48 protein-coding genes, 4 pseudogenes and 1 riboswitch (2 of these 53 running past the window's edge) are annotated in these 57,671 nt (G+C 54.2%); of the genes and pseudogenes, 26 read left to right on the forward strand and 26 right to left on the reverse strand.

Annotation, left to right across the window (positions count from 1 at the left end; translation table 11 throughout):
* The 7 genes from ACJ9N4_RS03550 to yegQ form a co-directional block, all read left to right on the forward strand.
* Nucleotides 1-312, forward strand: partial view of an MdtA/MuxA family multidrug efflux RND transporter periplasmic adaptor subunit gene (locus tag ACJ9N4_RS03550; protein ID WP_182271999.1) — the 3' end only. 936 nt of this gene lie to the left of the window's left edge; only the last 312 of its 1,248 coding nucleotides appear in the window; the start codon falls outside the window, past its left edge; the stop codon is at nt 310-312.
* Nucleotides 312-3,434, forward strand: coding sequence for an MdtB/MuxB family multidrug efflux RND transporter permease subunit (locus ACJ9N4_RS03555; RefSeq protein WP_182918658.1), 3,123 nt, complete (start codon nt 312-314; stop codon nt 3,432-3,434). The genes ACJ9N4_RS03550 and ACJ9N4_RS03555 overlap by 1 nt, the downstream gene beginning before the upstream one ends.
* Complete coding sequence (gene mdtC / locus ACJ9N4_RS03560) at nt 3,435-6,512, forward strand: multidrug efflux RND transporter permease subunit MdtC (protein ID WP_411500253.1); 3,078 nt, start codon at nt 3,435-3,437, stop codon at nt 6,510-6,512.
* Nucleotides 6,513-7,928 (forward strand): MFS transporter, encoded by a 1,416-nt coding sequence (locus ACJ9N4_RS03565; RefSeq protein WP_196390229.1) that lies wholly within the window; start codon nt 6,513-6,515, stop codon nt 7,926-7,928. It abuts the gene before it with no gap.
* A complete protein-coding gene (gene baeS, locus ACJ9N4_RS03570; protein ID WP_182272003.1) occupies nt 7,925-9,328 on the forward strand; it encodes a two-component system sensor histidine kinase BaeS in 1,404 nt (467 codons plus the stop codon). The genes ACJ9N4_RS03565 and baeS overlap by 4 nt, the downstream gene beginning before the upstream one ends.
* Nucleotides 9,325-10,047, forward strand: coding sequence for a two-component system response regulator BaeR (baeR, locus tag ACJ9N4_RS03575; protein WP_182272004.1), 723 nt, complete (start codon nt 9,325-9,327; stop codon nt 10,045-10,047). The genes baeS and baeR overlap by 4 nt, the downstream gene beginning before the upstream one ends.
* A 382-nt stretch (nt 10,048-10,429) precedes the next feature.
* Nucleotides 10,430-11,791, forward strand: a complete 1,362-nt coding sequence (yegQ, locus tag ACJ9N4_RS03580) for a tRNA 5-hydroxyuridine modification protein YegQ (RefSeq protein ID WP_182272005.1) — start codon at nt 10,430-10,432, stop codon at nt 11,789-11,791.
* Nucleotides 11,792-12,521: 730 nt separating this feature from the next.
* Here yegQ and ACJ9N4_RS03585 read toward each other — a convergent pair.
* The 3 genes from ACJ9N4_RS03585 to ACJ9N4_RS03595 form a co-directional block, all read right to left on the reverse strand.
* A complete protein-coding gene (locus ACJ9N4_RS03585; RefSeq protein ID WP_411500254.1) occupies nt 12,522-13,016 on the reverse strand; it encodes a surface-adhesin E family protein in 495 nt (164 codons plus the stop codon).
* Nucleotides 13,013-13,636 (reverse strand): hypothetical protein, encoded by a 624-nt coding sequence (locus ACJ9N4_RS03590; RefSeq protein WP_411500255.1) that lies wholly within the window; start codon nt 13,634-13,636, stop codon nt 13,013-13,015. Before ACJ9N4_RS03590 ends, ACJ9N4_RS03585 begins: the two co-directional genes overlap by 4 nt.
* 296 nt (nt 13,637-13,932) lie before the next feature.
* A complete protein-coding gene (locus ACJ9N4_RS03595; protein ID WP_411500256.1) occupies nt 13,933-14,580 on the reverse strand; it encodes a DUF2625 domain-containing protein in 648 nt (215 codons plus the stop codon).
* Between the two features lie 156 nt (nt 14,581-14,736).
* Between ACJ9N4_RS03595 and ACJ9N4_RS03600 the strand changes: the two are divergent.
* Nucleotides 14,737-14,885 (forward strand): annotated as a pseudogene (locus ACJ9N4_RS03600) (site-specific integrase); the annotation flags it as partial.
* Between the two features lie 99 nt (nt 14,886-14,984).
* Entirely contained in the window at nt 14,985-15,884 is a 900-nt protein-coding gene (gene yegS, locus ACJ9N4_RS03605; RefSeq protein ID WP_395121686.1) for a lipid kinase YegS, read from the forward strand.
* A 77-nt stretch (nt 15,885-15,961) separates the two neighbouring features.
* On the opposite strand, the gene fbaB is transcribed toward yegS, so the two are convergent.
* Nucleotides 15,962-17,014 (reverse strand): class I fructose-bisphosphate aldolase, encoded by a 1,053-nt coding sequence (gene fbaB, locus ACJ9N4_RS03610; protein ID WP_182272008.1) that lies wholly within the window; start codon nt 17,012-17,014, stop codon nt 15,962-15,964.
* Between the two features lie 232 nt (nt 17,015-17,246).
* Here fbaB and ACJ9N4_RS03615 point away from each other — a divergent pair, with 232 nt between their 5' ends.
* The 3 genes from ACJ9N4_RS03615 to ACJ9N4_RS03625 are packed head-to-tail and all read left to right on the forward strand — an operon-like array spanning nt 17,247 to nt 20,475.
* Nucleotides 17,247-18,524: a nucleoside permease gene (locus ACJ9N4_RS03615; RefSeq protein ID WP_182918661.1), complete on the forward strand. Its 1,278-nt coding sequence runs from the start codon at nt 17,247-17,249 to the stop codon at nt 18,522-18,524.
* Nucleotides 18,521-19,525 carry an ADP-ribosylglycohydrolase family protein gene (locus ACJ9N4_RS03620; RefSeq protein WP_411500257.1) on the forward strand — a complete coding sequence of 335 codons (1,005 nt, stop codon included), beginning with the start codon at nt 18,521-18,523 and terminating at the stop codon, nt 19,523-19,525. Before ACJ9N4_RS03615 ends, ACJ9N4_RS03620 begins: the two co-directional genes overlap by 4 nt.
* On the forward strand, nt 19,522-20,475 hold the full coding sequence (locus tag ACJ9N4_RS03625; protein ID WP_182918662.1) for a PfkB family carbohydrate kinase: 954 nt from the start codon (nt 19,522-19,524) through the stop codon (nt 20,473-20,475). Before ACJ9N4_RS03620 ends, ACJ9N4_RS03625 begins: the two co-directional genes overlap by 4 nt.
* Here the strand turns inward: ACJ9N4_RS03625 and ACJ9N4_RS03630 are convergent.
* From ACJ9N4_RS03630 to thiM, 3 genes are read right to left on the reverse strand one after another with little or no spacing between them, the layout of a single operon-like run.
* Nucleotides 20,449-21,195, reverse strand: a complete 747-nt coding sequence (locus ACJ9N4_RS03630; RefSeq protein ID WP_182272012.1) for a GntR family transcriptional regulator — start codon at nt 21,193-21,195, stop codon at nt 20,449-20,451. The genes ACJ9N4_RS03625 and ACJ9N4_RS03630 overlap by 27 nt on opposite strands.
* Before the next feature lie 42 nt (nt 21,196-21,237).
* Entirely contained in the window at nt 21,238-22,038 is an 801-nt protein-coding gene (gene thiD, locus ACJ9N4_RS03635) for a bifunctional hydroxymethylpyrimidine kinase/phosphomethylpyrimidine kinase (RefSeq protein ID WP_182918663.1), read from the reverse strand.
* The gene (gene thiM, locus ACJ9N4_RS03640) at nt 22,035-22,805 is read right to left on the reverse strand and encodes a hydroxyethylthiazole kinase (protein ID WP_182918664.1); all 771 of its coding nucleotides are present in this window, start codon (nt 22,803-22,805) and stop codon (nt 22,035-22,037) included. Before thiM ends, thiD begins: the two co-directional genes overlap by 4 nt.
* 35 nt (nt 22,806-22,840) lie before the next feature.
* A riboswitch (TPP riboswitch) is annotated at nt 22,841-22,938 on the reverse strand.
* 361 nt (nt 22,939-23,299) lie between these two features.
* On the opposite strand from thiM, the gene ACJ9N4_RS03645 reads away from it, so the two are divergent.
* Nucleotides 23,300-24,085, forward strand: a complete 786-nt coding sequence (locus ACJ9N4_RS03645) for a PAAR domain-containing protein (protein ID WP_232105429.1) — start codon at nt 23,300-23,302, stop codon at nt 24,083-24,085.
* Between the two features lie 449 nt (nt 24,086-24,534).
* Here ACJ9N4_RS03645 and ACJ9N4_RS03650 read toward each other — a convergent pair.
* Nucleotides 24,535-24,795, reverse strand: a pseudogene (locus ACJ9N4_RS03650) (integrase); the annotation flags it as partial.
* A gap of 628 nt (nt 24,796-25,423) precedes the next feature.
* Between ACJ9N4_RS03650 and ACJ9N4_RS03655 the strand changes: the two are divergent.
* Nucleotides 25,424-26,302: a YadA C-terminal domain-containing protein gene (locus ACJ9N4_RS03655; RefSeq protein WP_232105430.1), complete on the forward strand. Its 879-nt coding sequence runs from the start codon at nt 25,424-25,426 to the stop codon at nt 26,300-26,302.
* Between the two features lie 114 nt (nt 26,303-26,416).
* A complete protein-coding gene (locus ACJ9N4_RS03660) occupies nt 26,417-26,899 on the forward strand; it encodes a hypothetical protein (protein ID WP_182918665.1) in 483 nt (160 codons plus the stop codon).
* Nucleotides 26,900-27,032: 133 nt separating this feature from the next.
* On the opposite strand, the gene ACJ9N4_RS03665 is transcribed toward ACJ9N4_RS03660, so the two are convergent.
* Entirely contained in the window at nt 27,033-27,149 is a 117-nt protein-coding gene (locus tag ACJ9N4_RS03665; protein WP_182918666.1) for an integrase core domain-containing protein, read from the reverse strand.
* Nucleotides 27,150-27,281: 132 nt separating this feature from the next.
* On the opposite strand from ACJ9N4_RS03665, the pseudogene ACJ9N4_RS03670 reads away from it, so the two are divergent.
* Nucleotides 27,282-28,097: pseudogene (locus tag ACJ9N4_RS03670) on the forward strand (IS110 family transposase); the annotation flags it as partial.
* Between the two features lie 64 nt (nt 28,098-28,161).
* Here ACJ9N4_RS03670 and ACJ9N4_RS03675 read toward each other — a convergent pair.
* Nucleotides 28,162-28,263 (reverse strand): annotated as a pseudogene (locus ACJ9N4_RS03675) (transposase); the annotation flags it as partial.
* 456 nt (nt 28,264-28,719) lie between these two features.
* Here ACJ9N4_RS03675 and ACJ9N4_RS03680 point away from each other — a divergent pair.
* Both ACJ9N4_RS03680 and ACJ9N4_RS03685 read left to right on the forward strand, forming a co-directional pair.
* Entirely contained in the window at nt 28,720-30,096 is a 1,377-nt protein-coding gene (locus ACJ9N4_RS03680) for a diaminobutyrate--2-oxoglutarate transaminase (RefSeq protein WP_182272024.1), read from the forward strand.
* 18 nt (nt 30,097-30,114) lie between these two features.
* Nucleotides 30,115-31,581, forward strand: coding sequence for a pyridoxal phosphate-dependent decarboxylase family protein (locus ACJ9N4_RS03685; protein WP_182918667.1), 1,467 nt, complete (start codon nt 30,115-30,117; stop codon nt 31,579-31,581).
* Between the two features lie 33 nt (nt 31,582-31,614).
* On the opposite strand, the gene ACJ9N4_RS03690 is transcribed toward ACJ9N4_RS03685, so the two are convergent.
* The gene (locus ACJ9N4_RS03690) at nt 31,615-32,130 is read right to left on the reverse strand and encodes a protein disulfide oxidoreductase (protein WP_182918668.1); all 516 of its coding nucleotides are present in this window, start codon (nt 32,128-32,130) and stop codon (nt 31,615-31,617) included.
* Between the two features lie 256 nt (nt 32,131-32,386).
* Here ACJ9N4_RS03690 and ACJ9N4_RS03695 point away from each other — a divergent pair, with 256 nt between their 5' ends.
* Nucleotides 32,387-32,701 (forward strand): RcnB family protein, encoded by a 315-nt coding sequence (locus ACJ9N4_RS03695; protein ID WP_182918669.1) that lies wholly within the window; start codon nt 32,387-32,389, stop codon nt 32,699-32,701.
* A complete protein-coding gene (locus ACJ9N4_RS03700) occupies nt 32,676-33,131 on the forward strand; it encodes a GNAT family N-acetyltransferase (RefSeq protein ID WP_411500258.1) in 456 nt (151 codons plus the stop codon). Before ACJ9N4_RS03695 ends, ACJ9N4_RS03700 begins: the two co-directional genes overlap by 26 nt.
* Before the next feature lie 46 nt (nt 33,132-33,177).
* Here the strand turns inward: ACJ9N4_RS03700 and apbC are convergent, their stop codons facing one another.
* Nucleotides 33,178-34,287, reverse strand: coding sequence for an iron-sulfur cluster carrier protein ApbC (gene apbC / locus ACJ9N4_RS03705; protein WP_182272029.1), 1,110 nt, complete (start codon nt 34,285-34,287; stop codon nt 33,178-33,180).
* Between the two features lie 165 nt (nt 34,288-34,452).
* Here apbC and metG point away from each other — a divergent pair, with 165 nt between their 5' ends.
* Nucleotides 34,453-36,486 (forward strand): methionine--tRNA ligase, encoded by a 2,034-nt coding sequence (gene metG / locus ACJ9N4_RS03710; protein WP_411500259.1) that lies wholly within the window; start codon nt 34,453-34,455, stop codon nt 36,484-36,486.
* A 744-nt stretch (nt 36,487-37,230) separates the two neighbouring features.
* Here the strand turns inward: metG and ACJ9N4_RS03715 are convergent.
* From ACJ9N4_RS03715 to ACJ9N4_RS03725, 3 genes are read right to left on the reverse strand one after another with little or no spacing between them, the layout of a single operon-like run.
* Complete coding sequence (locus ACJ9N4_RS03715; RefSeq protein ID WP_182272031.1) at nt 37,231-37,701, reverse strand: DUF1456 family protein; 471 nt, start codon at nt 37,699-37,701, stop codon at nt 37,231-37,233.
* 47 nt (nt 37,702-37,748) lie between these two features.
* A complete protein-coding gene (btsR, locus tag ACJ9N4_RS03720; protein ID WP_182272032.1) occupies nt 37,749-38,468 on the reverse strand; it encodes a two-component system response regulator BtsR in 720 nt (239 codons plus the stop codon).
* Nucleotides 38,462-40,147 (reverse strand): sensor histidine kinase, encoded by a 1,686-nt coding sequence (locus ACJ9N4_RS03725; protein WP_182272033.1) that lies wholly within the window; start codon nt 40,145-40,147, stop codon nt 38,462-38,464. The genes btsR and ACJ9N4_RS03725 overlap by 7 nt, the downstream gene beginning before the upstream one ends.
* A 218-nt stretch (nt 40,148-40,365) precedes the next feature.
* Between ACJ9N4_RS03725 and mlrA the strand changes: the two genes are divergently transcribed.
* Both mlrA and ACJ9N4_RS03735 read left to right on the forward strand, forming a co-directional pair.
* Entirely contained in the window at nt 40,366-41,106 is a 741-nt protein-coding gene (mlrA, locus tag ACJ9N4_RS03730) for an HTH-type transcriptional regulator MlrA (RefSeq protein WP_182274543.1), read from the forward strand.
* A 69-nt stretch (nt 41,107-41,175) separates the two neighbouring features.
* On the forward strand, nt 41,176-41,289 hold the full coding sequence (locus ACJ9N4_RS03735; protein WP_182274544.1) for a protein YohO: 114 nt from the start codon (nt 41,176-41,178) through the stop codon (nt 41,287-41,289).
* On the opposite strand, the gene ACJ9N4_RS03740 is transcribed toward ACJ9N4_RS03735, so the two are convergent.
* The 8 genes from ACJ9N4_RS03740 to bglX form a co-directional block, all read right to left on the reverse strand.
* On the reverse strand, nt 41,264-42,001 hold the full coding sequence (locus tag ACJ9N4_RS03740) for an ABC transporter permease (RefSeq protein WP_411500260.1): 738 nt from the start codon (nt 41,999-42,001) through the stop codon (nt 41,264-41,266). The two genes, ACJ9N4_RS03735 and ACJ9N4_RS03740, sit on opposite strands and share 26 nt — an antisense overlap.
* On the reverse strand, nt 41,985-42,935 hold the full coding sequence (locus tag ACJ9N4_RS03745; protein ID WP_182918673.1) for an ABC transporter ATP-binding protein: 951 nt from the start codon (nt 42,933-42,935) through the stop codon (nt 41,985-41,987). The genes ACJ9N4_RS03740 and ACJ9N4_RS03745 overlap by 17 nt, the downstream gene beginning before the upstream one ends.
* On the reverse strand, nt 42,928-44,085 hold the full coding sequence (locus tag ACJ9N4_RS03750; protein WP_411500261.1) for an ABC transporter permease: 1,158 nt from the start codon (nt 44,083-44,085) through the stop codon (nt 42,928-42,930). Before ACJ9N4_RS03750 ends, ACJ9N4_RS03745 begins: the two co-directional genes overlap by 8 nt.
* Nucleotides 44,086-44,097: 12 nt before the next feature.
* Complete coding sequence (locus tag ACJ9N4_RS03755; RefSeq protein ID WP_182272035.1) at nt 44,098-45,015, reverse strand: ABC transporter substrate-binding protein; 918 nt, start codon at nt 45,013-45,015, stop codon at nt 44,098-44,100.
* A gap of 69 nt (nt 45,016-45,084) precedes the next feature.
* Nucleotides 45,085-46,320, reverse strand: coding sequence for an MFS transporter (locus ACJ9N4_RS03760; RefSeq protein ID WP_411500262.1), 1,236 nt, complete (start codon nt 46,318-46,320; stop codon nt 45,085-45,087).
* Between the two features lies 1 nt (nt 46,321).
* Nucleotides 46,322-47,881, reverse strand: coding sequence for an MFS transporter (locus ACJ9N4_RS03765; protein ID WP_411500263.1), 1,560 nt, complete (start codon nt 47,879-47,881; stop codon nt 46,322-46,324).
* Between the two features lie 23 nt (nt 47,882-47,904).
* Nucleotides 47,905-49,230, reverse strand: a complete 1,326-nt coding sequence (locus ACJ9N4_RS03770; protein ID WP_411500264.1) for a glycoside hydrolase family 28 protein — start codon at nt 49,228-49,230, stop codon at nt 47,905-47,907.
* Nucleotides 49,231-49,579: 349 nt separating this feature from the next.
* Nucleotides 49,580-51,877 carry a beta-glucosidase BglX gene (gene bglX / locus ACJ9N4_RS03775; RefSeq protein ID WP_182272039.1) on the reverse strand — a complete coding sequence of 766 codons (2,298 nt, stop codon included), beginning with the start codon at nt 51,875-51,877 and terminating at the stop codon, nt 49,580-49,582.
* Between the two features lie 189 nt (nt 51,878-52,066).
* On the opposite strand from bglX, the gene dld reads away from it, so the two are divergent.
* Both dld and ACJ9N4_RS03785 read left to right on the forward strand, forming a co-directional pair.
* Nucleotides 52,067-53,803, forward strand: coding sequence for a D-lactate dehydrogenase (gene dld / locus ACJ9N4_RS03780; RefSeq protein ID WP_411500265.1), 1,737 nt, complete (start codon nt 52,067-52,069; stop codon nt 53,801-53,803).
* Between the two features lie 124 nt (nt 53,804-53,927).
* The gene (locus ACJ9N4_RS03785) at nt 53,928-54,482 is read left to right on the forward strand and encodes a GNAT family N-acetyltransferase (RefSeq protein ID WP_182918676.1); all 555 of its coding nucleotides are present in this window, start codon (nt 53,928-53,930) and stop codon (nt 54,480-54,482) included.
* A 96-nt stretch (nt 54,483-54,578) separates the two neighbouring features.
* Here ACJ9N4_RS03785 and pbpG read toward each other — a convergent pair whose 3' ends face one another.
* Together pbpG and ACJ9N4_RS03795 are read right to left on the reverse strand one after the other, a co-directional pair.
* Nucleotides 54,579-55,502 carry a D-alanyl-D-alanine endopeptidase gene (pbpG, locus tag ACJ9N4_RS03790; protein WP_182918677.1) on the reverse strand — a complete coding sequence of 308 codons (924 nt, stop codon included), beginning with the start codon at nt 55,500-55,502 and terminating at the stop codon, nt 54,579-54,581.
* 167 nt (nt 55,503-55,669) lie between these two features.
* A complete protein-coding gene (locus ACJ9N4_RS03795) occupies nt 55,670-56,257 on the reverse strand; it encodes a Yip1 family protein (protein WP_182272043.1) in 588 nt (195 codons plus the stop codon).
* A gap of 165 nt (nt 56,258-56,422) precedes the next feature.
* On the opposite strand from ACJ9N4_RS03795, the gene ACJ9N4_RS03800 reads away from it, so the two are divergent.
* Nucleotides 56,423-56,986 carry a DedA family protein gene (locus ACJ9N4_RS03800; protein ID WP_182918678.1) on the forward strand — a complete coding sequence of 188 codons (564 nt, stop codon included), beginning with the start codon at nt 56,423-56,425 and terminating at the stop codon, nt 56,984-56,986.
* A gap of 68 nt (nt 56,987-57,054) precedes the next feature.
* Here ACJ9N4_RS03800 and mdtQ read toward each other — a convergent pair whose 3' ends face one another.
* Nucleotides 57,055-57,671, reverse strand: the 3' portion of a protein-coding gene (mdtQ, locus tag ACJ9N4_RS03805; RefSeq protein WP_182272045.1) for a multidrug resistance outer membrane protein MdtQ. The gene runs 802 nt beyond the window's last position; the window shows 617 of its 1,419 coding nt (coding positions 803-1,419); its start codon lies beyond the right edge, outside the window; the stop codon is at nt 57,055-57,057.

Raw genomic sequence — 57,671 nt, forward strand, 5'->3', positions numbered from 1 at the left:
ATGCTGGTTGCCACCGAGGAAAACGCGGTGGTGATCCCAACGGCTGCACTACAGATGGGTAACGAAGGTAACTTTGTCTGGGTGCTAAACAGTGACAACAACGTCAGCAAGCATCTGGTGAAAGCCGGGCTTCAGGACAGCCAGACGGTGGTGATCAGCGCCGGGATTGCCGTGGGCGACCGCGTGGTGACCGACGGCATAGACCGCCTGACCGAAGGGGCAAAAGTCGACGTTGTTGAAGCACACGGCAGCACCGCATCAGACGCTGCACCCACGAAGCGGGAGCATAAGAAACAGGGAGCGGCCTCCTGATGCAGGTCATGCCACCCAGCACGACAGGTGGGCCATCACGCCTGTTCATCATGCGCCCTGTCGCCACCACGTTGTTGATGGTGGCTATCCTGCTGGCCGGGATTATCGGCTACCGCTTCCTGCCCGTTTCGGCGCTGCCGGAAGTGGACTACCCGACGATTCAGGTTATCACTCTCTACCCCGGAGCCAGCCCGGATGTGGTGACGTCGGCCATTACCGCCCCACTCGAGCGCCAGTTTGGCCAGATGTCGGGGTTAAAACAGATGTCCTCGCAAAGTTCCGGCGGGGCATCCGTAGTGACGCTGCAGTTCCAGCTCACGCTGTCGCTGGATGTCGCCGAGCAGGAGGTGCAGGCTGCGATCAACGCGGCAACCAACCTGCTGCCGTCTGACCTGCCTAACCCACCGGTCTACAGCAAAGTCAACCCGGCCGATCCGCCGATCATGACCCTCGCGGTCACGTCATCCGCCATGCCGATGACTCAGGTTGAAGATATGGTCGAAACCCGCGTGGCACAGAAAATTTCGCAAGTGTCTGGCGTGGGTCTGGTCACGCTGGCGGGCGGGCAGCGCCCGGCGGTTCGCGTGAAACTTAACGCCCAGGCGATCGCCGGGCTGGGGTTAACCAGTGAAACCATTCGTGCGGCCATCAGCAATGCCAACGTCAACTCGGCAAAAGGTTCGCTGGATGGCCCGGCCCGTGCCGTCACGCTCTCTGCAAACGATCAGATGCAGTCCGCCGATGAGTACCGCCAGCTGATTGTGGCGTACCAGAACGGCGCTCCCGTACGCCTGGGTGATGTGGCGACCGTTGAACAAGGGGCGGAAAACAGCTGGCTTGGCGCATGGGCCAACAAACAGCCGGCGATCGTGATGAACGTTCAGCGCCAGCCAGGTGCAAACATCATTGCAACCGCCGACAGCATTCGTACCATGCTGCCGCAGCTGATTGACAGTCTGCCGAAGTCGGTCAGCGTGAAGGTCCTCTCTGACCGCACCACCAATATTCGCGCGTCGGTTACCGATACTCAGTTCGAGCTAATGCTGGCGATTGCGCTGGTGGTAATGATTATTTACCTGTTCCTGCGCAACGTGCCCGCAACCATTATCCCCGCCGTTGCCGTACCGCTCTCGCTGGTCGGCACGTTCGCGGTGATGGTGTTCCTCGGTTTTTCGATTAACAACCTGACGTTAATGGCGCTCACCATCGCCACCGGTTTCGTGGTGGATGACGCCATCGTGGTGATCGAGAACATCTCACGCTATATCGAAAAAGGCGAAAAACCGCTGGCCGCCGCGCTGAAGGGGGCGGGTGAGATTGGCTTTACTATTATCTCGCTGACCTTCTCACTGATTGCAGTGCTGATCCCACTCCTGTTTATGGGTGATATCGTCGGACGTCTGTTCCGTGAATTTGCCGTCACGCTGGCAATCGCAATCTTAATCTCTGCCGTGGTGTCGCTGACGCTGACGCCGATGATGTGCGCCCGCATGCTGAGCGTTGAGTCCCTGCGTAAGCAAAACCGCTTCTCCCGCGCCTCTGAACGCATGTTCGAACGCATTATTGCCGCTTACGGACACGTGCTGGCGAAAGTGCTCAATCATCCGTGGGCGACGCTGAGTGTAGCCCTGGGTACGCTGGCACTGAGCGTGATGCTGTGGATCTTCATCCCTAAAGGTTTCTTCCCAATTCAGGATAACGGCATTATTCAGGGTACGCTGCAGGCACCGCAGTCGGTTTCGTTTGCCAGCATGGCACAGCGCCAGCAGCAGGTATCTGAGACAATCATGAACGATCCGGCGGTCGAGAGCCTGACGTCGTTTGTTGGCGTGGATGGTACTAACCCGTCGCTGAACAGCGCTCGTCTGCAAATCAACCTTAAACCGCTGAGTGGCCGTGATGACCGCGTGCAAACGGTGATTGAACGTCTGCAAACCGCCGTGGCACGCGTGCCGGGCGTTGAACTCTACCTGCAGCCGATTCAGGATTTAACCATTGATACGCAGGTGAGCCGCACGCAGTACCAGTTCACGCTGCAGGCGACCACGCTCGACGCACTCAGCACCTGGGTTCCGCAACTGGTGAATAAACTGAAAGCGCAGCCGCAGCTCTCCGACGTCAGCAGCGACTGGCAGGACAAAGGTCTGGCAGCGTATGTGAACGTCAACCGTGACACCGCCAGTCGGCTGGGCATCACGATGGCCGATGTGGATAACGCACTGTATAACGCCTTTGGTCAGCGTCTGATCTCCACGATTTATACCCAGGCGAACCAGTATCGCGTGGTGCTGGAACACAACACCGAAAACACCCCGGGGCTTGCCGGGCTGGACTCGGTACGCCTGACCAGCAAAGACGGCGGCATTGTGCCGTTAAGTGCAATTGCGAATGTGGAAGAGCGCTATACCCCACTGTCGATAAACCATCTGGATCAGTTCCCGTCCACCACCATTTCGTTCAACGTGCCGGACAATTACTCGCTGGGCGAAGCGGTTGAAGCCATTGTGGCCGCTGAAAAAGCGCTGAGCTTCCCGTCAGATATTCAGACCCAGTTCCAGGGCAGTACGCTGGCGTTCCAGGCCGCGCTGGGTAACACCATCTGGCTGATTGTGGCGGCGGTCGTGGCGATGTACATCGTGCTCGGCGTGCTGTACGAAAGCTTTATTCACCCGATTACCATCCTCTCCACCCTGCCGACCGCGGGCGTAGGGGCACTGCTGGCGCTGATGCTGGCAGGCAGCGAACTGGACGTCATTGCCATCATCGGGATCATTCTGCTTATCGGGATCGTGAAGAAAAACGCCATCATGATGATCGACTTTGCCCTCGCCGCCGAGCGCGAGCAGGGGATGTCGCCACGCGATGCCATCTTCCAGGCCTGTCTGTTGCGTTTTCGTCCGATCCTGATGACGACACTCGCCGCCCTGCTGGGTGCCCTGCCGTTGATGCTGAGTACCGGTGTAGGGGCTGAGCTGCGCCGCCCGTTGGGGGTGGGTATGGTCGGCGGTTTACTGGTCAGCCAGGTGTTGACGCTCTTTACCACACCGGTCATTTACCTGCTGTTTGACCGTCTGGCGCTGTGGGCGAAAAGCCGCTTCCCGAAACGTGAAGAGGAGGCATAAGTGAAGTTTTTCGCCCTCTTCATTTACCGACCGGTGGCGACGATTTTAATTTCGCTCGCCATCACCCTGTGCGGCGTGCTGGGCTTCCGGCTGCTGCCGGTGGCTCCGTTGCCGCAGGTGGATTTCCCGGTGATCATGGTCAGCGCCTCGCTGCCTGGCGCATCCCCGGAAACCATGGCATCGTCCGTCGCCACGCCGCTGGAGCGCTCGCTCGGGCGGATTGCGGGGGTCAACGAAATGACCTCCAGCAGTTCGCTTGGCAGCACGCGTATTATTCTGGAGTTTAGCTTTGACCGCGATATAAACGGAGCCGCGCGTGACGTGCAGGCGGCTATCAACGCCGCGCAAAGCCTGCTGCCGAGCGGGATGCCGAGCCGCCCGACCTACCGCAAAGCCAACCCGTCCGATGCGCCGATTATGATCCTGACGCTCACTTCGGAGACTTACTCTCAGGGACAACTGTACGATTTCGCCTCCACACAGCTGGCGCAGACCCTTACGCAGATTGACGGTGTGGGCGATGTGAGCGTTGGCGGTAGCTCCCTGCCCGCCGTGCGCGTGGGTTTAAACCCACAGGCGCTGTTTAACCAGGGGGTGTCGCTGGACGAGGTGCGCACCGCCATCAGCAATGCCAACGTGCGTAAGCCACAAGGGGCAATTGAGGACAGCGGCCATCGCTGGCAGATCCAGACCAACGACGCGCTGAAAACCGCCGCTGAATACCAGCCGCTGATTATTCACTACAACAACGGCGCGGCGGTACGCTTAAGCGATGTCGCCAGCGTCACCGACTCGGTACAGGATGTCCGCAACGCGGGGATGACCAACGCCAAACCGGCGATCCTGCTGATGATCCGCAAGCTGCCGGAAGCCAATATTATCCAGACGGTGAACAGCATCCGCGCGCGATTGCCGGAGCTACAGGAGACTATCCCGGCTGCAATTGACCTGCAGATTGCCCAGGATCGCTCTCCGACCATTCGCGCCTCGCTCGAAGAGGTAGAACAGACGCTGGTGATCTCCGTCGGGCTGGTTATCCTGGTGGTCTTTTTGTTTCTGCGCTCCGGGCGCGCAACGCTCATTCCCGCCGTAGCAGTGCCGGTCTCGCTGATTGGGACATTTGCCGCCATGTATCTGTGCGGCTTTAGCCTCAACAACCTGTCGCTGATGGCCCTGACCATCGCCACCGGGTTTGTGGTGGATGATGCCATTGTGGTACTGGAGAACATCTCCCGTCATCTGGAAGCCGGCGTGAAACCGCTTCAGGCTGCGCTTCAGGGCACGCGCGAAGTGGGCTTTACGGTGCTTTCAATGAGTTTGTCGCTGGTGGCGGTGTTCCTGCCGCTGCTGCTGATGGGCGGGCTTCCCGGCCGCCTGCTGCGCGAGTTTGCGGTGACGCTCTCCGTCGCCATCGGTATTTCGCTGGCTGTCTCGCTCACGCTCACGCCGATGATGTGCGGCTGGATGCTCAGGCGCAGCAAACCGCGTTCGCAGCCGCGTCGCAAGGGGTTTGGTCGTGTCCTGATGGCCATGCAGGGAGGCTACGGTAAATCACTGAAGTGGGTACTGAACCATACGCGGCTTGTCGGGTTAGCGCTTATCGCCACGATCGGGCTTAATGTCTGGATGTATATTACCATCCCGAAAACCCTCTTCCCGGAGCAAGATACCGGCGTGTTGATGGGCGGTATTCAGGCTGACCAGAGCATTTCGTTCCAGGCAATGCGCGGTAAACTGCAGGACTTTATGAAAATCATCCGCGAGGACAAGGCGGTGGATAACGTCACCGGTTTTACCGGCGGCTCCCGCGTCAACAGCGGGATGATGTTTATCACCCTTAAACCGCGTGATGTCCGCAATGAAACCGCACAACAGGTGATTGACCGCCTGCGAGTGAAGCTTGCCAAAGAGCCCGGGGCAAACCTGTTTTTGATGGCCGTTCAGGATATCCGCGTGGGCGGGCGTCAGGCCAATGCCAGCTACCAGTACACCCTGCTTTCTGACGACCTGGCCGCCCTGCGCGAGTGGGAGCCGAAGATCCGCAAAGCGCTGGCCGCACTGCCACAGCTGGCGGACGTGAATTCCGATCAACAGGACAACGGTTCTGAGATGGATCTGACCTACGATCGCGACACTATGTCGCGTCTGGGGATTAATGTTGAAGCGGTCAACAGCCTGCTGAACAACGCCTTCGGTCAGCGCGAAATCTCGACCATCTACCGGCCGATGAACCAGTACAAAGTGGTGATGGAGGTTGACCCACGCTACACCCAGGATATCAGCGCGCTGGATAAAATGTACATCATCAACAGCGACGGCAAACCCATCCCGCTCTCCTGGTTTGCCAGCTGGCGGCCTGCGAACGCGCCGCTGTCGGTTAACCATCAGGGGCTTTCGGCTGCGTCGACCATCTCCTTTAACCTGCCAACCGGCTCGTCGCTTTCCGAGGCCAGCGATGCTATCAACCGCGCCATGACCCAGCTTGGCGTACCGTCCACCGTACGCGGCAGTTTTGCCGGCACCGCGCAGGTGTTCCAGCAGACGATGAACTCGCAGGTCATTTTGATTCTGGCGGCCATTGCGACGGTCTATATTGTGCTTGGCGTGCTGTATGAAAGCTACGTCCATCCGCTGACCATCCTCTCAACCCTGCCATCAGCGGGCGTCGGGGCGTTGCTGGCGCTGGAATTGTTTGGTGCTCCATTCAGCCTGATAGCATTAATCGGGATCATGCTATTAATAGGCATTGTGAAGAAAAACGCCATCATGATGGTCGACTTTGCGCTGGATGCCCAACGTCACGGCAATCTTCCTCCGGAAGAGGCGATATTCCAGGCCTGCCTGCTGCGTTTTCGTCCGATCATGATGACCACGCTGGCGGCACTGTTTGGTGCGCTACCGCTGGTGATATCCGGTGGCGACGGCTCAGAGCTGCGCCAGCCGCTGGGTATTACAATTGTCGGCGGGCTGGTGATGAGCCAACTGCTGACGCTCTACACCACGCCGGTGGTCTATCTCTTTTTCGACCGCCTGCGAATGCGTTTTTCGCGTAAAAACAGAACCACGGTGACCGAGTAAATGACCGACCTCCCCGCGAATGTTCGCTGGCAATTATGGATTGTCGCCTTCGGCTTCTTTATGCAGTCGCTGGATACGACCATCGTCAACACCGCCCTCCCCTCGATGGCCAAAAGTCTCGGGGAGAGCCCGCTGCACATGCATATGGTGATTGTCTCCTACGTGCTGACAGTCGCCGTGATGCTGCCTGCCAGCGGCTGGCTGGCGGATAAAGTGGGGGTAAGGAATATCTTTTTCACCGCCATTGTGCTGTTTACCGTCGGTTCGCTGTTTTGCGCGCAGGCCAACACCCTCGACCAACTGGTGATGGCACGTGTGCTGCAAGGGTTTGGCGGCGCGATGATGGTACCCGTCGGGCGGCTGACGGTAATGAAAATTGTGCCGCGCGAGCAGTATATGTCGGCGATGACCTTTGTGACCTTACCTGGACAGATTGGCCCGCTGCTCGGCCCCGCGCTGGGCGGGCTTCTGGTGGAATACGCCTCCTGGCACTGGATCTTCTTAATTAACCTGCCCGTGGGTATCGTCGGTGCTATCGCAACCCTGATGCTGATGCCTAACTACACCATGCAGACGCGGCGCTTTGACTTCTTTGGTTTCATGCTGCTGGCATCCGGGATGGCCATGCTCACGCTGGCGCTCGACGGGCAAAAAGGGCTGGGGATTTCATCCCTGACGCTGGGCATTCTGGTCACCCTCGGTATCACGGCAATACTGGGGTATCTGTGGCATGCCAGAGGCAACGCTAAAGCGCTGTTCAGCCTGTCGCTGTTTAAAAACACCACCTACCGTCTGGGCCTGCTCGGCAGCTTTGCCGGACGAGCCGGTAGCGGCATGCTGCCGTTTATGACGCCGGTATTTCTGCAGATTGGGATGGGGTTCTCACCGTTCCATGCAGGCTTAATGATGATCCCAATGGTGCTTGGCAGTATGGGGACGAAGCGCATTGTGGTGCAGGTGGTGAACCGCTTTGGTTATCGTCATGTGCTGGTAGTCGCCACGCTGGCACTGGCGCTGGTCATCCTGCTGTTTATGGCCGTGGCGCTGATGGGCTGGTACTACGCCCTGCCGCTGGTGTTGTTCTGCCAGGGGGTTATCAACGCCATGCGCTTCTCATCAATGAATACCCTGACGCTGAAAGACCTGCCGGATGAGCAGGCGAGCAGCGGCAACAGCCTGCTGTCGATGGTGATGCAGCTTTCCATGAGCGTAGGGGTCACCATCGCGGGCCTGTTGCTCGGCATGTATGGGCAGCACCATCTCAGCGTTGACACCCCGGTCGCTCACCAGGTGTTTTTATATACCTATCTCAGCATGGCGGTGATTATTGCCCTGCCCGCATTCATCTTCGCCAGGGTGCCGGATGATACCAGTAAAAACGCCGTGATCCGGCGTGGCAAAAGGAGTGAACCATGAAATTCTGGCGTCCTGGCATTACCGGTAAACTCTTTGTCGCAATATTTGCCACCTGCATCGTCCTGCTGATCACCATGCACTGGGCGGTACGTCTCAGCTTTGAGCGCGGGTTTATTGATTACATCAAACACGGTAACGAGCAACGCCTGCAGGGGTTGAGCGATGCGCTGGCCGAGCAGTATACTCTGCACGGAAACTGGCGTTTTTTACGCAATAACGACCGCTTTGTGTTCCAGATCCTGCGCTCGCTTGAGCATGATACCAACGACGATCGTCCCGGCCCCGGCATGCCGCCGCACGGATGGCGCACGCAGTTCTGGGTGATCGACCAGGATATGCACGTTCTGGTTGGCCCGCGCGCGCCGGTTCCGCCGGACGGAACCCGGCGTGCCATCAAGGTGAATAATGAGGCCGTTGGCTGGGTTATTGCCTCCCCGGTCGAGCGCCTGACGCGCAACACCGATATCAACTTTGATCGCCAGCAGCGCCGTACCAGCTGGCTGATTGTCGCACTCGCCATACTGCTTGCCGCGCTCGCCACCTTCCCGCTGGCACGCGGCCTGCTCGCACCGGTTAAACGGCTGGTGGAAGGTACGCACAAGCTGGCCGCCGGGGATTTCACCACCCGCGTGGACACCCAAAGCCAGGACGAACTGGGTAAACTGGCGCAGGACTTCAACCAGCTCGCCAGCACGCTGGAGAAAAACCAGCAGATGCGACGCGATTTTATGGCCGATATTTCGCACGAGCTGCGCACCCCGCTGGCAGTACTGCGTGGCGAACTGGAAGCCATTCAGGACGGTGTGCGTCAGTTCACCCCTGAATCCGTGGCCTCCTTACAGGCGGAAGTAGGCACGCTGACCAAACTGGTGGACGACCTGCATCAGCTCTCGATGTCGGACGAAGGGGCGCTGGCTTATCAGAAAGCCCCGGTGGACGTGATCAACATTCTGGAAGTTGCCAGCGGAGCCTTCCGCGAGCGCTTTGCCAGCCGCAACCTGAAAATCCATCTCTCCCTGCCGGACAGCGCCGTGGTGTTTGGTGACAGGGATCGCCTGATGCAGTTGTTCAATAATCTGCTGGAAAACAGCCTGCGCTACACTGACAGCGGCGGCGGGCTACATATCTCCGGTAAGCAGGAAAACGGGCGTTTTGCCCTCACCTTTGCGGACTCCGCCCCTGGCGTGCAGGACGCACAACTGGAAAGATTGTTTGAGCGTTTTTATCGCACCGAAGGCTCCCGCAACCGCGCCAGCGGCGGCTCCGGCCTGGGGCTGGCGATTTGCGTCAACATCGTCGAAGCGCACAACGGCACGCTGCGTGCCGCCCATTCGCCTTTTGGCGGGGTTAGCATTACAGTAGAGTTACCTCTGGAACGGGATTTATCGAGAGAAGCATGACCGAGTTACCGATTGACAAAAACACACCGCGCATTTTGATCGTGGAAGATGAGCCTAAGCTTGGGCAGCTGCTGATCGACTATTTACGCGCCGCAAGCTATGCCCCGTCGCTGATCAGTCATGGCGATCAGGTGCTGCCATATGTACGCCAGACACCGCCGGATCTGATTCTGCTGGATCTGATGCTACCGGGCACAGACGGCCTGACCCTGTGCCGGGAAATTCGTCGCTTCTCCGACGTCCCCATCGTGATGGTGACCGCTAAAATCGAAGAGATTGACCGTCTGCTGGGGCTGGAAATTGGCGCAGATGACTACATCTGCAAGCCGTATAGCCCGCGTGAGGTCGTCGCCCGCGTGAAGACCATCCTGCGCCGCTGCAAACCGCAGCGAGAACTGCAAACGCTGGACGCGGAAAGCCCGCTGATCGTCGACGAAGGTCGCTTCCAGGCGAGCTGGCGCAGTAAACTACTGGATCTCACTCCTGCCGAGTTCCGCCTGCTGAAAACCCTCTCCCACGAGCCGGGGAAAGTATTCTCCCGCGAACAGCTGCTGAACCACCTGTATGACGATTATCGCGTCGTCACCGACCGCACCATCGACAGCCACATCAAAAACCTGCGTCGCAAGCTGGAAGCTCTTGACCCCGATCAGTCATTTATTCGCGCGGTGTATGGCGTGGGATATCGGTGGGAAGCGGATGCGTGCAGGATTGTTTAACGTAGCCAGACGCGTTTAAGGATAAACCCTGAGTAAAAGCGGCAGTTGTTAGCTAAAAGAACAGACACTGCGCAGAGCACATTGCTGGAAAAAAAACCGCGGTTTGCTTTATAAAGCGTCTTGATTTTGTTGGAAAACTGGTGAGGGGTGCGCTCTGTCTTTTCATGGTGTTACCCTTCGCTGTGCCCTGGATCCGACATATGAGCTTTACCATTACTGGCAATATCGCAAAACCGCCTGATAACAGGCACAGCTAAGCGACCAAAAGGTTTACCTCCCCGCTCCGCAGCGCTACAATGCCCGCCCTTAAAGTAGGGGATCATCCCCTTACCGCGACACCGTGTGTACGCGGATCTGACCTGTCATCAGAACGAGAACAAACATGTTTAAACCGGAACTCCTTTCCCCGGCGGGAACGCTGCAAAATATGCGTTACGCTTTCGCTTATGGTGCCGACGCCGTTTACGCGGGCCAGCCGCGCTACTCGCTGCGCGTGCGCAACAACGAATTCAACCACGAGAACCTGCAGCTCGGCATCAATGAAGCGCATGAGCTGGGCAAAAAATTCTACGTCGTTGTTAACATTGCGCCGCACAACGCCAAGCTGAAAACGTTCATCCGTGACCTGAAGCCGGTAGTGGATATGGGGCCGGACGCGCTGATCATGTCAGACCCGGGTTTAATCATGCTGGTGCGGGAGAACTTCCCGGAAATGGATATTCACCTCTCCGTGCAGGCCAACGCCGTAAACTGGGCGACGGTGAAATTCTGGAAGCAGATGGGGCTCACCCGCGTCATTCTGTCTCGCGAACTTTCCCTCGAAGAGATTGAAGAGATCCGCACCCAGGTGCCGGATATGGAAATCGAGATCTTCGTCCACGGTGCGCTGTGCATGGCCTACTCTGGCCGCTGCCTGCTTTCTGGCTATATCAACAAGCGCGACCCGAACCAGGGAACCTGTACCAACGCCTGCCGCTGGGAATATAACGTCCAGGAAGGCAAAGAAGATGACATCGGTAATATCGTGCATAAACACGAACCGATCCCGGTCACTAACGTTGAGCCTACACTGGGCGTCGGCGCACCGACCGACAGCGTGTTTATGATTGAAGAAGCCAAACGTCCTGGCGAGTACATGACCGCCTTTGAAGACGAGCACGGCACCTACATCATGAACTCCAAAGACCTGCGCGCCATCGCACACGTTGAACGTCTGACCCAGATGGGCGTGCATTCGCTGAAAATCGAAGGCCGCACCAAGTCCTATTACTACTGCGCGCGTACTGCACAGGTGTACCGTAAAGCCATCGACGATGCTGCTGCCGGTAAACCATTCGATACCAGCCTGCTGGAAACGCTGGAAGGTCTGGCGCATCGCGGTTACACCGAAGGCTTCCTGCGTCGTCACACGCACGACGACTACCAGAACTACGAGCACGGCTATTCAGTTTCAGAGCGCCAGCAGTTTGTTGGTGATTTCACCGGCGAGCGCAAAGGCGCACTGGCCGCCGTCGCCGTGAAGAACAAGTTCACCAAAGGCGACAGCCTGGAGCTGATGACCCCGCAGGGCAACATGAACTTCACGCTGGAGCATCTGGAAAACGGCAAAGGTGAAGCGATTACCGTTGCACCTGGCGATGGACATACCGTCTGGCTGCCGGTTCCGGAAGAAGTGGAGCTGAAATTTGCGCTGCTGATGCGTAATTTCGACGGCGAAAGCACCCGTAACCCGCACAGCAAGTAGTTAATCAGGGGGATTTTTTCGCGCCGGGATAATTCTTAGAATCGGATCACATACCGCTTCGCTCAATAAGGGTATTATCCTCTCCGCTGAAAAACATAACCCATAAATGCTAGCTGTACCAGGAACCACCTCCTTAGCCTGCGTAATCTCCCTTACGCGGGCTTATTTTTTCTTTTAATGCCCTGAAAATAAAAGGGTTTAATTCAAATACCCCCCATGCATTGACCATGCCGATACGTATAGTCCCGCCAGGTGGGGCTTATGCTTTGGAAGGTAGCCTCACACGGATATAATCAGTGTTTGTAGGAAGATCTCTAAAAGTGAATGGCCCGGATTACAGGGATACTTACATGCCCACGGTGTCGTTTTAGCGGCACGTTTCTCTCCTTCCGTGGGCGACAGTATGCCCGTTGCCCCCAATGCGCCAGTCTTGAAAGGCATCGTTTACAATTTATGGTGCTACGTCACGTGTTGGGAAATAAAAATACTTCCGCAATGAAAGCAATGCACTTAGCACCAGAGCCTGCCTTTGATAACAAGCCGTATTTCGCTGTTATGGCATCAGGCAGAGAGAGCAGAGTGACGTTGTATTCCTGATGAATATCTCGGCTACGCGAGGCGAAGGGATACAGATTCATGTGAAACCGGACACAGATGAATCATGCCCGGTATACAGATGACCTGTTATCAAAACAGGGTTGCTGCCGTAATCTGCAACGTCATGGGCTGATTAATCCAGAAGTGGCTTACGGTTTTCTTTCGCGGGCTCAGGCTTCAGTTTTTCAACCGGAATACTGCACATGCTCTCAGCAATTATCCCAAAAAGAGAGTCTCTGCGGAATGCTTCCCATTGCCCTACATCCGGCTCCGAATGGATAAGATCTCCTTCAGCGAACGGTCTGGAAAACATCGAGCGTCCCATTACGGCACGCTGATTGTTGTCGCAGTTAATCACATCTATTGCCCGGGAGCTGGAAATATAAACAGGGGGATCTTTTATAATCAGTGTCTGCTCAGCGTAGTTATTGATGAAATAAAACCGACGCAGGTGGCTGTTACCCTGATAAGTTGAAATGACCCTGAAATCGACATATGACGTTACGCGTTCATCTTCAAGAATTTTTATGAAACCAGCGGGGGTCTTTGCCGGTGCTTGCGACTGGGGGTTACTGGTTCCGGCGCATCCTGCTAACGTAAGAAGTAATAACAATGCGAGTTTTTTCATTTTGCGCTTCCGGCAGTTAAGTCAGGTCGTAATGTGGCGAGTATCTCTGGTGTTACATTTCCCTGAACGGAACAGAGCAGTAATGTCCCTTGTTTGCCTTTACTGAGCATTAACAGCTTTTCAGTACTTTCTTTGGCTGGTGCAATACCCGACACCGCCTGCGCATTGTTTTCCCAGTCACTGTGGGCTGCGGTTTTGATCATCGCCTGAGAGACATAATCCTCTCCAGCCTTGCTCCAGGTTAAATGATCAAGCCTGGACATGACTTCCTGAGGTGATTCTTTGAAAATCAGCCCCCAGTAATAGAACTTTCCGTAATTGATTTCATTAAGATTGCTGGTTTGCACAAAATATCCCGATAGCGTCAGGTTTAACTCGTGCAGTGGTTGAGCGAGCCAGACGGTACCATTACCATCAACCGGGGATTTGAACCAGGCGTGATGTTGCTGGCCAATCGTTAAAGGTGCCACGCGGCTGAGCGTGGCCCGTTGCTGATATATCTCACTGAAAAAAGTGGTGTCACAACGCGTCAGGCTTTGTGTCAACGTACTGGCATAAACAGGTAACACGACCCCGGTTATTCCCAGCATAAACCCAATGCTGAAGATGCTTTTACGCATGTAATATCCTTATAAACAATAAACTCCTTACATCGGCATACTGCGATAAGACTTTACACTTATGTTTCTCGTACACGTGCCAGGCTAGTTAAAAACATGCCGGTTATTCCTGATTATGACTGGAGCATATTCGGGGCCTGGGTCAGCCATTTTTCCCCAATTGCCTGGCAAAAATCATGATAGCAACTGTAAGCTCCACTGATACCCCCGCGCCAATCTTTAATGTGCTTTTCGTGATTCTGAACCGCCACTAAGTAGTCAATATGCCTGGCTTTTTACGATGTCAGCTGCTGGCACTAATTTCGTAAATCCAGGCATAATGTCCAGTGTTCATCAACAGACACAGTAACCCGCGAACGTTGCTCTATGGACAACTGTGGTTCGGTCCAGAGGAAAGGATAGAAGGAGTAAACTACGTTACCGTTTATTGAAGTCGTTTCTTCTCGCCAACCTGTCCAGCGTACGCTTTTGTAGAATAAATCCAAATCCCCACAAAGCGCCCAGTGCAGAAAACCTGAATAGTTGGTTTCGAGGCTCTCCCATTCGAGAGTATCCGGCGCGAGATAATATATCCCGCCGAGGTCTTTACCAAACTCCCCCCCGTTAAGTGCAAAAAAGCCTCCGGATACATCATCAGCAATTAATAATGCCTGAAATGTACTAGCTGTTACTAACTGCGTCCAGGAAGCTAGAGTTCGTGGCAATCTGGTATGACCGGAGCCTAAAATCCGTAGCCAACCACTGTCAACGAGTATCCCTCCGGTTTCATATGAAATAGCACCAAGCGGAGAGAACGTAGTCATCTGAAGCTGATGTAAATCAGAGCGTGCCTGCGCTGGGTTACGGGGAAGCACTTCATAATCATTGATTGCTTTATCCAGCCATTGCTTCACTGTAAGCCAGCCAGACCTCTGCTGATCGATTAATTCAGTTAGTTCCCTCATCCCTTATCCTCATTCACACAACATAGCTTTATCCCATTAATCGGACACTCAACCGATAACATGAGCATGATTCGTGTATTCCTTCTTAAAATATAGCATTGGGTTGGCAACACCCGCTTTTGGCTGTGAGTTCAACCGCTGGATGCAACATACTGGTTAAAACCCGATTTACCAGCCGGGCAGACAACCCACGCACCATGTCATCGTTTCGCAACACGCTTTATGATCAACGGTGGCAGTATTATTACTTTGCACCTGAATATTTGCAGGATGCAGTTACGCTAAACCCTCTTCAGTGGGGGAGCCTACACGGGCTTATTTTTTTGCCTTTCATCCTGTTCCTACCCGCTTTTTTCCTCCCTGCGATACACTTTTTGATAACGCTACAAAAGGGAGCAGCGCGGATGGCAACGTATCCAGACAGTTTATTGATTCTGAACGGCAAGAGTGCCAGTAATGACATACTGCGCCAGGCGGTGGTCGATTTGCGGGAAGATGGTGCCCACATTCACGTACGGCTCACGTGGGAAAAAGGCGATGCCGCGCGGTATGTTGCCGAAGGCGTACAGTTGGGCGTCAACACGATTATTTCTGGCGGTGGTGACGGCACCATCAACGAGATAGCGACGGCCCTGATCGGCCTGAACGTGGACACACGCCCGGTGATGGGTATTTTACCGCTCGGTACAGCAAATGATTTTGCCACCAGCGCGGGGATACCGGAGGATCTGAGTAAAGCGCTACAGCTTGCCATTCTCGGGAAAGCAACCGCAGTCGATATTGCACAGGTAAACGATAAAACCTGCTTTATCAATATGGCGACGGGCGGATTTGGTACGCGCATTACCAGTGAAACACCGGAAAAGCTGAAGGCGGCACTGGGCGGCGTTTCCTATCTCATCCACGGTCTGATGCGAATGGATACCCTGAAACCCGATCGCTGCGAAATTCACGGGGATGATTTTTACTGGCAGGGTGATGCGCTGGTGATCGGGATCGGTAACGGTCGTCAGGCGGGCGGTGGGCAACAGCTTTGCCCGGAGGCGCTGATCAATGATGGCTTACTGGCACTGCGCATTTTCACCGGTGACGGGCTGCTGCCAGCACTGTTTACCACCCTCACCCAACCGGAGAAAAGCCCGAACATCATTGATGGGCAATCCGCCTGGTTTGAGGTGAATGCGCCGCACGGAATGACTTTTAACCTTGATGGCGAACCGTTGAGCGGGAAACGGTTCCGAATTGCGGTTGTACCAGGAGCGTTGCAGTGTCGATTGCCACCAGATTGTATGCTGCTGCGCTGAATGAATTGCCGGGTAGCGGTTAGCCTGACCCGGCCTGTATTTTGCGCCTTCTCCCGTGTCGGAGAAGCGTCAGTTTTTTAAGCAATCGTCACTTTGCTGTCCAGATACACGTCCTGAACCGCATTGATCAGCTTCACGCCGTCAGCCATCGATTTTTTAAACGCCTTACGGCCAAGGATCAGCCCCATACCACCCGCGCGTTTGTTGATAACCGCCGTACGTACCGCGTCTGAGAGATCGGTTTCCCCCCCCGCCGCACCGCCGGAGTTAATAAGCCCCGCGCGTCCCATATAGCAGTTCGCCAGTTGGTAACGCACCAGATCGATGGGGTTATCGGTGGTCAGTTTGCTGTAAACACGATCATCGGTGTAACCGAAGTTCACCGCCTTATAGCCGCCGTTATTCTCGGCCATTTTCTGCTTCACAATGTCTGCGCCAATGGTTGCCGCCAGGTGGTTCGCCTGGCCGGTCAGGTCGGCAGATACATGGTAATCCACGCCATCTTTTTTGAACGCATTATTACGCAAATACGCCCAAAGCACGGTAACCATCCCGAGTTCATGCGCGCGCTCAAACGCGGCGGAGATCTCTTCAATCTGGCGGCGCGACTGCTCAGAACCGAAATAGATGGTCGCCCCGACGGCCACCGCGCCCATATTGAACGCCTGTTCTACGCTGGCATACAGGGTCTGGTCGTATTCGGTTGGGTAGCTCAGGGTTTCATTGTGGTTCAGCTTAACGAGGAACGGAATACGGTGAGCGTAACGGCGCGATACCGAAGCCAGCACGCCATAGGTCGACGCCACGCAGTTACAGCCTGCTTCAATTGCCAGCTCAACGATGTTCTTCGGATCGAAATACAGCGGGTTGGCCGCAAACGATGCGCCAGCAGAATGCTCAACGCCCTGGTCAACCGGCAAAATAGAGAGATACCCGGTGCCTCCCAGCCGCCCGGTATTGTAGAGCGTCTGCATATTTCGCAGTACCGCAGGCGGACGATTGTTATCCACCATCACACGGTCAACGTAGTCGTGGCCAGGCAGGTAGAGTTTGTCGGCTGGAATGGTCATACAACGATGCTGTAAAAGGCTGTCGGCATCTTTGCCAAGCAACTGTGCAATATCAGTCATAGCTATGCTCCCGTAGCGTGTTATCCAAACCCACATTTTCGCGGGCAGACTAAGCCTGGTACCGACTTAACCGATTTTCCACCTTCTGCCATTTTTTTCAGCACAATCTGCTGGCTCGATTCTGGCACAACAAAACTGTTACATTGATCAAACAATCACCACAAAGGTATTTAAAAGGTATCATTGAATGGTATGTTAAAGGAGTACCCTCTCTGACATGCAGGATTAAACAATGAAAACGAAAGTCCAACTGTCATTCATGATGTTTGTTGAATGGTTTATCTGGGGCGCATGGTTTGTACCGCTGTGGCTGTGGTTAAGCAAAAGCGGTTTTAGCGCCGGGGAAATTGGCTGGTCTTACGCCTGTACCGCGATTGCAGCGATCCTCTCGCCAATCCTGGTCGGTTCGCTGACCGACCGCTTCTTCGCCGCCCAGAAAGTGCTGGCAGTGCTGATGTTTGCCGGGGCTATTCTGATGTACTTTGCCGCACAGCAAACTCAGTTCAGCACCTTCTTCCCGCTGCTACTGCTGTATTCCCTGACCTATATGCCTACCATCGCGCTGACTAACAGCATTGCCTTTGCCAACGTGGATGACGTCGAGGCCGATTTCCCGCGTATTCGCGTGATGGGCACGATTGGCTGGATAGCCTCCGGTCTGGCGTGCGGTTTCCTGCCGCAGATGATGGGCTATAGCGACATTTCGGATACCAATATCCCACTGCTGATGACGGCGGCCAGCTCTGCGCTGCTCGGCGTGTTTGCCCTGTTCCTGCCGGATACACCGCCGAAAAGTACCGGTAAACTCGATTTCAAAGTGATGCTGGGGCTGGATGCGCTGATCCTGTTGCGCGACAAAAACTTCCTGGTGTTCTTCTTCTGCTCGTTCCTGTTCGCCATGCCGCTGGCTTTCTACTACATCTTTGCCAACGGGTATCTCACCGAAGTGGGCATGAAAAACGCAACCGGCTGGATGACACTCGGCCAGTTCTCCGAAATCTTCTTTATGCTGGCGCTGCCGTTCTTCACCAAACGCTTTGGTATTAAGAAGGTCTTACTGCTGGGGCTTATCACCGCCGCCATCCGCTATGGTTTCTTTGTTTACGGTGGTGCGGAACAATACTTCACTTACGCCCTGCTGTTCCTCGGCATTCTGCTGCACGGCGTGAGCTACGACTTCTACTACGTCACCGCGTATATCTACGTGGACAAAAAAGCACCGGTGCATATGCGTACCGCTGCGCAGGGCTTGATCACGCTGTGCTGTCAGGGCTTTGGTAGCCTGCTGGGTTACCGCCTGGGCGGCGTGATGATGGAAAAAATGTTCGCATACAAAGAGCCGGTGAATGGGCTGACCTTCAACTGGGCCGGAATGTGGGCATTCGGAGGGATCATGATTGCTGTGATCGCCGTGCTGTTTATGCTGTTTTTCCGCGAATCGGATAAAGAGATCACCGCAATTGAGGTGGTTGATGGCGATACCGCGCTGACACAAGGGGAAGTTAAATGAAACAAGAACGTGTTCTCGGTGCTCTTTACGGGCAGGCGTTAGGGGACGCAATGGGCATGCCGTCGGAGCTGTGGCCAAGAAAGCGCGTCAAAGCGCATTTCGGCTGGATTGACCGCTTCTTACCCGGCCCGGCAGAGAATAACGCGGCCTGCTATTTCAACCGCGCGGAGTTCACCGATGATACGTCGATGGCGCTGTGTCTGGCGGATGCGATTATCGAATGCGACGGGCAGATTAACGCGGATGTCATCGGCAAACATATTTTGCGCTGGGCCGAGTCGTTCGATGCCTTTAACAAAAACGTGTTAGGCCCGACCTCCAAAATTGCCCTCAACGCCATTCGCGATGGCAAACCGGTCAGCGAGCTGGAGAACAACGGCGTCACCAACGGGGCGGCGATGCGCGCCTCCCCGCTCGGCTGTCTGCTCCCGGCCACTCGCCTGGAGCACTTTGTTGAGCAGGTGGCGCAGGCTTCCAGCCCGACGCATAAATCGGATCTCGCCATTGCCGGTGCGGTGGTGATTGCCTGGGCGGTTTCACGCGCCATTGACGGCGAAAGCTGGCAGAACATCGTTACTGCCCTGCCCGGTATTGCCCGCTATGCACAGGAAGTGAAGACCACCACCTTCAGCGCATCACTTGCGGCACGTATTGAGCTGGCACTCAAAACCGTGCGTGAAGCCAACGGTACTGAATCCGCCAGCGAGCAGGTTTATCAGCTTGTGGGGGCAGGAACCAGCACCATTGAGTCCGTTCCGGCGGCGATCGCAATGGTTGAACTGGCAGGCACTGACCCGAACCGCTGCGCAATTTTATGCGCCAATCTGGGCGGCGATACGGACACCATCGGCGCAATGGCAACCGCAATCTGTGGCGCGCTGCACGGCGTACAGGCGATTAATCCGGCACTAAAGGATGAACTCGACGCCGTTAACCAGCCCGACTTTGGTCATTACTGCGAAAAATTGCTGCACTACCGGGAGCAAAGGGAGGGCGTATGAATTCTTTTGCCCAACGCCTTGAAACATTACGCGCCACGCGGCCAGTGACGGTGCTGGGGGCAGCGGTGATTGACGTTATCGCCGATGCTTACGCCCTGCCCTGGCGCGGATGTGATATCGAGCTAAAACAGCAGGGCGTCAATATTGGCGGCTGCGCGCTCAATATTGCCATAGCCCTAAAACGGCTTGGCGTCACCGCGCAAAATGCGCTGCCCGTCGGCCACGGCGTGTGGGCAGATATTATTCGCAACGCAATGGCAAAGCAGGATCTGCACAGCGCCGTGGAAGCCGAAACAGGCGATAACGGCTGGTGTCTGGCGCTGGTGGAGCCAGACGGTGAGCGCACGTTTATGTCGTTTAGCGGCGTGGAGAACCAGTGGCAGCAATCCTGGCTTGATGCGCTTAACGTGCCGCAAAAAAGCCTGGTTTATTTGTCCGGCTATCAACTGGCATCGCCGTGCGGGGAGTTACTGACGGGCTGGCTGGAAGGGTTGCAGGAGGTGACCGCGTTTATCGATTTCGGCCCACGCATCGCAGATATTCCCGACGCGCTGATGGCGCGGATTATGGCCTGTAAACCCATTGTGTCGCTTAATCGCCAGGAGGCGCAAATTGCTGCCGGGCGGCTTGGTGTGGAGGTTGATGCGTTAGGTGCAACATGGCAACAACGTTTCGGTTCTGCGCTGATTGTACGTCACGACAAAGACGGCGCAGCCTGGTATGACGCTGACGATTCGGGTTATGTTCCGGCGTTTCCTGCTTCGGTGGTCGACACCATTGGCGCGGGTGACAGCCACGCTGGCGGTACGCTGGCCGGGCTGGCAGCAGGATGGTCACTGGCGGATGCAGTGCTGCTGGGCAATGCGGTTGCCGCCTGGGTGGTCAGCCACCGTGGCGGTGATTGCGCCCCTGCGCGCGGGGAATTACTCCTCGCACACAAAGACGTATAGATCGCTGCGACAGTAGCTAATGCTGTACTCAATAGGCCGGTGCTGCTGGTCAAGCGCAACCTGCTTGATCACCAGCACCGGTATCTTTTCATCCATCTTAATATGGGCCTGAAATTCGCTGTCCGGCATGCGGGCACTGACGCGTGAACGGGTACGCTGCGGGAAGATGTTCTGACTGCGGAAGTAATCGTACAGCGAGATGCCGATGGCGTCCGGATCGGGAATTAGCCCGGCCGGAACCCAGGACTCTTCAATCGAGACGGCATCATCATCAACATAGCGAATGCGCTTGAGCAAAAAGACGTCGCTTTCCGCCGCCACTGACAGCTGGTTTGCCACCTCTTCCGGGCATTTCACCACCCGTTTATTAACCCACAACGTGTTGGGCTTTTTGCCGCGCAGTACCACCTGCTGAGAAAACCCGCGTGCTTCCTTGAGCGAATATTCAAAGATGTTATTAATTTGCGTACCGTAACCCCGGGAGCGCGTCACCACGCCCTCTTCTTCCAGCGCCTGCATTGCTTTGCGCACGGTAATGCGTGACACACCCGTTAACTGACTCAGATCGCGCTCGCCGGGCAGAATATTCCCGTGTTCAAGCACCCCGCTACGTACCGCGTTTTTTACCGTTTCGGCAAACTTCAGGTACAGCGGTGTGTTGTCCGGAGCGGCGATCCGTTCATTCAGTTGAGCAATTAACCGGGTATGCGCTTGTTCCATCTCTGTTTTCTCAGGCGTGGTGTTTCCTGCCAGTATACTGGCTTACCACCATGCATGAAAATGATGAACCGGCCCAATACCGTGACCCACTTCCAGAGTATCGGCTTTTGCCAGCGCGTCCGAGAGCCAGATTTTGGCTTCCTGTACCGTATCAGCCCAGTTGTTATGGCGTGGACGCAACGCCGCCAGCGCGGCGGAGAGCGTACAGCCTGTACCGTGGGTGTTTTTAGTCTGCACGCGGGGTGCGGTAAAACGCAGTTCTCCGTCACGGGTGAAGAGCCAGTCCGGGCTTTCGGCGTCATCCAGATGGCCACCTTTCACCAGCACCGCACCGCAGCCCATTGCCAGCAATGCCCGCCCCTGCTCTTTCATTTCGCGTTCGGTTTGCGCATGCGGCGCGTCTAACAACGCGGCAGCTTCAGGCAGGTTTGGCGTGATCAGCGCCACTTGCGGCAACAGCTTTTTACGCAGCGTGTCGATAGCGGAAACAGAAAGCAGCGGGTCGCCACTTTTTGCCAGCATTACCGTATCAAGCACCACGTTTTGCACCTGATAGCGTTTCAGACGTTCTGCCACCACTTCGACAATATCTGTCTCCGCCAGCATCCCGATTTTAGTGGTATCAATGCGCACATCGCTGAGTACCGAATCGAGCTGTGCGGCGACAAAATCCGGCTCGATACGGTAGACCGACTGCACACCACGCGTATTTTGTGCCACCAGCGCGGTGATCACCGAACAGCCGTAGGCACCCAGTGCGGAGAACGTTTTCAGATCGGCCTGAATGCCTGCACCGCCGCTTGGGTCAGTGCCGGCAATGGTAAGGGCGTTAATCCGTTTCATGCCTGTTCCTCCAGGGTGTAGAGCGCATCCAGGAACGCACTGGCAAAGCTGCCCGGGCCACGAGACTGAGCAACGGCAGCCGTTCCGGCGCGCTTCATCCATCCGCAGGTAGCGGCCACGTTATCGAGCCTGTCACCCGGTAGCGAACAACTGGCCGCCACCACCGCCGAAAGCGCGCACCCGGTACCGACCACGCGAGTCATCAGCGGATCGCCCCCGGTCACCGTCCGGGTTCGCTGCCCGTCGGTGATGTAATCAACCTCGCCTGTGACCACGATAATGGCATTGGTCTGGCGTGCCAGCGCCTGTGCCGCAGGCAATGCACTGGATGCAGTATCGGTAGTATCCACGCCGCGCCCCCCCGCACTCATCCCGGCAAGCGCAAGAATTTCCGACGCGTTACCACGAATGGCCGCAGGTTTAAGGGAGAGGATTTGATGGCAAAAACGGGTGCGGAACGTCAACGCCCCGACAGCCACCGGATCGAGCGTCCAGGGTTTGCCTGCTGCCACGGCACTCTCAATCGCCCGGCGCATCGCCTGAGCGCGCGGGGCAGTCAGCGTGCCGACATTAATCAGCAGCGCATCGGCAAGAGCAGCAAACTGTTCAGCCTCTTCGGCTTCAATCACCATCGCCGGGGATGCGCCAAGCGCCAACAAAACGTTAGCCGTAAACGTCTGCACGACGTCGTTGGTCATACAATGTGTGAGCGGGGAACGGGTTCGGAACTGATGTAAAATGTGTAAATCGAGCAGGTCAGGCTGCATGGGTTCGCTCCTGCCTTGCGTGAAGAAGCGATGACCGGGAAGGCATCTGACTTCCCTACGCTGGCATTATCCAGATCAGGTAATACGGGTATTTCTCAGCCTTCAACGAAGAAGGGCACCCCGAGTCATTTAAATAAAAATCAAATAGTTGCGATTAACGTCCCGTTAATCTCTGTTCTGGATCATGCCAGCGGGAAGCCAAAGACTCAACCCTAAAAAATGCTCTGTGTCCCATATAAAAGCTTTAAACAACGCGAAGAAGCGCCCCAAGACCAGAACCCACCTGGATCAGATCATCAGCAGAGCCAGAACAACACGCCCAAACAGCCAAAAAGAAACGCATTGGTGTAGATGCTGGTTTCTGCGTTGTTCCCCAGCAATCCACCACGGAATCTTTCGAAAACATTCTGTTTGCAGGAAACCAGCCGGAAGGAACGCGCGAACTTTACCGCTCTCTGAACGGCGCAGGAAAGGAATATAACGCTGGTTCTATCATGTTGGTGGTTGATCCTGATAAACAGGACGACGAACAGATTGCCCACATGAAAGCCGCGAAAGCGCGAGTCGATGCAGCATTGGCCCCATTGACGCATGAGGAAGCTAACTTGCTGCACAAACACTACGCAACCATAGCTAATTTCACCAGCTACGCTGATACAGAAATTGGCCTTGCTGCTGACCCTGTTGGAAAATACTTTGAGAGTATCGAAAAAATACTCAAAGAGATTCAAGAAACGTATAAGAATACCTACATAACGAGAGGCTCGTTGATAGGAGAACAATTTTATGTCCGACGTAACCAGTTGTTTAAAGAGCTTGAATCCATACTCAAAGTCAGCTTCCTGAATAAGGCTATGAAATTCGGAGAGTATACCAAAATAAAAAAAGCACTCGGCCTGCCCAGTAGTTCTATTACCCACAAATGGAATGAAACGGGGATCAGTGACATTGAAAGTTATGCTACCCACATCGAACGGGCAGCTAAATACGTAAAAGCAATGCGTTACACTGGTTATTTAGGCATTGGTTTTAGCGGACTCCATTCTCTTAACGAAATCCATGAGGCATGTTCTGTTGGTCGCGAAGCTGAATGTACCAAGAAAAAATATACTGAGATTGGTAGTTTTGCTTTGGGTACAGGTGGCGGTGTTCTCGCTGGTGTTGGCTGGCTTGTTTGTACCGTTATTGCAGGTGTTGGTTTAGGGTACGCTGGTAGCACAGTGGGGAGTGCTGTTGGGGAATTAGGCGGAGAACAGTTGTATGACGTTTTCGGCAATTAATTTTCTGATGATACATCGGGTTGAAATCTCTGGGTTCTTTTTGATTCTCGGAATAATTAATTATGTTTCCAACGTAATTTATGACAAATTAGCCAAGAGAAAATTCATGACTCTATGCTCGCTATTTGTTGAAAAATTCGGAGCAAGACCAGCAGAAGTTTTAGTTTATCAGGATGGGGGTTCTTTTTCTCGTTTATGCGTGATGCATTCTTTATTAATGCATTATACTTTAAAGAAAACTCATTCCATACACGAGGAATGGATAATGAACAAATACGATTCATTAAAGCACTTCCTAATCAGTATACCGATTGGTTACGTGTAAAAGTGAGATTTTCCATCGTTGGGATTATTTTTCTATTCATGATGCTGGCAACTTTCTATTTACCATTATTTATTTAACGACAATAAAATAAATAGCCAATATTTACACTTGGCTATTTTATTCACTACCAATCAATACCATCAATTACATAAGAAACTGAGGATAAGGGAAACGTATGCAAATAGCGTTTTGTGATCCCTCCACTTTTCTCGTGACCTACCGTCTGCTGAAGATGAAGAATGTTTTTCACCCAACCAGCCATAGCAGATGAACAGACACTGTGGCGGATCGAATGCAGTAAGCGCCGTTGCCCATAATCATCCAGATACGGAATACCCAACTGATCTCGAACATCAGCAAACACTTTACCGATCTTAGTCATGTGAATCGCCACGGATAATCTAGACACTTCTGAGCCATTAAATGACTCTGAGGTGACTGTTAACCCGTGGCGATTCAGGCAACACTTATTTTTATTGTAGAAATTTCTCGGCATTTGTTACATAAGAGTAAATTCCAGAAGCTTTTCGACATCCAAATAATACCCCTATAATAATTAGACAATGCCAACTTTTGATTAACTTGTAAATTTCATTTGAAACATACTGAGCATTCAGTAAAAAGGACTTTGTTGAGATCTAATAAATTAGCATTATGTATTTTGCTTATTTCACAACATTTTCGACCAAAACACTTAAGAAAATCTTATTAATTATAATTTCATCCCAGGTATTACACTCAAGAGCAGATAATCGCTATCTTATTGTATTTATTGAAAACATGTCATTTAGCATCACAACAGGCCAGATTAGCTATTAATGCGATTTATGATTTAGATCAATAATCAGAATTACACATTCATAGATAGTTACTGCACGCGACGAAATAAGTTATCAAACTTAAATTTCGAGAATCACCAGAATTAAATTCAGATATAACAAGAGGTTATATCTTCCTGCCAGGATTGCACTCTTACTTTAATTTTTTCTTGCATTGATGATGAGCGTTTTCAAATGAAATCTTTAAATAAATCAGCTATCGCTGTTTTTGTATTTGGTGCTGTGTTTGCTACTACAGCTAATGCTGCTACGGTTCAAGTAGTTGCCCCTAATCCAGTAGTAGGCACTTCTAACGCTACTCAAGATCTTTACAACGGGCAAAGCCTTTTAAATGCTGATGCTATTAACCTTTCTGATATTGAAATCAAAGCAGCACGAGCACAGGCCGATAACGCCAATGATAAAGCCACTCAAAATACGGCGGATATTCAGCAATTAACAGGCAACACTAATGCACAGTTTAACGCCGTGAATAACTATATTGATTCAGTGAATCAGCAGCAAGCCGCCGTTAACAATGCTCAACAAAACGAGCTTAATGATCATGATAACCGGATCACAACGCTGGAAAACGCCCCTAAGCCTAAAGATGGTGTAGATGGTGCTAAAGGTGATACAGGGGCGCAAGGCGTAGCAGGTTTAGCGGGTAGTAACGGGGTTAATGGTAAAGATGGTAGCAACGGTAAAGATGGCATTACAACTACCATCACCAAAGTAGAAGTAGACCAGGCTACACAAAAAGCTGTAGCAGGTTTACAGCAGCAGCAAGCTAAACAAAATGAAGCATTCAAAAGTTTGAAAAGTACTGTTGATGATAACCATAAACAGGCTAATGCGGGTATTAGTGGCGCTATGGCTATGGCGGGGCTTCCTCAAGTGCAAACTAATCAGCGTGTAATGTTCTCTGCTGGCGGTGCTACTTACAATGGTGAGAACGCATTAGCTGTAGGCGGTAGCGTTAACTTTAACTCTCATGTAGTTGGTAAAGTAAGTTTTAGCACTGATACCGCTAGTAACATGGGGGCTTCTGTAGGCGTAGGTGTAGGCTTTTGAATGTTCTATTCAAGCCCTTCAGGAAAAGCTTTATAAAGAAAATTTGAGATTTATTTATGAGTAAACATCAAACCACTTCTGAAAATTTATAACTTTAAATAGGATGATAGCAAAATGAAATATTCTATGCTTGCTTTACTTGTTGTAGGGGTATCTGTACTTAGCGGATGTACAACGGAAGATCAAAGATTAGATAAATGTGAAGCAAAAGGTATATCACGCGATGTATGTTACCAGGAAGAAAAAGCCTACTGGCGTAATTATCAATCTAATATGGCTGCTTTAAATGCCTCTAATCAGCAGGCAGATGCAATCCGTGAAGGTAATGAAATTAATCGTAAACATTACAAGCAGGTTGATCAACATGCACAATCAGCTAAAAAAGAAAATATGTATAAAGCTGAGGGTTTGCAACTTGTAATCAAATCTGATGGTAATGTAACTATTGATGGAAAGTTAGCAGCATTGGATGAAACAACACCAAAAGCTAAAACTTATTCACAGGGGCTTTATCAATTCATCATCTATAGTAATGGTAAAGTTGCTTTATTGAAAGATGGTAAATTTATTGGATATATGAAAAAAGTAACTCATTAATAATAGACCATCTGGCTAACATTAACTCATTCACCAATCATTAATAGGGTATTTACCCGCCCCTTCCAGATTGCCGTGATGGTCTTGAAGGGGTATTTTTTTGATCCTGACCCCGAATATGCTCCAGTCATAATCAGAACGGGTCATCCATCTCAGTGCAGAATGGGGGACGCTTCTGGTTATAGTGTATACACCAGGCCTCGATTTTGCACCGTGCATCCTCCAGGGACATGAACCCGTTCTCGTTCATACACCCACTTATCCGGCATTTTTCCTGCAAATTCAGAGCCGTGGTACTTGTTTAGTCTTTGACTGATGACTATTGGCTGGTTCGTCATTCGTTTTCTACACCTGGTATGAATTCAACAAGTGGAGAAAAGTCATGACCGATATTACCTGCAGTTTTGATACCCCGGTAACCAGGATTGCCATTGATATTGCTAAAAAATATCATGACGCCAAGATTAAACGCTCAGATGGCCGGATTGTGTATCTGCGTTTTGAGAACTCTCTCGCCGGATATGCCCGGTTAGTCACTGCTACTCGTTCATCCGGAGAAAAAGTTGTTGTCGCTTTCGAACCTACAGCTGACTATCACCGTAATATTGCCTGGTGGCTTCAGGAACAGGGGATAGAATGTCGCCTTGTTTCATCGCTGGCCTGTGCCAGAGCACGGGAGATGCTTTTTAAAACATGGGATAAAAATGACCGCAAGGATGCCAGCGTTATTCTTTATCTCATGGAGCAGGGACTTTCTTCTCCGTTTTTTGACCCCTTGCTTAATAAATTGATGGATATTCAGGAGATATCAAATACTTATTATCAAATATCCCTCGCAAGAACACGTAGTCTGAACAGCCTGGTAAATCACTACCTGACGTTGTATTTTCCTGAAGCAGAACAGTTTTTGCATCAGTCACGGACAGAATGGTTTTGTCAGTTTTTGCTGCGCTTTCCCACACCACAAACCATTACCTCAATACAAAAGAGTCTGTTTGTTAAGGAGGCCTGGGATATTATTGGTCGCAAGCAATACAAGCAGCAGTTTCTCGAGCAGTTGTATGAAATTGCCCGTAACTCGATTGCCCTGCCACTGCCTGAAAACTGCGAGGCTGTGGTCACGTTCAAGTTGCAGATCCGTCGGTATATTGAACTTACGCTTCAGTGGCTCCAACTGGAAAAAATGGCTGAAAACTATTGATAGATGTTAGCAACAACCTAAACCTGATTCAGTGCTTGCAAAAAAGAGGTAGTCCATAGATATAGAACGTGGCATCAGAAATTCCCGGCTTACGGCAGACCTCCGGCACGGACGTCCCCAGTTCAGCCTGCTTCAGAGCAAAAACAATCTGCTCTTCGGTGAATCATGATTTTTTCATCGACACCACCTCCGTTCAGGGAGTGTAGATCATGCCGGCATTCTGTTTCTGAATGGTGCAGGATTTTGGGTCAGGGTCAAAGAAACCATTGCCCCTCACAACATCCGGTAGTGAGGGCAAAAACAGGTTTTCGGCAGGATGCACCAGATTTACGTTTTAACACCAAAAAAAGCACATTTTGCAACACTCTTTGGTGCCCTTTTTCGCTCACACAGCATGCAATGTAACGCATTGTTTTCACTTGATGGGAAACGCATTCTCCCCTGCCAAAGACGGGATATTTACCCCCTTATGCACCCCGTAACAAAACAGTAAACAAATTAACCATTGAGCCCCGTGACAAAAGGCTCTATATTGGCGGCGTTTTTTTCAGACCCCCATCTGTTTTTTAACTTTTTATTCAATCGTGGCTCATAACGAAGCGGCGGTTGTAGGAGTGATATGATGACGGATAAAGTCCGTATTGACACCGTAGATGCCCACAAAAGCAACGAAACCTATCTGGCCCGTCAGGCCGAGTTTGAATCTAACGTCAGGAGTTATCCGCGCAAACTGCCTTTAGCCATCACTAAAGCAGAAGGCGTGTGGATCACCGATGCAGATAATAAAGAATACCTTGACTGTTTAGCAGGCGCGGGCACCCTTGCGCTTGGCCATAACCATCCTGATGTGCTGAAAAGCATCCAAAATGTCATTACCAGCGGCTTGCCGTTACATACCCTGGATCTGACTACGCCGTTGAAAGACGCGTTTTCCGAATACCTGCTCTCTCTGCTGCCTGGCCAGGGTAAAGAGTATTGCCTGCAGTTCACCGGTCCATCCGGCGCTGACGCCGTTGAAGCCGCGCTGAAGCTGGCGAAAAAAGTGACTGGTCGTAGCGGTATCATCAGTTTCTCTGGTGGTTACCACGGTATGACCCACGGCGCACTGTCCGTCACCGGTAACCTGTCTCCGAAAGAAGCGGTTGACGGTATGATGCCAGAAGTGCAGTTCATGCCTTACCCACACCAGTACCGTTGCCCGCTGGGTATCGGCGGTGAGGCTGGCGTAAAAGCACTGACCTACTACTTCGAAAACCTGATCAACGACGTTGAAAGCGGCGTGCGTAAACCTGCAGCGGTGATTCTGGAAGCCGTTCAGGGTGAAGGCGGCGTTAACCCGGCTCCGGTTGAGTGGCTGCAGCGCATCCGTAAAGTGACTCAGGAACACGGCATTCTGCTGATCCTCGACGAAGTTCAGGCTGGCTTTGCCCGTACCGGTAAATTCTTCGCTTTCGAACACGCTGGCATCGAGCCAGACATCATCGTGATGTCTAAAGCTGTAGGTGGCGGTCTGCCACTGGCTGTACTCGGTATCAAAAAGCAGTTCGATGCATGGGCTCCAGGTCACCACACCGGCACCTTCCGCGGCAACCAGCTGGCGATGGCAACCGGTCTGACGACGCTGAAAATCCTGAAAGACCAGAACATTGCGGGCAAAGTGGCTGCACAGGGCGAATGGCTGAAAGCACAGCTGGCTGAACTGCAGAAACGCTACCCGGTAATTGGTCACATTCGTGGTCTGGGCATGATGATCGGTATTGAGATCGTTAAGCCACACGAAGCGGCAGATCATATGGGCTGCTTCCCTGGCGACGGCGAGCTGTCTGCCCTGATTCAGAAGAAGTGCTTCGAATCCGGTCTGATTCTGGAGCGTGGTGGTCGTAACGGCATTGTGCTGCGTCTGCTGCCTTCTCTGTTGATCAGCGATGATCAGCTGAAAATCTTCCTGGATAAATTTGAGCAGGCACTGCTTGCTGCGGGCGTTCGCCCGGCGTAACCGGAGTTGTTGATTACGATGTCTGATTCAAACCCAATTTTGTTCTCCTCTGCGCAGAGCATTGAAGCTTACCAGCAGGCGATTGAACAAAGCTCTCAGGCTGTGATGCAGTGGCTGAAACAGCCTGAGATGTACCAGGGCAAAACGGTCGCGGAACTGCGCGACCGTATTAAGCTGGATTTCAACCCGAAAGGGCTGGGCAACAACGCAGCGATTGAACGCGCTGTGGAGTTCTTCCTGAAAGACAGTTTGTCCGTTCATCACCCGCAGTGTGTGGCGCACCTGCACTGCCCAAGCCTGGTTGTCAGCCAGGCGGCAGAAGTGCTGATCAACGCCACTAACCAGAGTATGGACTCCTGGGATCAAAGCCCGTCCGCAACCATTATCGAAATCAAACTGATCGAGTGGCTGCGTACCCGCGTGGGTTATCAGGCTGGCGACGCAGGTGTCTTCACCAGCGGCGGCACCCAGAGCAACCTGATGGGCCTGATGCTGGCACGTGACGCCTTCTTCGCGCGTCAGGGCCACTCCGTTCAGCAGGACGGTCTGGTAGGCGATCTGCGTAAAATTCGCGTGCTGTGCTCCGAAAACGCGCACTTCTCCGTGCAGAAAAACATGGCGCTGATGGGTCTGGGTTACCAGTCCGTGGTGCAGGTGAAAACTGACGAATTCTCCCGTATGGATCTGACCGATCTGGCGGCGAAAATTGAGCAGTGCAATGCCAACGGCGAACAGATCCTGGCGATTGTGGCGACTGCCGGTACTACCGACGCAGGTGCTATCGATCCGCTGCGTGCGATTGCTGAGCTGGCGGCGAAGCAGAACATCTGGGTACACGTTGATGCGGCCTGGGGCGGCGCGCTGCTGATGTCTGAGCAGTATCGTCACTACCTGGACGGTATCGAGCTGGTGGATTCCATTACCCTGGACTTCCACAAGCAGTTCTTCCAGACCATCAGCTGCGGCGCGTTCCTGCTGAAAGAAGCGCGTCACTATGAGCTGATGCGCTATCAGGCGGCCTACCTGAACTCTGAGTTCGATGAAGAAGCGGGCGTACCTAACCTGGTGTCCAAATCTCTGCAGACGACCCGCCGTTTCGACGCGCTGAAGCTGTGGATGAGCCTGGAAGCGCTGGGTCAGGAACAATATGCGGCGATCATCGACCACGGTGTGACGCTGGCGCAGCAGGTTGCGGCTTATGTGAAAGAGCAGTCTGCTCTGGAACTGGTCATGCAGCCACAGCTGGCAAGCGTACTGTTCCGCTTCCGCCCTGAAGCACAGATGGATGATGCGGGTATTGCCCTGCTGAACCAGAAAATTGGCGATGCGTTGCTGGAATCTGGCCGTGCCAACGTCGGCGTGACCGAGCACAACGGCATCACCTGCCTGAAGCTGACTCTGCTGAACCCAACCGTGACGCTGGAGGATGTTAAAGTCCTGCTGTCCCTGGTTGAGCGTACCGCACAGGAAGTTATGGCGAAGTAATCTGTGTCCCCTCTCTTCACAGAGAGGGGCTATTTACACCCCCGCCCACCACATTCTGATCTTCATTCCCCAGTAGCTTGTCCAGCCGGTTGTTGTGCTAACCACCTGCCCTTTTGACACCACCACCAGCGTTGGCGTTACGCTCACCTGCCACTGCTGCGACAACGCACCGCGTTCATCGTTGATCACCGGAACTGTAAGCTGTTTCTTCTCCACCCAGCGTTCAAGCTTTGCATCATCACCGGATCGCAGCGCGATACTCACTACGTTTCCGCCCTCGTTTGCCAGCTTATCGACCGACGGTGTGGTAAAACGACAAATACTGCACCAGGTCGCCCAGACATAAATCAGCAAAGGCCGTTCCTGGCTGAGCGCCGTGAAATCGTACAGTTTGCCGTCAATGCTCTGCATCGGCGTTGCACTGAAACTGGCAGGTATCGCGGGTTTACGGTATTGATCCACACCCCACATTACGGCCAGCGCCAGCAAAATAAAAACGATCCCTTCCCGTACCCAGCGTCGCAGTTGACTAAATATGCGGTTATCCATTATGACCTCGTGATTCAACAGCGGTTATCTTAGCCAGCAACACACCGTTACACTGTAAAGAAGTGTCGCATCAGCCAGCACCGCCTAAAGCAGGGGACAGTAAGCGGTAGAAGCACTACGCCGGGGAAAATAATCTTGTCGTGTTCAGTTTTGTTACATTTTTCTTCAAACAGGCCATAGTCTGATACATAAAATGGGCAAGGTGCCGTATTGTGGGTTAACCAAGGCAAAAAGTAACAGTATAAGTGGAGAAAAAATGGCTAAGTGTAAATGGCTGCTTATGGGCGCGTTAATGTCTCTGGCGGGTGCCGCCTGGTCAGCGCCTGCCGGAATTCAGGCCTATGCCGAACAAGAGTTCATTGCCGATTTCACAAAATTCAGGATTGGCGACACTGCACCTGCGCAGTATCAAACCCCCGAGTACACCATCAAACAGTATCAACTGCGCAACCTGCCAGCGCCGGATGCGGGTACTCACTGGACATATATGGGCGAAAACTATGTCCTGATTGGTGATGCCGACGGCAAAATCCACAAAGCCTACAATGGAGATATCTTCTATCATCGCTGATCCCATTACTGTCCGTCCGTGGCAGGAGAGCGACCGACCTTTCCTGCGTACGCTTTACCTGCATGCCCGGCGTGATGCCTGGCCATGGTTAAACAGCGCGGAATGGCAACCTGAGGATTTTGACGCAGCCACCCGTGACGAAGAGATTTGGGTGGCCGTTCAGAATGGCCGCTGCCTGGGTTTCGCCTCGGTCTGGACGCACGATAATTTTCTGCATAATTTGTTTGTTGATCCACGCTACCAAAACCTGGGTGTGGGTCGTTTGTTGCTGGAGCAGGCGCAGAAGACATTCACCCATACCGGCGCGTTAAAGTGCCTCATCCGCAATGAACGGGCGATCGCGTTTTACCAGCGGCACGGCTGGCACGTTGAGGAGACGGGAGATTCTCCGGACGGAGAGTATTATTTGATGCACTATCGGCTGCGTTAAAGCCGGGTGGCGGCAACGCCTTACCCGGCCATTCAGAGCAGAAAACTTATACCGCGCGGAACGCGATGTCGCCGGGAATGACTTCACCCTGCCAGTAAAGCTGCGCCGCGACGCGACCTGCCAGCTGACGATACATCTCAGCAAACTCACTTTCCGGACGGCTCACCACCGTCGGCTTCCCGCTGTCCAGATCTTCACGCAGCGTGATGTGCAGCGGCATCTGACCCAGCAGTTGAGTGTGATACTGCGCAGCCAGTTTTTCTGCACCACCGGTACCGAAGATAGGCTCCTGATGTCCGCAATTGCTGCAGATGTGCATGCTCATGTTCTCAACGATACCGAGCACCGGTACTTCCACTTTTTCGAACATCACGATGCCTTTTTTAGCGTCGATCAGCGCGATATCCTGCGGCGTGGTCACCACCACCGCACCCGTGACCGGAATGTTCTGCGCCAGCGTCAGCTGAATGTCACCGGTGCCCGGCGGCATATCCAGTACCAGGTAATCCAGATCCGGCCACATCGTTTCCTGCAGCATCTGCATCAGCGCTTTACTGGCCATCGGGCCACGCCAGACCATTGCGTTATCGTCGGTAACCAGATACCCGATTGAGTTAGTCGCCAGGCCATACGCCATAATCGGTGCCATGTGGGTGCCATCCGGCGAGGTCGGACGCTGGTTTTCTGCGCCCAACATATTCGGAATGGATGGGCCGTAAATATCCGCATCCAGAATGCCGACTTTCGCGCCTTCCGCTGCCAGCGCCAGCGCCAGGTTGACTGCCGTGGAGGATTTACCCACCCCACCCTTACCGGAGCTGACGGCGATAATGTTTTTCACGCCGTTTACGCCAGGCTGATTTTTCACGCGTTTCAGCGTCGCGATACTGTGAGTCAGCTTCCAGTCCACCGCTTTCGCGCCGGTAATGCGCAGCAGATCGGAGCTGGTTTGTTCTTTTAGCACGTCAAATGCGCTGCTCCAGGCGAACGGCATCTGCAGCTCAATGTGCAGCGTATCGTCCAGCCATGCGACATGATGCAACGCTTTCAGCGTCGTGAGATTGTGCTTCAGGGTTGGATGCTGAAAATTAGCCAGCGTCCCGGCAACCATTGCTCGTAAGGCTTCCGGTGATTTGGCCTGGGATTGAGAACTCATCCCGACTCCTTTGTAGTTGTGCTGAAAAAGACGTGTAACTACCAAGTTTACCCCAGAGGTAACAATTATTCATTTATGGATTAATGCCCTTATCACTTGGCGTAGTTATTCCCTTTCGGGTAACATCAAAAACCCTTTTCACAGTTAAAAGAAGTAATGCCTACTATGACTCAAGTCGCGAAGAAAATTCTGGTAACGTGCGCACTGCCGTACGCTAACGGCTCAATCCACCTCGGCCACATGCTGGAGCATATCCAGGCTGATGTCTGGGTCCGTTACCAGCGAATGCGCGGCCACCAGGTCAACTTCATCTGCGCGGACGATGCCCACGGCACACCGATCATGCTGAAAGCCCAGCAACTGGGTGTTTCCCCTGAACAGATGATTGCCGAAATGAGTCAGGAGCATCAGACCGATTTTGCTGGCTTTGACATCAGCTATGACAACTATCACTCCACGCATAGCGACGAGAACCGTGAGCTGTCAGAGCTTATCTACACCCGTCTGAAAGAGAACGGTTTTATTAAAAACCGCACCATCTCTCAGCTGTACGATCCGGAAAAAGGCATGTTCCTGCCGGACCGTTTCGTCAAAGGCACCTGTCCGAAGTGTAAATCTCCGGATCAGTACGGCGATAACTGCGAAGTGTGCGGCGCGACCTACAGCCCAACGGAGCTTATCGATCCGAAATCCGTGGTCTCTGGTGCCACGCCGGTGATGCGTGATTCCGAGCACTTCTTCTTTGACCTGCCATCCTTTAGCGAAATGCTGCAGGCGTGGACCCGTAGCGGCGCGCTGCAGGAGCAGGTGGCGAACAAAATGCAGGAGTGGTTCGAATCCGGTCTGCAGCAGTGGGATATTTCCCGCGATGCACCGTACTTCGGTTTCGAAATCCCTGACGCCCCGGGCAAATATTTCTACGTCTGGCTGGATGCACCAATCGGTTACATGGGCTCCTTTAAGAACCTGTGCGACAAGCGTGGCGATACCGTAAGCTTTGACGAATACTGGAAGAAAGACTCTGATGCCGAGCTGTATCACTTCATCGGTAAAGACATCGTTTACTTCCATAGCCTGTTCTGGCCAGCAATGCTGGAAGGCAGCAACTTCCGCAAGCCAACTAACCTGTTCGTTCACGGTTATGTCACGGTCAACGGCGCGAAGATGTCCAAATCACGCGGTACGTTCATCAAAGCCAGCACCTGGCTGAACCACTTCGACGCAGACAGCCTGCGCTACTACTACACCGCGAAGCTCTCGTCCCGCATTGACGATATCGACCTGAACCTGGAAGATTTCGTGCAGCGCGTGAACGCAGACATCGTCAACAAAGTGGTCAACCTGGCCTCCCGTAATGCAGGCTTTATCGCTAAGCGTTTTGACGGTGTGATGGCGGCTGAACTGGCTGACCCGGCGCTGTACAAAACCTTCACCGACGCGGCGGTCACCATTGGCGAAGCGTGGGAAGCGCGCGAGTTTGGTAAAGCGGTGCGTGAAATCATGGCGCTGGCAGACCTGGCTAACCGCTATGTGGATGAACAGGCTCCGTGGGTTGTGGCTAAACAGGAAGGCCGTGATGCCGATCTGCAGGCCATCTGCTCTATGGGCATCAACCTGTTCCGCGTGTTGATGACGTATCTGAAGCCGGTTCTGCCGCAGCTCTCAGAACGTGCTGAAGCGTTCCTGAACACCGAGCTGACCTGGGATGCTATCCAGCAGCCGCTGCTCAGCCACAAGGTGAACACCTTCAAGGCACTGTACAACCGCATCGAGATGAAACAGGTGGAAGCGCTGGTGGAAGCATCTAAAGAAGAAGTGAAAGCTGCCGCAGCACCGGTTACCGGCCCTCTGGCTGACGATCCGATTCAGGAAACCATCACCTTTGATGATTTCGCCAAAGTCGACCTGCGCGTGGCGCTGATTGAAAACGCGGAATTCGTCGATGGCTCAGACAAACTGCTGCGTCTGACCCTGGATCTGGGTGGTGAGAAACGTAACGTCTTCTCCGGTATCCGCTCTGCGTATCCTGATCCGCAGGTGCTGATTGGTCGCCACACGGTGATGGTCGCCAACCTGGCTCCACGCAAAATGCGTTTCGGTATCTCCGAAGGCATGGTGATGGCCGCGGGCCCTGGCGGGAAAGATATCTTCCTGTTAAGCCCTGATGAAGGTGCGAAGCCAGGTCAGCAGGTGAAATAACAAAAAAGCCGGAGATAATCTCTAATGCCGGTTAGTTAAGCGGCACAAAGGCACTTTGTTATTTCAGTGGTATCGTTCCGTTCACTCAGACATTCTGCTACCTGCATAATCCGCTGCGGTGAACGTGTTAAGGGGGCTATCGCGCCCCCTTAACAATCCCGTCTCCCGGCAAAGAAAATCGCCGCTTCGCGGTACCCTCAGCTTATTCCTTCCGGCTTTTCGGGGACGGGCGGAGGTAACCTCCCTGTAAAGCCGCCCTCGCCGCGCATCCCTGCGCGTCGCCCCCGACCTTCAGGAAACGCTTCGGCGATTTTCAGCCGGACTCACGCTCCCTCAACCTTCGTCATCGCCTGAATGTGGCACGGGTGTTGAGTCCCCGCTGAAATCGGCGAACCGGAGACCGGATGACAAGGGCTGGACGCCAGGGATGGCGGCCAGAGGCGAAACGAGACAGGACAAAATTGCCGGGAGCAATTTTGAACAACGCTTGCGTTGGCCCCGAAGGGGCGAGTCCCAGGGATGGGACGAGTAATCTTGAGTCGAGCCGACCGCAGGCAGCGGGTCGGGAGGTGAGCGCAGTGCGAAGCACCGATTTCGGGGCCGCGGGGATTGACAAGGGGGCCGCGGTGGCCCCCTTGTCCCGTTCACAGGTTGTGAGCGTATTATTTTCTGCGGATAGTAAGGTGAACGGAATTACCCACCATGCTTAACTAACTGATATCAGGAGATAATCTCCGGCTTTTTTTATGGCTTCGCGGCGTGTTCCCGCTGGGTCAACCCGCGCAAAAAATTACGCATAAACTGGTCGCCGCACTCGCGATAGTTTTTATGATCCGGCGCGCGCATCATGGCGGTAATTTCCGGAATCGACACACGGAATTTTTGCCCGGTCATGATCGCCAGAATATCGTCAGTCTTCAGCGAAAAGGCAATACGCAGCTTTTTCAGCACCGTGTTGTTGTTCACCCGACGCTCAAGCGCCAGCTCCGGTGCAGATTCATCTTTACCGCGCTTGTCGTAGATAAGCCCGTTCAGGAAACCAGACAGAATGATGTCCGGGCAGCGAACAAACCCCTCTTCATCTTCTTTCGTCATCCAGGTGTCGAAACCGGCAGACGTGGATTCCATATCGGAAAGCGCAAGAATGCGCACCATATCGTTATTGTTCGCTTTCAGGGTGTAGCGCAGGCTACGAAGAATGTCATTACTAAGCATGAGTGCCTTTAACTGTCGATGATGCAATGGCGCGCAGTGTACCAGTTTTACAGCCCAATCGCCTCTTTCAAACTTTTCAGGTAGCGGCGGCTGACGGGGACCGTTTGTCCGGCACGCAACACCAGCTCGGCCTGGCCGTTATCTTCCAGACGGATCTCTTTCAGGTGTGCCATGTTCACCAGGTACTGGCGGTGGCAACGGATCAGCGGCGTACGGCTCTCCAGCGTGCGCAGCGTCAGTTCAGTAAACCCTTCGTTACCCTCAGCGCTGGTGACAAACACCCCGCTCAGGCGGCTGCTGACAAACGCCACGTCGTCCATTTGCAGAAGGTAAATCCGGCTGTGTCCGGTGCAGGGAATAAATTTCAGCGGCTGCTGGTTTTCCGGCAGGAGCGTGACATCCTGCACGGTGCGCTCCTGGCGTAAACGGGTCAGCGTTTTTTCCAGCCGTTTCTCTTCAATCGGCTTCAGCAGGTAATCGAACGCGTGTTCCTCGAAGGCTTTTACCGCGTATTCATCAAACGCCGTCAGAAACACAATGTACGGACGGTGTTCCGGGTCGAGCATCCCGACCATTTCCAGCCCACTGATACGTGGCATCTGAATATCAAGGAACAGCACGTCCGGGTGCAGTTTGTGAACGGCACCAATAGCCTCAATGGCGTTTGCACACTCCCCCACAATCTCGATATCACTCTGCTCCTGCAGCAGGACGCGCAGGTTTTCCCGTGCCAGCGGCTCATCATCCACAATCAGCACTCTCAGCATGCGTTTTCCTCCAGCGGCAGTCGTAACGTGATACGGGTAAATCGGTCTGGCTCACAGGCAACAGTGATGCCACAGTCATCACCAAAGTGGGCGCGCAGACGTTTATCCACCAGGCTCATTCCTAACCCGCCTGAAGCGGCAGGGACATAAAGCCCGGCATTGTCTTCAATATCCAGCACCAGGTGATGGTTAAACCGGCTGGCGGAAATGGTGATCACCCCGGTTCCCAGCAGTTGGGACGTGCCGTGCTTGATGGCATTTTCCACAATGGGTTGCAGGGTAAACGCCGGTAAATGCTGATATGCCAGCTCGTCAGGAACGGATAACGACACCTGTAAACGTGACTGGAATCGCGCTTTCTCAATTTGCAGGTAGGCATTAACGTGTTCAATCTCATCGGCCAGGGTGACAATTTCTGATGGCCGCTTAAGGTTCTTGCGGAAAAATGTCGACAGGAATTGCACCAGCTGCGCGGCCTGATCGCTGTCGCGGCGGATCACCGCTTTCAGCGTATTGAGCGCGTTAAACAGAAAATGCGGGTTCACCTGGGCATGCAGGAGCTTAATTTCCGACTGCGTCAGCAACGCTTTCTGGCGTTCATATTGCCCGGCGAGGATCTGCGCAGAAAGCAGCTGGGCAATCCCCTCCCCCAGCGTGCGGTTAATGGAGCTGAACAGGCGGTTTTTCGCTTCGTAGAGTTTAATGGTGCCCATTACCCGCTGGTTTTCGCCGCGCAGTGGAATGACCAGCGTCGAGCCGAGCTTGCACTGCGGGTGCAGCGAACAGCGGTAAGGGACTTCGTTACCGTCGGCATAGACCACTTCACCGGTTTCAATGGCGCGCAGGGTATACGCAGAGGAGATCGGTTTGCCCGGCAGATGGTGGTCGTCGCCGGTACCGGTAAAGGCCAGTAACCGCTCCCGGTCGGTTATCGCCACCGCGCCAATATCCAGCTCCTGATAGAGCACCTGCGCCACCTTCATGCTGTTTTCTTCGTTAAAGCCCTGGCGCAGGATCCCCTCCGTTGAGGCGGCAACCTTCAGTGCCGTTGCGGAAAACGCCGAGGTGTACTTTTCGAACATGGCGCGCTTGTCGAGCAAAATACGCATAAACAGCGCCGCACCCACGGTATTCGTCACCATCATCGGGGCGGCAATGCTGCTGACCAGATGGAGTGCATCTTCAAACGGTCGGGCAATCAGCAGGATGATCGCCATCTGCGCCATTTCCGCCACAAAGGTAATTGCGCCTGCGGTGATCGGGCTGAAAACTTTATCCGGTCGACCGCGTTTGATCATGTAACTGTGAACCAGGCCACCGAGTAACCCTTCGACAATTGTCGAGATCATACAGCTGAGCGCCGTCATCCCGCCCATCGAATAGCGGTGCAGGCCACCGGTTAGCCCGACCAGCCCCCCGACGACGGGGCCACCGAGCAGGCCCCCCATCACCGCACCAATGGCGCGCGTATTGGCAATTGAGTCTTCGATATGGAGACCAAAATACGTCCCCATAATGCAGAAAATAGAGAAAGTGACGTAGCAGAGCAGTTTGTGCGGCAGACGAACGGTGACCTGCATCAGCGGAATGAACAGGCGCGTTTTACTCATCAGCCAGGCAATGACCAGAAACACACACATCTGCTGAAGCAACAACAGCACCAGATTAAACTCGTACATACTCACAAACCGCACATTCTAAAAACGCGTAACATACACTGAAGGCAGTAAACTTTCTTTGAGGCACTCCAAAAAAGCTGTAAATCGTGTTCATCATCACACCTTTTATCGGGCATCGCATCAGTCGCGCATTATTCGTTCAAAAAATCGTCAATCCTTCCTGGTTCGTCAAAGTGGGTCTACAGTTAAGCTGGGAACGCGTGAGCCAGGGGGCGAAAATGGCGCTTTACACGATAGGTGAAGTGGCACTCCTTTGTGATATCAATCCCGTTACGCTACGAGCATGGCAACGACGGTATGGATTACTCAAACCACAGAGAACGGACGGTGGACATCGTCTTTTCAATGATGCCGATATCGACCGTATCCGCGAAATAAAAAGCTGGATCGATAACGGCGTACAGGTCGGGAAAGTGAAGTCATTGCTCAGCCATGACGATCCTGACACTCAACATATCTGGCGCGAACAACAGGAAACCCTGTTGCGGCTCCTGCAGGCAGGAAACCTGCAGCGCCTGCGGTCGTGGATCAAAGAGCAGGGACGCGACTATCCTGCGCAAACGTTGATCACCCACCTTTTCATCCCGCTCCGTCGTCGCCTGCAGTGTCCGCAATCGACGTTGCAGGCGCTGCTCAGCATACTCGACGGTGTGCTCATCAATTACATCTCCGTTTGTCTTGCCTCGGCGAGGAGCAAGAACAGCAAAGATGCACTGGTGGTCGGCTGGAACGTTCACGATACCACGCGCCTGTGGCTGGAAGCCTGGATCGCCACTCAGCAGGGCTGGCGCGTTGATGTCCTGGCACACTCGCTGGCTCAGCTGAAGCCCGAGTTGTTTGACGGCCAGACCCTGCTGGTCTGGTGCGGAGAAGTGCCGTCCGCCTCGCAGCAACAGCTGCTGACGGAATGGCGTGAGCATGGTTATCCTGTTTACCCACTGAGTCCAAATGAACCGTAACGGCATTTAATGGTTCATTAACAGCTGCGCTTCACCGTATAATTGTTCCGTTAACAACAGGAGCACATGATGAAGGCAACCAAACTGGCCGTAATTACCCTTTTTGTTCTGATGGCCGTGGGCGGTATCGGCGGCGTAATGCTGGCAGGTTATTCGTTTATTGTTCGTGGCGGTGTCGGCTGAGCCAGAGCGCCAGGCGCTCAAACATGCGATCAACCACGATTGCCGCCAGCGCAACCAGAACCGCCCCCTGCACAATGTAGGCCGTATTAAAACCGCTTAAGCCGATAATAATGGGCGTTCCCAGCGTATTGGCTCCCACCGTTGAGGCGATGGTCACCGTCCCGATGTTAATAATGACCGACGTGCGAACGCCCGCGATGATCACCGGTGCCGCTAACGGCAGCTCAACCTTAATCAGCCGCTGCCAGACGCTCATTCCCATCCCTTCAGCCACGCTCAGCACCGACGCTGGCACTGCCGCAATACCGGCCAGCGTGCCCTGCAGGATCGGCAGCACCCCATATAAAATCAGCGCAATGATGGCCGGTTGCTGACCAAACCCCATCACCGGCACCGCAATTGCCAGCACCGCCACCGGCGGAAAGGTTTGTCCGATCGCCGCAATCGTCTCCACCAGCGGGCGAAACTCCCTGCCCGATGTTCGTGTCACCGCGATACCCGCCCCAACGCCCAGCACAATGGCCATTACGCTTGAGAGCGCCACCAGCCAGGCGTGCGCCAGGGCGAGATTAACAAAACTCTCCTGCTGATACACTGGCCTCGGCAGGCCGGGAAAGAGCGTGCTAAACAATGCCGCGCTGTGTGGCATCAAAAAAAGGAGGGCAACAAAGAGCACCACCAGCCAGAGCAGCGGATCACGCATTCCCTTCACGCATCACCTCCCCGGACAACAGATCGCGAAAATGAAGCGTGCCACACGGTGCGCCCCGGGCATCGGAAACGGGCAGCACCTCACACTGGCGCGCCACAAAAGCGGAAAGTGCATCCCGCAGGTTCATCTGCTCCTGTAACGGTTCACCGCTTACCGGAGCCTCCTGTCGGCGCATATAGTCACCAACGGTTCGCAGGGAGAGCAACCTGACGCCCAGCTCGCTGCGGCCAAAAAATTCGCGTACAAAGTCGTTTGCCGGGTGGGTCAACAGTTCCAGCGGCGTGCCCTGCTGCACCACCTCGCCGTGATCCATCAACACCAGATGGTCAGCCAGCCGCAGCGCCTCATCAATATCGTGAGTCACCAGGATTATTGTGCGCCCCAGAATACGGTGAATGCGGGTCATTTCCGCCTGAAGCGCTCCGCGCGTGACCGGATCCAGCGCGCCAAACGGTTCATCCATCAACAACACCTGCGGGTTAGCGGCCAGCGCACGCGCCACCCCAACCCGCTGCTGTTGTCCACCGGAAAGCTGGTGCGGATAGCGGTCACGCAGCAGAGGCTCTAACCCGAGCAACGCCATCAGCTCATCAACCCTGTCAGCAATGGTTTCACGTGACCGCTTTTCCAGCTGCAGGACGGTGGCGATGTTCTGCGCCACCGTCCAGTGAGGAAACAGGCCGATGGACTGAATGGCATATCCCATGCGACGCCGCAGCTCCAGCACCGGCAGGCTGCGGATCTCTTCCCCGGCGAAGCGAATCAGGCCGCTGTCGTGTTCCACCAGCCGGTTGATCATCTTCAGGGTGGTTGATTTTCCCGACCCCGAGGTACCAATCAGCACGGAAAAAGCGCCTTCCTCGAAATGCAAATTCAGGTGGCTCACCGCCGGACGCCCCGCGAAGCTTTTACTGACATCGTGAAATTCAATCATTGTCTGTCCCCCTGAGCAACGCGAGCCATAAGGCAAACAGCGCGTCGACGACGACCGCCAGCGCAATCGTGGGAACCACGCCTAATAACACCAGATCCAGCGCGCTGCTCAACAATCCCTGAAACACCAGCGCACCAAAACCACCCGCGCCGATTAGCGCAGCGATCACCGCCATGCCAACGGTTTGCACGGCCACCACCCGCAGGCTGCGCAGCAGCAGAGGTAACGCCAGTGGCAGCTGTATCTGCCAGAAACACTGCCGCACGCTCATCCCCATTGCATGGGCGCTTTCCAGCACGTCCGGAGCGACCTGGTTTAAACCCGCCACGACGCCGCGTACCAGCGGTAACAGCGCATACAGCACCAGTGCAATCAGAGCCGGTGTTAACCCGGTTCCGGCTATCCCCATCGTTCCCAGGACGGGAAACGACTTCACCAGGCCCGCCAGCGGTGCAATCAGCAGGCCAAACAACGCAACGGAGGGTATAGTCTGGATCACATTGAGCACGGTAAACACCACACCCTGGCGTGAAGGGTGGCGATAGCACCACATGCCCAGCGGTACTCCCAGCAGTAACGCCGGAAAGAGTGTGCCGAAGAGGATGGTCAGATGTTGCGCCAGCGCATCATCAAACACCTCCTGACGGTTGGCGTATTCTTTTAACAGCGAGAGGTTATTCAGTTCGCCGCTGAACAGCAGCAATAGCGGAATACACCAGATTTGCGCATTGAGTACCCAGCGCCAGGCAGACGTTGGTATCAGACGGCGAATGGCATCGCTACAGGCCAACAGGCACAGTGCCAGCCACAGCCACAGGCCACTGCCGACAGACGTGCGCGCCAGTGGACTTTCCGCCGAGGCCATGTGTGTTGCCGCAAGCCCTGCACACCAGAACAGTACAATAAAGAACCCTTCACAGAGGAATAGCGTCAGCCACTGCGCGGTACGTCCCTGCCAGAGCGATAGCACGACAACCGCACCCAGCGCCGCTACCATCAGCAGCGGTGTAAACGGCCAGACCTGCCAGAGCGTACGCCCTTCCCCCGACACCAGGCGGTTAGGTGCAACATTCACAAACGGTAACGCAACCGCTGCGATGGCCACGCAGGCCAACAGCAGCAGTACGCGGTTATGACATTTTATTGGCACAGCCCTGTCCTGTTACTTCACCAGCCCTTGTTGCTTCAGGAAATCAGCCGCCACTTTTTTGGCATCCAGCCCTTCAACGGCAATGCTGGCGTTCAGCTGTTGCAGCGTTTTTTCATCCAGCTTTTCAAAGACCGGTTTTAACCATTTGGCAATATCCGGGTAGGCTTTCAGCACCGCTTCGCGCACCACCGGCGTGGGGGCATAAATCGGCTGAACGCCTTTCGGATCGGTCAGCGTTTGCAGCCCCAGTGCCGCAACCGGGCCGTCGGTGCCATAGGCCATTGCCGCATTAACCCCAGAGGTTTTCTGCGCCGCTGCTTTGATGGTCACTGCCGTATCGCCGCCCGCCAGAGAGAGCAGCTGAGCCTGGTCGAGCTTAAAGTTATAGGCTTTTTCAAAAGCAGGTAGCGCATCCGGACGCTCGATAAACTCAGCAGACGCCGCAAGCTTAAATTCGCCCTTCTCTTTCAGGTAGCGGCTGAGATCTTCAAGCGAGGTTAACTTACCTTTCTCCGCGATGTCTTTACGCACCGCAATAGTCCAGGTGTTGTTGGCCGGAGCTGGCGTCAGCCAGACCAGCTTGTTCTGCTCTGCATCTAGTTTTTTGACTTTTTCATATCCGGCTTTGGCATTTTTCCAGGCCGGGTCGGTTTCATCTTTGAAGAAGAACGCCCCGTTGCCGGTGTATTCCGGGTAGATATCCAGCTCGCCAGAGGTAATAGCGCCACGCACCACGGGTGTGGTGCCGAGCTGGACTTTATTGACAGTTTTGACCCCGTGACTTTCGAGCACCTGTAAGATGATATTGCCGAGCAGCGCACCCTCGGTATCAATCTTTGAGCCCACTTTCACCGGCTCTGCCGCCTGTAACGGCAAGCTCAGCGCTGCCAGCAGCACCGCTGAACCCATCATCCCCTTTGTCATCGTCATGCAGCTTTCCTCATTTTTTACGGCCTTTATCAGAGGCTTGAGAGAAAAGCGTAGCCTAAAAACCTGAATTCATCCTTCTTCGGGTAGGGTCAGCGGCACGCTAAGCAGGCTGGCGGCGAAGTAGAGAATGGCAATCACCCATAGCGTCCCTTCGATACCCAATGGGGCCACGCAAAGCGTGACAATCACCGGCCCGACGAAATTGCTCAGCCCGGAACCCAGATTCAGGCACGAGATCGCCGCCCCTTTGTTGTGCGGCAGCAGTGAGGGGATCAGCGCACTCAGCGGGCCAAAAGCCCCTAGTCCCACGGCATATAAAGCCAGCGCCAGAAACAACATGGTTTCACTGTCGCCGAACCACACCGGGGTATAGCAGACGGCCAGCATCCCCAGCCCGCACAGCGTGCCGGAGAACCAGACCACCGTGTTTCGCCAGCCGATGGTATCGCCCAGCCAGCCAAAGAAGTAGTTCGCGAAAATATTCACCACGTTCACCAGCCCCCAGATAGCCAGCCACTGGGCTATGCTAAAGCCAAAACGCGGCAAATAAACGGGCATCAGGATCACCAGTGAAAACTTGCCGATGTCGTTGATGGTCTTCACGAGTACCGCCAGGCGCATCCTGGGTTCACGCACCAGCACCCGCAGCCCTTCAGCCAGGGCATCCCCCAGGTTGCCCTCGCGTTGCCACTGCGGGCGATCACGGTTGAGTACCAGCGCACAACCGGCCCCCAGCGCCACGAAAATAAAGCCGCTGAGCAGCGTGGTGGTTTCGCCAAACGCCGGGATCATCATGCCGGAGAACCACGGCCCGACGATGGTCATCCCCACACCAAAGGCGATCCAGAACCACGAGACGGCACGCCCAAGAATGACAGGCTCGCAGCGCTGGTTGACCCACACCAGAAATGAATAGGCAAACAGCGGATACGCCACCCCACGCAGCGCATAACTCGCCACCATCAGCGGGTAATGGCCCTGTGGCAGCGCCCACGCAATGAACGGAACCGAGCCGATAAAATAAATCACCGTCGCGGCCCACATCAGCCGCCGTAACCCCAGCACGCCTGCGCCGATACCAGAAAACCACGACACCAGCGCCACGCACAGACCAAAAACCGATGAGAGTAAGCTGATATGCACTGCATCAAATCCGCGCTGCTGTAGCAAAGAGGCAAGCCAGCCCTGCTCAATCGTCGCGCCGGTAATAAACAGGAAAATCCCCATAAAGCCCCAGCAAAGTTCCCGGGGTAATCCCAGCCGGGCCCATACGCCCTGCTGAATAATAATGCTCTGCTCTGTCATCTCAGTGGGTCTTCAACAGGCCGCTGAACTTACGTGCCTGCATACGCTTGCGGTTGAGATAGCCGACGGTGTTTTCACCCCAGCAGTTTTCGTATGGCATGCCGGTCAGGCTTTCGATCACCGCCCGGTTTTCGGCGCTCACGGTCGCCTTACTGCCGCCCAGTTTCAGACGCGCCACCTCTTCGTTCAGGATCGCGTGCGTGCGGCTGTTCACCTTAAACTGGAAGGCAGACCAGATCCCCCACAGGGTCAGGGCAACCGGCAGGGCAATCATGATTACCAGGATCATATTGACAGCCGACTGTGGCTGCGAACTCTGCCCGGAGACGAAGCCCGACATTTGTAACGCCACCCCGACCAGGAAAATGGAGAGTGCCTGAGACGCTTTGCGCAGCAGGCTCATAAACCCGGCGAAGATCCCCTCACGACGGCTACCGGTCAGGATCTCATCCACGTCGGCCACGAAGGTGTAGTTATTCCACGGAATGGCGTAGATCCCGCCGCGCGCCAGGCCCGCAACCGCCGCACCGACATAGAGCACGCTCATACCCCCCACCCCGCTCAGGTAAGCCGAGACAAACAGCGCAAAGGCCAGCAGCGCCATTGTGGCCTGGGTAGCAAACGCACGGGACGGTGAAAAACGCAGCGTCAACCAGGTTGCAATACCAACCCCAAAGAACTGCAGGCCGTTAATCACCCCCAGCAGGTTAGAGGCCACCACCGACGAGGTCATCATTGCGAAGACCACAAAATAGGTAAATACCGAGTTGAAGATGTCCTGCGCTACAGATCCACCAAGGTACATTCCCAGATGCGAGCGGAAGGTTTTGATTTTCAGCGTCGAGACAAAATCGTAGTAGATATGGAACACGCGCGTGGTAAACGGCTCTTTTTCCTCTTCCGCGTCGTGGTGCTCGTTTTGCTGGATCTCCTCCAGCGACCGCTCCCAGGTGCCGAAGTAGACGAAGAACAGCACAATCATAAACGACACGGTAAAAATCGCCCCGGTGTAGAAGAACGAATCCGACGATTCAGGGCCGAAATACGACACCAGACGCCCGGGCAGAAATGCCGCAGCAAAACCGGCCAGCTGGGCAATGTACATACGCGCACTGGTGAGCTTTGAGCGCTTTTTGAAATCCGAGGTCATCTCCGCCGACAGGGTATCGTAAGGAATGATGATCATGGTGTAGACGACTTCAAACAGAATATAAAACAGCAGGTACATCCAGTAGTTAAACCCTTCCACCCACAGCAGACTGTAAACAGACACCAGCGGAATACTGGCCAGCAGGAAGAAACGGCGGCGACCAAAGCGTCGCCCGAGCCGGGTTTCATGGAAGTTATCAGAAACGTACCCAATCACCGGGCACATAATCACATCGACAATCCTTGCCACGGCAAAAAGCGACCCGGCCTGGATAGGCGTCAGGCCGCAAAACGTGGTCAGGAAAAACAGTAGCCAGGCACTGACCAGCGTAAAGGCCCCGGAACCTATCACATCTGCCAGTCCGTAACAGACATAGTTACGCAGCTTAATTTCTCGCACTTTTTTTATCATTGTTATCCCCTGAAGTGACCGTGTTAAACCCGGATACTCTCGACATCCCAGTCCGCAGGCAGCGGCGAAGGACGTGTGATATGTAACTCATTCAGATGCAGCCCACAGATACCGCAAGCAAAGATGGCAGGTAGCCCGTGCGGGTAACGCCCGACGCCGTGCGCACGCCCTGTCTGCGGATCCACCCGGTAAGCGTTGTCCAGCCCCATGCCGGTAGGTCGTTCCGGGTTACACGGTGGGCGCACGTCGTAACAACCCTGCTCACCGGACGGGCTGTGGATCTGAGTGAAGGTCAGCCCGTTGAAAGTGATATCGCGAACCGCACCGTCAATCTCACTGTGCAGATTGATGGCCCCCTCGCCCACGCCATTCAGGCTGGAGAAGGTAACCTGACTGATATCCCCCGGCCGGACGTCCGGCGCACGATGGCGCAGAGAGATGAAAACGGGATCGGCTTTTCCCCAGTGGCACGGGTCGCCGTGGCGACAATCGAAGAGAATGTTGCTGAACACCATCTGGCTAAATGCGCCACCATCACGGGACACCAGGCCAATGCCACGGTTGGATTCAAAGATCGTGCAATTCGTCACCGCAACGTGGCGAATGTCTGCAAAGGTCTCTGTCCCGACCTTAATGGCACAGCTTTTGGAACGGATAATGCAGTTGCTGACCGTGACGTTATAGATTGGCTGCTGCAGCTCAGGGGCTTTATCCGTCGTTTTCAGACAGATACCGTCATCAGCGGCACTGAAGTAACTGTCGCTGATATGCACATGCTGGCAACTGTCGATATCCAGCGCATCGGTATTCGAAAGAGTGAGATCGTTGTCGACAGTGAGGTTACGGATAAAGACGTGATTACAGCTCACCAGATGGGCAGTCCACATCGGCGAGTCATACAAGGTGATGTCACTGATACGCACCTGCTCGCAGCCTTCAAATACCACCAGGCGAGGGCGATGTGTTTTCGGCTGGCGATAACCCTGGGCATCGACCTGTTCGGCAAACCAGGCCGTGGCGTTACCGTCAATGCACCCCGCACCACTGAGCGTTACAGCATGTGCATCACGGGCGTAGAGCAGCGCCATACGTGAAAGCTCCGCCATGCTTTGCGTTTCGGCGGTCTGGTAATCGGCTTCGTGCTGGCTGGCAAGCAGACGCGCGCCCGCTTCCAGGTGCAACGTAAAGTGAGATGGCAGTACCAGCGTCCCCGTCAGGTAGATGCCTGGCGTCACCACCAGCGTACCGCCGCCTGCACGTGCCAGCGTATCGATTAATCCCTGTAGCGTCGCCGTCACCCGCGACGCCCCGCTACGGTCAAGATCGACATTGTCTAATGAGAGTTTCATGTTGTTGCCCGTCAGAATTGAACTAACCGGCATTAAACGGGCATTTGCGCGGTGACTCGCGGTACTTTCAGGGGATATTTACATGAAGAGTGAAGGCCATCACGGCGACGTTATGGCAATAAGGGGACTTTTGATGCTGTTCACGTTTTCAGCTGACATGCAAAAATGAAGTGTGAAAAATGTCACATTTCAGAGCAGTTCGATGGAAGAAAAAGCGCGGATGAAGGGTTTTTCGCCAGAGAAGGACGAAAAGTTGCGTTGTGGGTCACGGATTGAGCGGATTATCAGGGATGGGGGGATTGTATCCCCCTCACCCTAACCCTCTCCTTGTAGGGAGAGGGAAACAACATTACTGCAGCTCGAACTCGCCTTTATTCACGCGGGCAGAATCCACGCCGATAAACACGTTGAATTTGCCAGGCTCCGCAGCGTATTTCATCTGCTGGTTCCAGAACTTCAGCGCGTCCACGTCGATCGGGAAGCTGACGGTTTGGGTTTCGCCAGGCTTGAGGGCAATCTTCTCAAAACCACGCAGCTGTTTCACCGGACGGCTCATGGACGCAGTGACATCCTGAACGTACATCTGGATCACCGTTGCCCCTTCGCGTTTACCCGTGTTGGTAACCTCCACGCTGGCAGTGACTTTGCCGTCACGCTTCATGGTCGGTGCTGACATTTTCACGTCAGAAACCTTAAAGGTGGTGTAGCTCAGGCCATAACCAAACGGGTACAGCGGGCCGTTAGCTTCGTCGAAGTAGCGTGACGTGTACTTGTTCGGTTTGTCGGCATTGTACGGACGACCGGTGTTCAGATGGCTGTAATACACCGGGATCTGCCCCACAGAGCGCGGGAAGGACATCGGCAGTTTGCCTGACGGGTTGTAATCGCCAAACAGCACATCGGCAATGGCGTTACCGCCTTCAGTACCGGCAAACCAGGTTTCCAGAATTGCGTCTGCCTGCTGATCTTCTTTCACCAGCGCCAGAGGACGGCCGTTCATCAGCACCAGCACCAACGGCTTACCGGTCGCTTTCAGGGCGGCGATCAGGTCGCGCTGACTCTGCGGAATAGTGATGTCGGTACGGCTGGAGGCCTCATGCGCCATACCCTGCGCTTCACCAACGACAGCAACCACCACGTCGGACTGCTTCGCCGCATTAACCGCTTCGTCAATCATCGCTTTCGGTGAACGTGGATCCACTTTCACCGCCTCTTCGTACTGGTTGAGGAAGGCAACAATGTCTTTATCACTGGTGACGTTCGCCCCTTTGGCGTACACCACTTTGCCGTTTTCACCGACCGCGTTTTTAATGCCGGTCAGTACAGTCACGGATTGATCGGCCACGCCAGCGGCTGACCAGCTCCCCATGACGTCACGCTTGCTGTCGGCCAGCGGGCCAACCACGGCGATCGTAGCGGACTTTTTCAGCGGCAGCGTTTCCAGACGGTTTTTCAGCAGCACCAGGCTTTCACGCGCAACGTCACGTGCATCTTTACGGTGCAGGCGGCTTTCAGCGTTGGTGTCTGCCGGGTCTGAATCTTTCGCGCCCAGGTGACTGTACGGATCGTTAAACAGCCCCATGTCGTATTTCACATTCAGCACGTGACGGGTAGCGTCATCCAGTTCCGCCATCGTTACCTTACCGCTCTTCACCAGCCCCGGCAGGTATTTGCTGTAGTATTCGTCACTCATGCTCATGTTGATGCCGGACTTGAGCGCCACGCGCACTGCATCTTCCGGGTCGGAAGCCGTTCCGTGTTTGATCAGTTCCTTGATAGCGCCGTGATCGGAGACGGTGATGCCCTTAAAGCCCCACTGGTCGCGCAGTACATCTTTCAGCAGCCAGGAATCAGAGGTCGCAGGTGTGCCGTTGAGTGAGTTCAGCGCCACCATCACCGCACCGCTGCCCGCATCCAGGCCCGCTTTGTACGGAGGCATATAGTCGTTGAACAGGCGCTGTGGGCTCATGTCCACGGTGTTGTACTCTTTACCACCCTCAACAGCACCGTAGGCCGCAAAGTGCTTAACGCTGGTCATGACAGAGTAGCGATCCGCCGGGCTTTTACCCTGCATCGCTTCCACCATGGTTTTACCCATTATCGACGTTAAATATGTATCTTCCCCGAAACCTTCTGAGGCGCGGCCCCAGCGCGGATCGCGGGAGACGTCCACCATCGGAGCCCAGGTCATGTTCAGGCCGTCGTCTGCCGCTTCATATGCAGAAACGCGCCCCACGGTTTTGACCGCATCAAGGTTAAAGGAGGAGGCTAAACCGAGGCTAATCGGGAAGACGGTACGCTGACCGTGCAGCACGTCATAGGCGAAGAACAGAGGAATTTTCAGACGGCTGAGTTCCATCGCCTGATCCTGCATTTTGCGGATATCCTGGCGAGTGACGGTGTTAAAGATTGCCCCAACCTGGCTCTCTTTAATCATCTCACGGATGGCCTCTTTCGGGTTATCCGGACCGACGCTGATAAGACGCAGCTGGCCTATCTTCTCATCGACCGTCATCTTCTTAAGCAATTGGGTAACAAACGCGTCCCGGGCTTCAGGCGTAAGCGGGTGATTACCAAACAAATCCTCTGCCAGCGCAGGTTGCAGCGCCAGGCTGACGGCGACACCTACAGAACATAGCCATTTCATGTCGTTTTACTCTCTCATCAATAACCGCCGGAAGATCTCGGCCAAACCGTGCGAAAAGCGCAGTGTGCCACAAACCCTCTGAACCTTGCAGGGTTATTCTCTGATTTTTCTCGTGAATACTCGACCGCTTAACAGTTAATCGCGCTATGCTTTACAACGAGAAATTTGCCCCACCACAAGGAGTGGAAGATGTCTTCTGTTCGAACTGACGATAACAACACTTTTATTAACGAACTGTCGCGCCTGGTTGGTCACTCTCACCTGCTTACCGACCCGGCAAAAACCGCCCGCTACCGCAAAGGTTTTCGCTCCGGCCAGGGCGACGCGCTGGCGGTGGTGTTCCCCGGCACGCTGCTGGAACTGTGGCGCGTACTGAGCGCCTGCGTCGTCGCCGACAAAATTATTCTGATGCAGGCCGCCAACACCGGCCTGACCGAAGGTTCTACGCCGAACGGCAACGATTACGATCGTGACATCGTGATCATCAGCACCCTGCGTCTCGACAAACTGCACCTGCTGGACAAAGGTGAACAGGTACTGGCCTTCCCCGGGACGACCCTCTATTCACTGGAAAAAGCGCTTAAGCCTCTGGGACGTGAACCCCATTCGGTGATTGGTTCATCCTGTATTGGTGCCTCCGTAATTGGCGGGATTTGCAATAACTCTGGCGGTTCGCTGGTGCAGCGTGGCCCCGCGTACACCGAGATGTCGCTGTATGCCCGCATCGACGAAAACGGCAAGCTGACGCTGGTCAACCATCTGGGAATTGATCTGGGGGCAACGCCAGAGCAGATCCTCAGCAAACTCGATGACGACCGCGTGAAGGATGAAGACGTTCAGCACGATGGACGGTATGCTCACGACCATGATTATGTCACCCGCGTGCGCGATATCGGGGCCGATACCCCGGCGCGCTATAACGCCGACCCTGACCGGTTATTCGAATCCTCCGGCTGCGCTGGCAAGCTGGCCGTCTTTGCGGTCCGCCTTGATACCTTCCCGGCAGAGAAAAAACAGCAGGTCTTTTACATCGGTACCAACCAGCCAGACGTGTTGACCGAAATCCGCCGTCATATTCTGGGTGAGTTCACCCACCTGCCAGTGGCAGGCGAGTATATGCACCGTGATATTTACGACATCGCCGAACGTTACGGCAAAGACACCTTCCTGATGATCGACAAGCTTGGTACCGACAAGATGCCGTTCTTCTTCACCATGAAGGGCCGCACCGACGCGATGCTGGATAAAGTGTCGCTGTTTAAGCCACATTTCACCGACCGCTTTATGCAGAAACTGGGTAATGTCTTCCCGGCGCATTTACCGGAGCGAATGAAGACCTGGCGCGATAAGTATGAGCACCACCTGCTGCTGAAAATGGCCGGTGATGGCATTACCGAGGCACAAACCTGGTTGACTGAATTCTTCAAAACCGCCGAAGGTGATTTCTTCGCCTGTACGCCGGAAGAAGGCAGCAAAGCCTTCCTGCACCGCTTCGCCGCAGCGGGTGCCGCCATTCGTTACCAGGCGGTTCACTCCGAAGAGGTGGAGGATATTCTGGCACTGGATATTGCCTTGCGACGCAACGATACCGAATGGTTTGAACATCTGCCGCCGGAAATTGACAGCAAGCTGGTACACAAACTCTATTACGGCCACTTTATGTGCTATGTATTCCACCAGGATTACATCGTCAAAAAAGGCGTCGATGCGCATGAACTGAAAGAACAGATGCTCACCCTGCTGCGCGATCGCGGCGCACAATATCCTGCGGAACACAACGTCGGGCATCTTTACAAAGCCCCGGATGCATTAAAGCAGTTTTATCGCGAGAATGACCCTACAAACAGTATGAATCCCGGTATTGGTAAAACAACGCGGAAGAAATACTGGAAAGAGAGCGCCGAAACGGAGCAGCACGACGCGTAAGCCTCTGAATCGCGTCTACAGCCATATTTGAGAGATTGTGAAGCGCTCCTCAAACGTACTAGAGTAAATATCTGTCGCCGGAGAACCGTTTCTCCGGCTTTGTAAGACGAGGAGCAGGCATACCATGTCGGCTGTTGATATTTACCCTGAAACCGAAGTGGACGTACGCGACGCCCTTCCTGACGATGTGCATGCCATTACGGCCATCTATGCCTGGCATGTGCTTCACGGGCGCGCATCGTTCGAGGAAGTCCCCCCTACCATCGATGAAATGCGCCAGCGGATGAAAAACGTCGCCGAAAGCGGCCTACCGTGGCTGGTCGCGTTGTATCGCGGCATCGTCGTGGGGTATTGCTATGCGACCTTGTATCGTCCACGACATGCCTACCGTTATACCCTTGAAGAATCGATCTACGTGGATGCCAGTACCACCGGACGCGGGTTTGGTTCAGCGCTCATGGACGCGTTGATTGAACGCTGCGAGCAAGGACCGTGGCGGCAGATGATCGCGGTTGTGGGCGACGGAAATAATAATGCGGGCTCATTACGGCTGCATAAAAAACACGGCTTCGAGATTGTCGGTCAGCTACGCAGCGTCGGCTACAAAAAAGGTGACTGGCGGGATACGCTGATTATGCAACGCCCACTCAACGACGGTGACTGGACGCTGCCCGAATAAAAGCCGTGCGGTCTGGTGCCCTCACCCCGGCCGTTTCCCACAGGGAAAGGGAGAAAACATAAAAAACGGTAACCTGAGTTACCGTTTTGCATTTACCTAATCGTTCTGCGCGGTCGCCATCTGTTCCGCTTTTTGCTTTTTATAGCTCAGTGCCGCGGCCGGAACCGGTTGGGCTTTCCCCGTCTCAATCCAGGTGCGCAGTCGGCTTGCATCCGCGAAGTGGGTGTATTTACCAAAAGCATCCATCACCACCAGCGCCACCGGTTTCCCGTTAAATACGGTACGCATCGCCAGACAGTGACCCGCCGCATTGGTAAAACCCGTTTTCGTTAACTGGATGTTCCAGTTATCACGGTAGACCAGATGGTTAGTATTGCGGAACGGCAGCGTATACGCCGGGTTCGCAAACGTGGCCGTCTCTTCACGCGTGGTACTGAGCTGCCCAATCAGCGGATACTGTTTGCTGGCAATCAGCAGTTTCGTCAAATCACGCGCCGTGGAGACGTTATGAATCGACAAACCTGTCGGTTCCACATAATGCGTATTGCTCATACCCAGTGATTTGGCCTTTGCATTCATTGCACGAATGAATGCGTCATAACCGCCCGGATAGTGGTGCGCCAGGCTCGCCGCTGCACGGTTTTCAGAAGCCATCAGCGCCAGCAGTAGCATATTCTTACGGCTAATTTCGCTGTTCAGACGCACGCGGGAATAAATCCCTTTCATCTCCGGCGTGTGGCTGATATCCACTTTCAGTTTTTCGTCCAGCGGCAGATGGGCATCAAGCACCACCATCGCGGTCATTAATTTGGTAATCGAGGCGATCGGTCGCACCAGATCCGGATGGCTGGCGTAGATCACCTGATTGGTATTCAGATCGACAATCATCGCACTGCCGGACGCAATTTGCGGTTGGGCAGCAGCAGTGGTCACCGCAGGCGTTTTGGCGATCGCTGGCACGGCAACGGACGCACCCAGCAACAGTGCCAGGCTAAGTAAAGAGACTCGGAATTTCAGCATGGTGAGATTTCTGATAATTATTCACGCACGTCATGACGTACACCGCCTGTGCTAACGGATAAACACAGGCTGGCTCCGGCATCATAGCGGTCACCGTGGAATGTCGCCAGCGAAGAATCATGAACAGATGCTGCATTGCTGGCATTTACGCCAGCAATGCAGTGAACTTAAAAGAGACGGTATCCGTAACCCCAAAGAATCACCGTCAGCGCCAGTAACGCCTCCAGCACCAGCACGCCGATAGCCAGCGTTGAACTGGAGAAGTTCAGGCCCTCTTCTTTATTGATATTCAGGAAGGTTGGAACCCCCAGATACAGCAGATAACCGGTGTAAAAGAGGGCAATCGTACCGATCAGCGCGCACAACCAGACCAGTGGATAGAGCGCAACAATGCCGCTTAAGAACAGCGGGGTCGCGACATATCCGGCAAAGACCATACAGTGCGCCAGGGACGGACGTTGCGGATAGTTACGTGCCATCCAGTGAATGACGCGCCCCATCACCGCCACCCCTGCCAGCATCAGGCCGTAGAAGATAATGGCAAGGTAAAGCCCGGTAGACCACGACAACTGAACCACGGTGCCATCACCAAAGTTCCAGCCGATTTGTGTTGTACCGATAAACGCGCAGATCACCGGCACCGCTGCCATCAGCAGCACATGGTGCGTGTAATGGTGCGCGACCGTTTCGTTCTCGTTTCTGATGACATGCATTTCACGGTCGGGATGGGAGAAGAGTCCCCAGACATGGTTCATAGCGCCCCCTTGTTGTCGGCCCGTCAGCGATACCTTAAGTATAATGCAGGCTTTAGATTATTTTATGAGCAACCTTAAAAATGCCATTTCGCCTTCATTGCCGCATTATTCATTCATGAGGTATATGATAAATGCAGGCATTCGCAAGGAAACCCGGCTGAGTTTATGGATATCAATAGTCTGATCGAACAATATGGGTATATCGCGTTGGTCATCGGTAGCGTGGCAGAAGGTGAAACCATCACCCTGCTCGGAGGGGTGGCGGCACATCAGGGGCTGCTGCGTTTCCCGCTGGTCGTGACTGCAGTTGCGCTGGGTGGCATGATTGGCGACCAGTTGCTCTACTTTCTGGGGCTACGTTTCGGGCCCGCACTCCTGCTGCGTTTTCCTAAGCATCGCAAGAAAATCCGTCAGGCGCAGAGACTGATCCAGCGTCACCCTTACCTGTTCGTGATTGGTACCCGTTTTATGTACGGTTTTCGGATAATCGGCCCCATCCTGATTGGCGCGAGCCGTTTGCCGCCGAAAATTTTCCTGCCACTGAATATTTTTGGCGCGGTTGCCTGGGCGCTGATCTTTACCACACTAGGCTACGTTGGTGGGGAAGTGATTGGCCCGTGGTTGCACACTCTCGACCAGCATGTGAAGCACTGGGCATGGTTGATTCTGGTGGTGGTGGCAGTCATTGCGGTTCGGCTGTGGCTGAAACACCGGGATTCGAAGCGTTAGCGCGCACTATTCGGGTCGTACTCACCTCCTGACAATCAACCAGCAGGTAAGTACAGATCATGGGCGCTTTAGCCGTGATGGTAGCCACCGCCCAGTGCCGACGTCAGTTGCAGCGTGGCGTCCACATATTGCCCTTGCAGCATCAACCCAGCGATGTGTTCCCTGAACGCCGGGATTTTTGCTTCACTGACGCGGGAGCCGGCAATGATACCGGCGCTAAAGCGTGCCTGTGCCAGCGCCACAACACGCGCAGCATCTTTTTCGACCTGCTGCTGGTGCTGGTTTTTCGCCGTCAGGGTTTCAACTTCACTGGCAGTTCGCGCCACCTGGTTGACGGCATCTACCACCGCTTTGTTGTAGTTCGCGATGGAGAGATTATTCTGCGCCTGGGCAATATCCAGGTTCGCGTTCAGCCTGCCGCTGTCAAAAATCGGCAACGTCAGTCCGGCTGTCACGCCCATTTGCTGAGCCGAAGAGCGGAACAGATCGCTCAGATGCAGGGCATCCTGTTGTAAGAACGCCATCAGATTCACATCGGGATAGAAAGCCGCTCTGGCAGCATCCACCTCGCTCATGGACGCTTCGATATACCAGTGAGCGGCCTGGAGATCGGGTCGACGCGCCAGCAGTTCATAACCCAGCATCGTCGGCAGCGCAGCCTCTGGTGCAGGTAATGCATGGCGGG

The organism is Enterobacter sp. LM3 (assembly GCF_046622475.1).
In the GTDB taxonomy this organism is placed as follows: domain Bacteria; phylum Pseudomonadota; class Gammaproteobacteria; order Enterobacterales; family Enterobacteriaceae; genus Enterobacter; species Enterobacter cloacae_P.

Coding starts and splice junctions, on each gene's coding strand:
- ACJ9N4_RS03800 (WP_182918678.1), top strand. CDS start 56,423: ATGGATATCAATAGTCTGATCGAACAATATGGGTATATCGCGTTGGTC.
- ACJ9N4_RS03725 (WP_182272033.1), bottom strand. CDS start 40,147: ATGTACGAGTTTAATCTGGTGCTGTTGTTGCTTCAGCAGATGTGTGTG.
- pbpG (WP_182918677.1), bottom strand. CDS start 55,502: ATGCTGAAATTCCGAGTCTCTTTACTTAGCCTGGCACTGTTGCTGGGT.
- baeR (WP_182272004.1), top strand. CDS start 9,325: ATGACCGAGTTACCGATTGACAAAAACACACCGCGCATTTTGATCGTG.
- ACJ9N4_RS03630 (WP_182272012.1), bottom strand. CDS start 21,195: ATGGAACAAGCGCATACCCGGTTAATTGCTCAACTGAATGAACGGATC.
- ACJ9N4_RS03555 (WP_182918658.1), top strand. CDS start 312: ATGCAGGTCATGCCACCCAGCACGACAGGTGGGCCATCACGCCTGTTC.
- ACJ9N4_RS03755 (WP_182272035.1), bottom strand. CDS start 45,015: ATGACGATGACAAAGGGGATGATGGGTTCAGCGGTGCTGCTGGCAGCG.
- ACJ9N4_RS03645 (WP_232105429.1), top strand. CDS start 23,300: ATGTTGGTGGTTGATCCTGATAAACAGGACGACGAACAGATTGCCCAC.
- ACJ9N4_RS03625 (WP_182918662.1), top strand. CDS start 19,522: ATGAATTCTTTTGCCCAACGCCTTGAAACATTACGCGCCACGCGGCCA.
- ACJ9N4_RS03620 (WP_411500257.1), top strand. CDS start 18,521: ATGAAACAAGAACGTGTTCTCGGTGCTCTTTACGGGCAGGCGTTAGGG.
- apbC (WP_182272029.1), bottom strand. CDS start 34,287: ATGAGTTCTCAATCCCAGGCCAAATCACCGGAAGCCTTACGAGCAATG.
- ACJ9N4_RS03715 (WP_182272031.1), bottom strand. CDS start 37,701: ATGCTTAGTAATGACATTCTTCGTAGCCTGCGCTACACCCTGAAAGCG.
- bglX (WP_182272039.1), bottom strand. CDS start 51,877: ATGAAATGGCTATGTTCTGTAGGTGTCGCCGTCAGCCTGGCGCTGCAA.
- ACJ9N4_RS03695 (WP_182918669.1), top strand. CDS start 32,387: ATGGCTAAGTGTAAATGGCTGCTTATGGGCGCGTTAATGTCTCTGGCG.
- ACJ9N4_RS03760 (WP_411500262.1), bottom strand. CDS start 46,320: ATGACAGAGCAGAGCATTATTATTCAGCAGGGCGTATGGGCCCGGCTG.
- thiD (WP_182918663.1), bottom strand. CDS start 22,038: ATGAAACGGATTAACGCCCTTACCATTGCCGGCACTGACCCAAGCGGC.
- ACJ9N4_RS03765 (WP_411500263.1), bottom strand. CDS start 47,881: ATGATAAAAAAAGTGCGAGAAATTAAGCTGCGTAACTATGTCTGTTAC.
- yegQ (WP_182272005.1), top strand. CDS start 10,430: ATGTTTAAACCGGAACTCCTTTCCCCGGCGGGAACGCTGCAAAATATG.
- thiM (WP_182918664.1), bottom strand. CDS start 22,805: ATGCAGCCTGACCTGCTCGATTTACACATTTTACATCAGTTCCGAACC.
- ACJ9N4_RS03690 (WP_182918668.1), bottom strand. CDS start 32,130: ATGGATAACCGCATATTTAGTCAACTGCGACGCTGGGTACGGGAAGGG.
- mlrA (WP_182274543.1), top strand. CDS start 40,366: ATGGCGCTTTACACGATAGGTGAAGTGGCACTCCTTTGTGATATCAAT.
- fbaB (WP_182272008.1), bottom strand. CDS start 17,014: ATGACTGATATTGCACAGTTGCTTGGCAAAGATGCCGACAGCCTTTTA.
- yegS (WP_395121686.1), top strand. CDS start 14,985: ATGGCAACGTATCCAGACAGTTTATTGATTCTGAACGGCAAGAGTGCC.
- dld (WP_411500265.1), top strand. CDS start 52,067: ATGTCTTCTGTTCGAACTGACGATAACAACACTTTTATTAACGAACTG.
- btsR (WP_182272032.1), bottom strand. CDS start 38,468: ATGCTGAGAGTGCTGATTGTGGATGATGAGCCGCTGGCACGGGAAAAC.
- ACJ9N4_RS03655 (WP_232105430.1), top strand. CDS start 25,424: ATGAAATCTTTAAATAAATCAGCTATCGCTGTTTTTGTATTTGGTGCT.
- ACJ9N4_RS03735 (WP_182274544.1), top strand. CDS start 41,176: ATGAAGGCAACCAAACTGGCCGTAATTACCCTTTTTGTTCTGATGGCC.
- ACJ9N4_RS03700 (WP_411500258.1), top strand. CDS start 32,676: ATGGAGATATCTTCTATCATCGCTGATCCCATTACTGTCCGTCCGTGG.
- ACJ9N4_RS03685 (WP_182918667.1), top strand. CDS start 30,115: ATGTCTGATTCAAACCCAATTTTGTTCTCCTCTGCGCAGAGCATTGAA.
- ACJ9N4_RS03585 (WP_411500254.1), bottom strand. CDS start 13,016: ATGAAAAAACTCGCATTGTTATTACTTCTTACGTTAGCAGGATGCGCC.
- ACJ9N4_RS03565 (WP_196390229.1), top strand. CDS start 6,513: ATGACCGACCTCCCCGCGAATGTTCGCTGGCAATTATGGATTGTCGCC.
- ACJ9N4_RS03660 (WP_182918665.1), top strand. CDS start 26,417: ATGAAATATTCTATGCTTGCTTTACTTGTTGTAGGGGTATCTGTACTT.
- ACJ9N4_RS03595 (WP_411500256.1), bottom strand. CDS start 14,580: ATGAGGGAACTAACTGAATTAATCGATCAGCAGAGGTCTGGCTGGCTT.
- ACJ9N4_RS03680 (WP_182272024.1), top strand. CDS start 28,720: ATGATGACGGATAAAGTCCGTATTGACACCGTAGATGCCCACAAAAGC.
- ACJ9N4_RS03785 (WP_182918676.1), top strand. CDS start 53,928: ATGTCGGCTGTTGATATTTACCCTGAAACCGAAGTGGACGTACGCGAC.
- ACJ9N4_RS03795 (WP_182272043.1), bottom strand. CDS start 56,257: ATGAACCATGTCTGGGGACTCTTCTCCCATCCCGACCGTGAAATGCAT.
- metG (WP_411500259.1), top strand. CDS start 34,453: ATGACTCAAGTCGCGAAGAAAATTCTGGTAACGTGCGCACTGCCGTAC.
- ACJ9N4_RS03590 (WP_411500255.1), bottom strand. CDS start 13,636: ATGCGTAAAAGCATCTTCAGCATTGGGTTTATGCTGGGAATAACCGGG.
- ACJ9N4_RS03745 (WP_182918673.1), bottom strand. CDS start 42,935: ATGATTGAATTTCACGATGTCAGTAAAAGCTTCGCGGGGCGTCCGGCG.
- ACJ9N4_RS03770 (WP_411500264.1), bottom strand. CDS start 49,230: ATGAAACTCTCATTAGACAATGTCGATCTTGACCGTAGCGGGGCGTCG.
- baeS (WP_182272003.1), top strand. CDS start 7,925: ATGAAATTCTGGCGTCCTGGCATTACCGGTAAACTCTTTGTCGCAATA.
- ACJ9N4_RS03665 (WP_182918666.1), bottom strand. CDS start 27,149: ATGAACGAGAACGGGTTCATGTCCCTGGAGGATGCACGGTGCAAAATC.
- ACJ9N4_RS03615 (WP_182918661.1), top strand. CDS start 17,247: ATGAAAACGAAAGTCCAACTGTCATTCATGATGTTTGTTGAATGGTTT.